This is a genomic window from Rhodovulum sp. BSW8 (genome assembly GCF_003314725.1).
Taxonomy (GTDB): domain Bacteria; phylum Pseudomonadota; class Alphaproteobacteria; order Rhodobacterales; family Rhodobacteraceae; genus Rhodovulum; species Rhodovulum visakhapatnamense.
This window is the reverse complement of sequence record NZ_QNVX01000005.1, coordinates 318015-374554: the sequence shown is the minus strand read 5'-3', so window position 1 is coordinate 374554 and position 56540 is coordinate 318015. Positions and strand designations below refer to the sequence as shown.

At 67.7% G+C, this 56540-nt stretch carries 52 protein-coding genes, 1 pseudogene and 1 riboswitch; of the genes and pseudogenes, 22 read left to right on the top strand and 31 right to left on the bottom strand.

Annotation, left to right across the window (positions count from 1 at the left end):
• Positions 1-18 precede the first annotated feature (18 nt).
• The 6 genes from DSD19_RS04020 to DSD19_RS04000 all read right to left on the bottom strand — a co-directional run bounded on the left by DSD19_RS04020 (position 19) and on the right by DSD19_RS04000 (position 6334).
• Complete coding sequence (locus DSD19_RS04020) at positions 19-627, bottom strand: superoxide dismutase (RefSeq protein WP_113668604.1); 609 nt, start codon at positions 625-627, stop codon at positions 19-21.
• Between the two features lie 69 nt (positions 628-696).
• On the bottom strand, positions 697-1296 hold the full coding sequence (locus DSD19_RS04015; protein WP_075785794.1) for a sarcosine oxidase subunit gamma: 600 nt from the start codon (positions 1294-1296) through the stop codon (positions 697-699).
• Positions 1289-4297, bottom strand: coding sequence for a sarcosine oxidase subunit alpha family protein (locus DSD19_RS04010; protein ID WP_113668603.1), 3009 nt, complete (start codon positions 4295-4297; stop codon positions 1289-1291). The genes DSD19_RS04015 and DSD19_RS04010 overlap by 8 nt, the downstream gene beginning before the upstream one ends.
• Positions 4294-4623 (bottom strand): sarcosine oxidase subunit delta, encoded by a 330-nt coding sequence (locus DSD19_RS04005; protein ID WP_113668602.1) that lies wholly within the window; start codon positions 4621-4623, stop codon positions 4294-4296. Before DSD19_RS04005 ends, DSD19_RS04010 begins: the two co-directional genes overlap by 4 nt.
• A 60-nt stretch (positions 4624-4683) precedes the next feature.
• A complete protein-coding gene (locus DSD19_RS21620) occupies positions 4684-4857 on the bottom strand; it encodes a hypothetical protein (RefSeq protein WP_165828033.1) in 174 nt (57 codons plus the stop codon).
• A 229-nt stretch (positions 4858-5086) separates the two neighbouring features.
• Complete coding sequence (locus DSD19_RS04000) at positions 5087-6334, bottom strand: sarcosine oxidase subunit beta family protein (protein WP_113668601.1); 1248 nt, start codon at positions 6332-6334, stop codon at positions 5087-5089.
• A 205-nt stretch (positions 6335-6539) separates the two neighbouring features.
• On the opposite strand from DSD19_RS04000, the gene ccmI reads away from it, so the two are divergent.
• The 4 genes from ccmI to DSD19_RS22690 all read left to right on the top strand — a co-directional run bounded on the left by ccmI (position 6540) and on the right by DSD19_RS22690 (position 9147).
• On the top strand, positions 6540-7778 hold the full coding sequence (ccmI, locus tag DSD19_RS03995) for a c-type cytochrome biogenesis protein CcmI (protein ID WP_113668600.1): 1239 nt from the start codon (positions 6540-6542) through the stop codon (positions 7776-7778).
• Between the two features lie 2 nt (positions 7779-7780).
• On the top strand, positions 7781-8254 hold the full coding sequence (ruvX, locus tag DSD19_RS03990; protein ID WP_113668599.1) for a Holliday junction resolvase RuvX: 474 nt from the start codon (positions 7781-7783) through the stop codon (positions 8252-8254).
• Entirely contained in the window at positions 8251-8475 is a 225-nt protein-coding gene (locus DSD19_RS03985) for a DUF1289 domain-containing protein (protein WP_113668598.1), read from the top strand. Before ruvX ends, DSD19_RS03985 begins: the two co-directional genes overlap by 4 nt.
• 141 nt (positions 8476-8616) lie before the next feature.
• The gene (locus DSD19_RS22690; RefSeq protein ID WP_113668597.1) at positions 8617-9147 is read left to right on the top strand and encodes a GFA family protein; all 531 of its coding nucleotides are present in this window, start codon (positions 8617-8619) and stop codon (positions 9145-9147) included.
• A 194-nt stretch (positions 9148-9341) separates the two neighbouring features.
• On the opposite strand, the gene prfB is transcribed toward DSD19_RS22690, so the two are convergent.
• From prfB to DSD19_RS03940, 8 genes and pseudogenes are all read right to left on the bottom strand, one after another.
• A complete protein-coding gene (gene prfB, locus DSD19_RS03975) occupies positions 9342-10469 on the bottom strand; it encodes a peptide chain release factor 2 (RefSeq protein ID WP_075785786.1) in 1128 nt (375 codons plus the stop codon).
• A 107-nt stretch (positions 10470-10576) separates the two neighbouring features.
• Positions 10577-13120: a penicillin-binding protein 1A gene (locus tag DSD19_RS03970; RefSeq protein ID WP_113668596.1), complete on the bottom strand. Its 2544-nt coding sequence runs from the start codon at positions 13118-13120 to the stop codon at positions 10577-10579.
• A gap of 138 nt (positions 13121-13258) precedes the next feature.
• Positions 13259-15256 (bottom strand): S8 family serine peptidase, encoded by a 1998-nt coding sequence (locus DSD19_RS03965; RefSeq protein ID WP_113668595.1) that lies wholly within the window; start codon positions 15254-15256, stop codon positions 13259-13261.
• 89 nt (positions 15257-15345) lie between these two features.
• Positions 15346-16560, bottom strand: coding sequence for a lytic murein transglycosylase (locus DSD19_RS03960; protein ID WP_371412528.1), 1215 nt, complete (start codon positions 16558-16560; stop codon positions 15346-15348).
• A 55-nt stretch (positions 16561-16615) separates the two neighbouring features.
• Complete coding sequence (locus DSD19_RS03955; RefSeq protein WP_113668772.1) at positions 16616-17848, bottom strand: N-acetylmuramoyl-L-alanine amidase; 1233 nt, start codon at positions 17846-17848, stop codon at positions 16616-16618.
• Between the two features lie 79 nt (positions 17849-17927).
• A complete protein-coding gene (locus DSD19_RS03950) occupies positions 17928-18752 on the bottom strand; it encodes a sulfite exporter TauE/SafE family protein (protein ID WP_113668593.1) in 825 nt (274 codons plus the stop codon).
• Between the two features lie 456 nt (positions 18753-19208).
• Positions 19209-20486, bottom strand: a pseudogene (locus DSD19_RS03945) (IS481 family transposase).
• A 277-nt stretch (positions 20487-20763) separates the two neighbouring features.
• Positions 20764-22650, bottom strand: a complete 1887-nt coding sequence (locus tag DSD19_RS03940) for a methyl-accepting chemotaxis protein (protein ID WP_113668592.1) — start codon at positions 22648-22650, stop codon at positions 20764-20766.
• Between the two features lie 343 nt (positions 22651-22993).
• On the opposite strand from DSD19_RS03940, the gene DSD19_RS03935 reads away from it, so the two are divergent.
• Complete coding sequence (locus tag DSD19_RS03935) at positions 22994-25045, top strand: ATP-dependent helicase (protein ID WP_243627659.1); 2052 nt, start codon at positions 22994-22996, stop codon at positions 25043-25045.
• Between the two features lie 10 nt (positions 25046-25055).
• On the opposite strand, the gene DSD19_RS03930 is transcribed toward DSD19_RS03935, so the two are convergent.
• Positions 25056-25388 carry a DUF1992 domain-containing protein gene (locus DSD19_RS03930; protein WP_075785760.1) on the bottom strand — a complete coding sequence of 111 codons (333 nt, stop codon included), beginning with the start codon at positions 25386-25388 and terminating at the stop codon, positions 25056-25058.
• A 93-nt stretch (positions 25389-25481) separates the two neighbouring features.
• Here DSD19_RS03930 and DSD19_RS03925 point away from each other — a divergent pair, with 93 nt between their 5' ends.
• From DSD19_RS03925 to tpiA, 3 genes are all read left to right on the top strand, one after another.
• On the top strand, positions 25482-25844 hold the full coding sequence (locus DSD19_RS03925) for an SUF system Fe-S cluster assembly protein (RefSeq protein WP_075785759.1): 363 nt from the start codon (positions 25482-25484) through the stop codon (positions 25842-25844).
• A gap of 95 nt (positions 25845-25939) precedes the next feature.
• A complete protein-coding gene (locus DSD19_RS03920; protein ID WP_113668591.1) occupies positions 25940-26305 on the top strand; it encodes an iron-sulfur cluster assembly accessory protein in 366 nt (121 codons plus the stop codon).
• Positions 26306-26437: 132 nt separating this feature from the next.
• Entirely contained in the window at positions 26438-27196 is a 759-nt protein-coding gene (gene tpiA, locus DSD19_RS03915; RefSeq protein ID WP_075785757.1) for a triose-phosphate isomerase, read from the top strand.
• A 78-nt stretch (positions 27197-27274) separates the two neighbouring features.
• On the opposite strand, the gene DSD19_RS21615 is transcribed toward tpiA, so the two are convergent.
• Positions 27275-28087 (bottom strand): hypothetical protein, encoded by an 813-nt coding sequence (locus tag DSD19_RS21615; protein ID WP_165828032.1) that lies wholly within the window; start codon positions 28085-28087, stop codon positions 27275-27277.
• Positions 28088-28284: 197 nt separating this feature from the next.
• Here DSD19_RS21615 and infC point away from each other — a divergent pair, with 197 nt between their 5' ends.
• Entirely contained in the window at positions 28285-28827 is a 543-nt protein-coding gene (gene infC, locus DSD19_RS03900) for a translation initiation factor IF-3 (RefSeq protein ID WP_075785755.1), read from the top strand.
• A gap of 172 nt (positions 28828-28999) precedes the next feature.
• On the top strand, positions 29000-30343 hold the full coding sequence (locus tag DSD19_RS03895; RefSeq protein ID WP_075785754.1) for a globin-coupled sensor protein: 1344 nt from the start codon (positions 29000-29002) through the stop codon (positions 30341-30343).
• A gap of 609 nt (positions 30344-30952) precedes the next feature.
• Here the strand turns inward: DSD19_RS03895 and DSD19_RS03890 are convergent.
• From DSD19_RS03890 to DSD19_RS03865, 6 genes are all read right to left on the bottom strand, one after another.
• Complete coding sequence (locus tag DSD19_RS03890) at positions 30953-31951, bottom strand: molybdopterin-binding protein (protein WP_113668589.1); 999 nt, start codon at positions 31949-31951, stop codon at positions 30953-30955.
• Entirely contained in the window at positions 31951-32931 is a 981-nt protein-coding gene (locus tag DSD19_RS03885; protein ID WP_113668770.1) for an XdhC family protein, read from the bottom strand. The genes DSD19_RS03890 and DSD19_RS03885 overlap by 1 nt, the downstream gene beginning before the upstream one ends.
• 118 nt (positions 32932-33049) lie before the next feature.
• Complete coding sequence (locus tag DSD19_RS03880) at positions 33050-33664, bottom strand: DUF6691 family protein (protein WP_113668588.1); 615 nt, start codon at positions 33662-33664, stop codon at positions 33050-33052.
• A 3-nt stretch (positions 33665-33667) separates the two neighbouring features.
• A complete protein-coding gene (locus DSD19_RS03875; protein WP_075785751.1) occupies positions 33668-34225 on the bottom strand; it encodes a YeeE/YedE thiosulfate transporter family protein in 558 nt (185 codons plus the stop codon).
• A gap of 320 nt (positions 34226-34545) precedes the next feature.
• On the bottom strand, positions 34546-35814 hold the full coding sequence (locus tag DSD19_RS03870) for a VWA domain-containing protein (protein WP_113668769.1): 1269 nt from the start codon (positions 35812-35814) through the stop codon (positions 34546-34548).
• Positions 35815-35841: 27 nt separating this feature from the next.
• Positions 35842-36714 carry a MoxR family ATPase gene (locus tag DSD19_RS03865; protein ID WP_113668768.1) on the bottom strand — a complete coding sequence of 291 codons (873 nt, stop codon included), beginning with the start codon at positions 36712-36714 and terminating at the stop codon, positions 35842-35844.
• 153 nt (positions 36715-36867) lie between these two features.
• Between DSD19_RS03865 and DSD19_RS03860 the strand changes: the two genes are divergently transcribed.
• Positions 36868-38082, top strand: a complete 1215-nt coding sequence (locus DSD19_RS03860) for an acyl-CoA dehydrogenase (protein ID WP_113668587.1) — start codon at positions 36868-36870, stop codon at positions 38080-38082.
• A gap of 151 nt (positions 38083-38233) precedes the next feature.
• Here DSD19_RS03860 and DSD19_RS03855 read toward each other — a convergent pair whose 3' ends face one another.
• From DSD19_RS03855 to DSD19_RS22680, 6 genes are all read right to left on the bottom strand, one after another.
• Entirely contained in the window at positions 38234-38608 is a 375-nt protein-coding gene (locus tag DSD19_RS03855) for a hypothetical protein (protein ID WP_113668586.1), read from the bottom strand.
• Between the two features lie 4 nt (positions 38609-38612).
• Positions 38613-38921 (bottom strand): phage protease, encoded by a 309-nt coding sequence (locus DSD19_RS22685; protein ID WP_113668585.1) that lies wholly within the window; start codon positions 38919-38921, stop codon positions 38613-38615.
• On the bottom strand, positions 38873-39997 hold the full coding sequence (locus tag DSD19_RS03845; RefSeq protein WP_165828031.1) for a Mu-like prophage major head subunit gpT family protein: 1125 nt from the start codon (positions 39995-39997) through the stop codon (positions 38873-38875). Before DSD19_RS03845 ends, DSD19_RS22685 begins: the two co-directional genes overlap by 49 nt.
• 362 nt (positions 39998-40359) lie before the next feature.
• Entirely contained in the window at positions 40360-40776 is a 417-nt protein-coding gene (locus DSD19_RS03840) for a regulatory protein GemA (protein ID WP_113668583.1), read from the bottom strand.
• Positions 40773-41114 carry a hypothetical protein gene (locus DSD19_RS03835; protein WP_113668582.1) on the bottom strand — a complete coding sequence of 114 codons (342 nt, stop codon included), beginning with the start codon at positions 41112-41114 and terminating at the stop codon, positions 40773-40775. The genes DSD19_RS03840 and DSD19_RS03835 overlap by 4 nt, the downstream gene beginning before the upstream one ends.
• A 30-nt stretch (positions 41115-41144) precedes the next feature.
• Positions 41145-41447 (bottom strand): DNA-binding domain-containing protein, encoded by a 303-nt coding sequence (locus tag DSD19_RS22680; protein WP_113668581.1) that lies wholly within the window; start codon positions 41445-41447, stop codon positions 41145-41147.
• A gap of 562 nt (positions 41448-42009) precedes the next feature.
• On the opposite strand from DSD19_RS22680, the gene DSD19_RS03825 reads away from it, so the two are divergent.
• The 3 genes from DSD19_RS03825 (at position 42010) to DSD19_RS03815 (ending at position 44485) form a co-directional block, all read left to right on the top strand.
• Positions 42010-42459, top strand: a complete 450-nt coding sequence (locus DSD19_RS03825; RefSeq protein ID WP_113668580.1) for a helix-turn-helix domain-containing protein — start codon at positions 42010-42012, stop codon at positions 42457-42459.
• Between the two features lie 350 nt (positions 42460-42809).
• Positions 42810-43439 carry a LysE family translocator gene (locus DSD19_RS03820; protein ID WP_113668579.1) on the top strand — a complete coding sequence of 210 codons (630 nt, stop codon included), beginning with the start codon at positions 42810-42812 and terminating at the stop codon, positions 43437-43439.
• Positions 43440-43555: 116 nt separating this feature from the next.
• A complete protein-coding gene (locus DSD19_RS03815; RefSeq protein ID WP_113668578.1) occupies positions 43556-44485 on the top strand; it encodes a phosphoadenosine phosphosulfate reductase in 930 nt (309 codons plus the stop codon).
• A 19-nt stretch (positions 44486-44504) separates the two neighbouring features.
• Here the strand turns inward: DSD19_RS03815 and DSD19_RS03810 are convergent, their stop codons facing one another.
• Positions 44505-44711 carry a hypothetical protein gene (locus DSD19_RS03810; RefSeq protein WP_075785740.1) on the bottom strand — a complete coding sequence of 69 codons (207 nt, stop codon included), beginning with the start codon at positions 44709-44711 and terminating at the stop codon, positions 44505-44507.
• Positions 44712-44912: 201 nt separating this feature from the next.
• Here DSD19_RS03810 and pyrC point away from each other — a divergent pair, with 201 nt between their 5' ends.
• The 7 genes from pyrC (at position 44913) to DSD19_RS03775 (ending at position 51531) form a co-directional block, all read left to right on the top strand.
• Positions 44913-45956: a dihydroorotase gene (pyrC, locus tag DSD19_RS03805; protein ID WP_113668577.1), complete on the top strand. Its 1044-nt coding sequence runs from the start codon at positions 44913-44915 to the stop codon at positions 45954-45956.
• Positions 45957-46029: 73 nt separating this feature from the next.
• Positions 46030-46710, top strand: coding sequence for an orotate phosphoribosyltransferase (locus DSD19_RS03800; protein ID WP_075785738.1), 681 nt, complete (start codon positions 46030-46032; stop codon positions 46708-46710).
• A 212-nt stretch (positions 46711-46922) separates the two neighbouring features.
• Complete coding sequence (locus DSD19_RS03795) at positions 46923-48419, top strand: replicative DNA helicase (RefSeq protein ID WP_075785737.1); 1497 nt, start codon at positions 46923-46925, stop codon at positions 48417-48419.
• A 77-nt stretch (positions 48420-48496) separates the two neighbouring features.
• Entirely contained in the window at positions 48497-49549 is a 1053-nt protein-coding gene (gene alr, locus DSD19_RS03790) for an alanine racemase (protein ID WP_075785736.1), read from the top strand.
• Positions 49546-50328, top strand: coding sequence for an ABC transporter permease (locus tag DSD19_RS03785; protein ID WP_081382109.1), 783 nt, complete (start codon positions 49546-49548; stop codon positions 50326-50328). The genes alr and DSD19_RS03785 overlap by 4 nt, the downstream gene beginning before the upstream one ends.
• Positions 50325-51071, top strand: a complete 747-nt coding sequence (locus DSD19_RS03780; RefSeq protein ID WP_075785735.1) for an ABC transporter ATP-binding protein — start codon at positions 50325-50327, stop codon at positions 51069-51071. Before DSD19_RS03785 ends, DSD19_RS03780 begins: the two co-directional genes overlap by 4 nt.
• 22 nt (positions 51072-51093) lie before the next feature.
• Positions 51094-51531: a paraquat-inducible protein A gene (locus DSD19_RS03775; protein WP_207802417.1), complete on the top strand. Its 438-nt coding sequence runs from the start codon at positions 51094-51096 to the stop codon at positions 51529-51531.
• A gap of 30 nt (positions 51532-51561) precedes the next feature.
• Here the strand turns inward: DSD19_RS03775 and metH are convergent, their stop codons facing one another.
• Positions 51562-55323 carry a methionine synthase gene (gene metH / locus DSD19_RS03770; protein WP_113668575.1) on the bottom strand — a complete coding sequence of 1254 codons (3762 nt, stop codon included), beginning with the start codon at positions 55321-55323 and terminating at the stop codon, positions 51562-51564.
• 118 nt (positions 55324-55441) lie between these two features.
• Positions 55442-55654: riboswitch (cobalamin riboswitch) on the top strand.
• Between the two features lie 30 nt (positions 55655-55684).
• Here metH and DSD19_RS03765 point away from each other — a divergent pair.
• Positions 55685-56053 (top strand): hypothetical protein, encoded by a 369-nt coding sequence (locus tag DSD19_RS03765; RefSeq protein WP_113668574.1) that lies wholly within the window; start codon positions 55685-55687, stop codon positions 56051-56053.
• A 22-nt stretch (positions 56054-56075) separates the two neighbouring features.
• On the opposite strand, the gene nikR is transcribed toward DSD19_RS03765, so the two are convergent.
• On the bottom strand, positions 56076-56540 hold the full coding sequence (gene nikR, locus DSD19_RS03760) for a nickel-responsive transcriptional regulator NikR (RefSeq protein WP_075787564.1): 465 nt from the start codon (positions 56538-56540) through the stop codon (positions 56076-56078).

Below are 56540 nucleotides of genomic sequence, written 5' to 3'. Positions count from 1 at the left end.
TGCCGGATCGTGGCGGCGTCAGGCCTGCGACAGGCGCTGCGCCACGTTTTCCCAGTTGACCAGCTTGTCGAGGAAGTTGGTCAGATAGGCCGGGCGCTTGTTGCGGAAGTCGATGTAGTAGGAATGCTCCCACACGTCGCAGCCCAGAAGCGCGGTCTGGCCGAAGCACAGCGGGTTCACGCCGTTTTCGGTCTTGGTGACCTTCAGCGTGCCGTCGGTATCGACCACCAGCCAGGCCCAGCCGGACCCGAACTGACCGGCCCCGGCGGCGGCGAAGTCTTCCTTGAATTTCTCGACCGAGCCGAAGGCGTCCTTGACGCGCGATTCAAGCTCGGAGGGCATGGCCACCGGCTTCGGCGACATCATTTCCCAGAACTGGGTGTGGTTCCAGTGCTGCGAGGCGTTGTTGAAGATGCCCGACTGGGCCACCGCACCGTTTTGATAGGTGCCCTTGACGATCTCTTCGACCGATTTCGAGGCCCATTCGGTGCCCTCGATCAGCTTGTTGCCGTTGTCGACATAGGCCTTGTGGTGAATGTCGTGGTGATATTCCAGCGTCTCCTTGGACATGCCGCTATCGGCCAGAGCATCATGGGCATAGGGAAGAGCGGGAAGTTCGAAAGCCATCAAAAGACCTCCTTTTTCGTTAACGAACTGCGTCACTTTGGCCTAGATGGAGAGCGCAAAGCCAGATCGTCAACCCCCTCTGCCGAAATAGTCCGCAGAGGGCGCCGCCGTCGCAGCGGCAAGCAGGTCCCGGACATATACGGCCACCGAGCGGAAACAGATCACTCCGAAACGGTCGTTGCTTTCGCACCAGATGGCAGCGGGCACCTGCGCCAGGCGGGTCCGCCGGAAACTGCCGGGCCGGAACGCCGCTGGCGCCATGTCAGCGGGCGTCAGCCGGGCCAGAACCTCGCGCCCGCCCGTGCCGTAAAGCCGGAAGACCGCGCGCGCGTCCGACATGTCGGCAACCGTGGCATGCCGGGCCCTCAGCGCGCGGCCAAGGGTTCCCATCGTGCGCGACACCTCGGCATAGGGCACGAACAGCAGCAATTCGTCCGGCGCCATCCAGGCCAGCCCCCGGTCGCCCTCGATGGTGCCCTCAAGCGGCCCCGGCAGGTCGATGCCGGTCACCCCGGTCGCGGCATTGCGGATCTTCGCGTCCGCCAGATCGCCCTTGAGCGCGATCATGCCCTGCAGAGGCCCTTCCTCGATCCGGGCCAGCCCGTCGCCGCGGAAGCCGCCCAGGGCCGAAACGGGCGCCGAAACCGATGCGGTCACTGGTTCAGACATTCTGTTTCTCCCCTTCCGGGTCGTAGAAGACCGGGCTGACGATCCGGGCGTCGCGCGTGCTGCCATCGGCGCAGGTGAAGGCGATCACCTCGCCCATCCGGTCGGGTCCGTGCAGGACCAGCCCCATGGCGATGCCCCGCTTCAGCGTCGGCGAGTGGTAGGTCGAGGTCACGCGGCCCTGCGTGTTGCGCTGGCCATTGGCATTGCGCCCCGGCGCCGCGGCATAGACCCCGTCGGGCAGGACCGACCCGTCGAGCGTTTCCAGCCCGACAAGCTTCCAGCGGGTCGGGTCGGTCATGTGGCTGCGCGCTTGCGCACGCTTGCCGATGAAGTCATCCTTCTTCTTCGACACCGCCCAGTCGAGCCCCAGATCCTGCGGGATCACCGTGCCGTCGCTTTCGTCGCCGATCATGATGAAGCCCTTCTCGGCCCGCAGCACATGTAGCGCCTCGGTGCCATAGGGCGCGATGCCCAGATCGGCCCCCGCCTCCAGACAGGCATCCCAGAGGGCCCGCCCCTGCCCGGCCCGCACCGCGATCTCGAAGCTCAGCTCGCCCGAGAAGGAAATCCGGTAGACCCGCACCGGGAAACCGCCAAGCTCGCCCTCGGTCCAGGCCATGAAGGGCAGCGCCTCCTTCGCCAGATCCATCCCGCCGAGACGATCCAGCACCTCGCGCGCCTTCGGACCCGCGACGGCAATCTGGGCGAATTGTTCGGTCTGGTTCACCACATGGACCTTGAGATCCCACCATTCGGTCTGCAGCCATTCCTCCATGTGCTGATGCACATGCTCGGCCCCGCCAGAGGTGGTGTGGCACAGGAAGCTGTCCTCGGACAGCCGCACCACCACGCCGTCATCCATCAGGAAGCCGTTTTCCGAACACATCAGGCCATAGCGGCAGCGGCCGACCTTCAGGGTCGACATCATGTTCGTGTAAACCCTGTCGAGGAAGACGCCCGCATCGGGCCCCTTGACGAGGATCTTGCCCAGCGTCGAGGCATCCAGCAGCCCCACCGCCTCGCGCACCGCCAGAACCTCGCGCCGGATCGCGGCGCCGTGGCTTTCGCCCTTGCGGGGGTAGCAATAGGGGCGGCGCCAGTGGCCGACAGGTTCGAAATGGGCGCCTTTCTCCTCATGCCAGTCCTGCATCGGCGTGCGCCGCAACGGCTGGAACGTCTCGCCGATGCCCGGGCCCGCGATGGCGCCGAAAGTGAGAGGCGTGTAGGGCGGCCGGAAGGTCGTGGTGCCGACCGCCGGGATCTCGGTGCCCAGGGCGTCGGCCAGGATCGCCAGACCGTTGACGTTGGACAGCTTGCCCTGATCCGTCGCCATCCCCAGCGTGGTGTAGCGCTTGGTATGTTCGACGCTTTCATAGCCCTCGCGGGCGGCCAGCTGGACGTCCGAGACCTTCACGTCGTTCTGGTAGTCGAGGAACATCTTCATCCGCAGTTCGGGCCCCGCCCGACGCGGCAGGATCCAGGCGGGCTCGACCGGTTTCTGCTCGGGCGCCGAGGCCACCGCGTCGACCGGTTCGGCGTCAAACCCCGCGGCCAGCGCGGCGGCCGCCCCGGCGCGGCCCGCATCGAGCTGACAGCGCTTGGCCAGCAGCGCGCCGTTGGCGGCACCCGCGGCATGGACGAAGGTTTTCCCGTCATGGGATTTCGGCGCGCGGTCGGCATCGGGGCGGAAGCTGGACTGCTTGGCGTCCCAGAACAGCTTGCCCCCCGCATGGGACCACAGATGGACGGCGGGCGACCAGCCGCCCGACATCGCCACCGCGTCGCAGGCGATGCGGTCGGTCGGATAGCCCTTGCCATCGACCGGGCCGATCCCGACCGAGCGGACGCGCTTGCCGCCCGCGACATCGACCACGGTCATGCCGGTCCGGACCTCGATCCCGGCCTTGCGCGCGATCTTGGGCAGCGGCCCCTCGGCGCTGGCGCGGGTGTCGAGGATCGCAGGCACCCGAAGCCCCGCCTCCAGCAGGCACAGCGCGGTACGATAGGCGTCGTCGTTGTTGGTCAGCACGACCGTGCAGCGGCCGGGCGCGACCGCCCAGTTCTCGACGTAGTCGCGCACCGCCGAGGCCAGCATCACGCCCGGCACGTCATTGCCCGGGAAGGCCAGCGGCCGTTCCAGCGCCCCCGCCGCGACGATCACCTGCCGGGTGCGGATCTTCCACAGCCGGTGGCGCGGGCCGCCCGCGTCCGGCGCGTGGTCGGTCAGCCGCTCATGGGCCAGCGCAAAGCCGTGATCGTAGACACCGACGCCCTGACAGCGCAGCCGGAGCGTCACGTTCTCCATGCCCGACAGCGTCTCGACCGTCCGCGCGACCCAGGCCTCGGCCGGGTGCCCCTCGATCTCGACCCCGTCGACGGGCGCGCGACCGCCCCAATGGGCGGTCTGCTCGACGACCATGACCCGCGCGCCCGCCCGGCCCGCGACCAGCGCCGCCTGCAGACCCGCGACCCCGCCGCCGACGATCAGCACATCGATATGGACATGGAAATGTTCATAGCTGTCGGGATCTTGCTCGGACGGCGCCCGGCCAAGACCGGCCGATTGCCGGATCAGCGGTTCGTAGATGTGTTCCCAGAACGCCGCGGGCTTGAGGAAGGTCTTGTAGTAGAACCCCGCGGGCAGAAAGCGCGCCAGCTTGCTGTTGATCGCGCCGATATCGAAGGCAAGCGAGGGAAAGCGGTTCTGGCTTTCCGCCACCAGCCCGTCGAACAGCTCGGTCGTGGTGGTGCGCTGGTTCGGCTCGAACCGGCCCCGGGAGCCAAGCCCCACAAGGGCATTCGGCTCTTCGGCGCCCGAGGCGACGATGCCGCGCGGGCGGTGATACTTGAAGGACCGGCCGACCAGCATCCGGTCGTTGGCCAGCAGCGCCGAGGCCAGCGTGTCGCCCGCGAACCCGTCGCAGTCGGCCCCGTCGAAGGTAAAGCCCAGACGCGCGCCGCGATCGATCAGGCGGCCGCCCGAAGACAGACGAAAGCTCATGCCCGGCCCTCCCAGGCAAAGCCCGGCACCCGGGCGGCAATCTTGTCGAGAAGCTCGCGCGGCGGCTCGGAGGCCTGGGCGGGATAGGTGCCGTAGACTTCCAGCGTCACCGTGTTGCGCGCGGCATGGAACCACTTGCCGCAGCCATGGGCATGGCGCCAGCGTTCGAAATGCACGCCCTTGGGGTTCTTGCGATGGAAGAGATAGGCTTCGAACGCCTCGGCGTCCGCGCCCGGGCCGACGCGCGCGATATGCGCCTCGCCGCCCGGTGCAAGTTCGGTTTCCTCTGCGGCGGCGCCGCAGCAGGGACAAGTCAGGACAAGCATCGCGCCCCCTCGGTCCGGTTCAGTGACTGGCGGACAGGGGCGCGGTGACGGGCCCCCGGTTTATTCGTCGGGAAGCGGGAAGACCTGGGCCTGTTGCGGGCCGGTTCCGGCATAGTAGACATGGGCACCGACGACGCCGAGGAAGAGCGGGAAAAGCACCCCTCCCACCAGACCGATCCACTTGGCAGCGGATGCGGGCACCAGTTCGTCGTAGCTCGAGTTATTCTCAGACATGCGCGGCTCTCCGAATTGCTTTTGGCGCAACTTATGCAAACCGCGGGATGGGTCAAGACGACCAAAGGACCAGAACGCCCGTCTGCGACACCGCGGCTCAGCTGCGCAGAGCCTAGTGCGCGACCGTTACCGGCCTGTAAAGGCTGACCGGGCCGGGAGACCGGCGCACCTCGGCCTGTCGCGGCCGACGGGGCGTCCGGCTGGCACGCGGCGGGATCTGCGGCAGGCATCAGTGGGCCACCCCGGCGGCAACGCTTTCATCGACGAACCGGCCCGCGCCGAAGCGGTCGAGCCCGAATTCCGCCGCCAGCGGCCCCGGTTCGCCCTTGGCCACCAGCTCGGCCATCGCCCAGCCCGAGCCGGGGATCGCCTTGAACCCGCCAGTGCCCCAGCCGCAATTGATGAAGCAGTTGCCAAGCGGGGTTTTCGACAGGATCGGCGAGCGGTCGCCGGTCATGTCGACGATGCCGCCCCACTGGCGCAGCATCTTCAGCCGCGAGATGATCGGAAAGGTCTCGATCAGGGCGCGGATGGTGTCCTCGACATGCTGGAAACTGCCGCGCTGGGTGTAGTTGTTGAACCCGTCGGCGCCGCCCCCGATCACCAGTTCGCCCTTGTCGGACTGGCTCATGTAGCCATGCACGGTATTGGCCATGACCACGGTGTCGATCACCGGCTTGATCGGTTCCGAGACCAGCGCCTGCAGCGCCACCGACTCGATCGGCAGGCGGAACCCGGCCATCTCGGCCAGAACGCCCGAATGCCCCGCCACCACGATGGCCAGCTTGCCGCAGCCGATCGCACCCTTCGTGGTCTCGATCCCGGTGACCTTGCCCGCCTTCTGCCGGACCGCCGTGACCTCGCATTGCTGGATGATGTCGATCCCCATCGCCGAACAGGCGCGGGCATAGCCCCAGGCGACCGCATCGTGACGCGCGGTCCCGCCGCGCTTTTGCCAGAGCGCGCCCAGAACCGGATAGCGCGGCCCGTCGATATTGATGATCGGCACGATCTCCTTCACGCGCTTCGCATCGACATATTCCGTGTCGATCCCCTGCAGCACGTTGGCCGCCGCCGTCCGTTTCCAGCCGCGCGCCTCGTGTTCGGACTGGGCCAGCATCAGGCAGCCGCGCGGGCTGAACATCACGTTGTAGTTCAGATCCTGGCTGAGCCCGTCATAGAGCGACCGCGCCTTCTCGAAGATCGCGGCCGAGGGATCCTGCAGGTAGTTCGAGCGGATGATCGTCGTGTTGCGACCGGTATTGCCACCGCCCAGCCAGCCCTTCTCGATCACTGCGACATTTCGCACGCCATGGTTCTTGCCCAGATAATAGGCGGTGGCGAGGCCGTGCCCGCCCGCGCCCACCACGATGACGTCGTAGCGGGCCTTGGGTTCGGGCGAGGCCCAGGCCTTTTCCCAGCCCTCATGGTAGCTGGCGGCCTCACGGGCAATGGCGAATGCGGAATAGCGTTTCATGGCCACGGGCGAATCCCCTTGGGTTTGCGGGCTCTTTGGCTCCGTTTAAGCACCCTGCTCCGGCGCCCCCCTGCCCGCCAGCGGCATGCCATCAAAAGAACGCGACACCGGCGCCGACAGCAAGGGGTCGGACCGCTTTGGTCTTTCGAAACCGGGCCAAGCATACTAGATCGGCTGGGGCAGGCAGAGAGGGGGCCCCTATCCCATGACCTTTATCGTCGTCGCCATCGGCATGGCCGCCGTGATCGCCGCGGTTCTGACGCTGACGCTGATCCGGGGCCGCCGCGGCGACGAACCGGCCGCCGCCTACGACCTGCGCGTCTATCGCGAACAGCTCGACGAGGTCGAGCGCGACCTCGCGCGCGGCGTGATCGCCGAGGACGAGGCCGACCGCATCCGGACCGAGGTGTCGCGCCGGGTGCTGGAGGCCGACCGCAAGCTCGCGCGTCAGGTCGCGACCGGCCAGGCCCCGAAGGCGCTGAGCCTCGTGGCAGGCATCGCGGTGCTGGCCTTTCTGCTGGGCGGCGCCTGGATCACCTACAGCTATAATGGCATGCCGGGCTATGCCGACCAGCCGCTCGATCTGCGCAAGGCCGAGGCCGCCGACTACCGCGAAACCCGGATGCGTCAGGCCGAGGCCGAGGCCAAGGCGCCGCCGATGCCCGGCCTGCCCACCCCCGATGCCGAACATCTGAAACTGGTCGAAAAGCTCCGCCAGGTGGTGGCCGAGCGCGGCGACGATCTGCAGGGGCTGGACCTGCTGGCCCATAACGAGGCGGCGCTGGGCAACTTCAAGGCGGCCTACGAGGCCCAGGCGAAGGTGATCGCGCTGAAAGGCGCCCAGGCCACCGCCAACGACTATGCGACCCAGGCCGACATGATGGTGCTGGCCAGTTCGGGCTATGTCTCGCCCGAAGCCGAGGCCGCGCTGGAACAGGCGCTGAACCGCAATCCGCAGAACGGCACGGCGCTGTACTACTGGGGGCTCATGCATATCCAGACCGGGCGGCCCGACATAGCCTTCCGGGTCTGGCGCGAGCTTCTGAACGTGTCCAAGGCCGACGACCCGTGGCTTCCCATCGTGCGCGAGCAGATGCCGAACCTCGCCTGGTATGCGGGCGACGAACGCTATCAGTTGCCGCCCATGCCCGCCGCCGGAGGCGCGCCCGGCCCCAGCGCCGAGGACATGGCCGCGGCCGAAGACATGACCCCAGAGGCCCGGCAGGAGATGATCCGCGGCATGGTCGCCCGACTGTCGGCGCGGCTCGCGGATCAGGGCGGCAGCCCCGAGGAATGGGCGCGTCTGATCGGCGCGCTCGGCGTGCTGGGCGACCGCGAGCAGGCGGGCGCGATCTGGGCCGAGGCACAGCAGACCTTCGCCGCCCAGCCCGACGCGCTGGCCACCATCCGGCAAGCCGCGCAATCGGCGGGGGTGGCCGAGTGAGCGTGCATGACTCCCCCGAGGAGTTCGCGGCGGCGCTGCCCCGGCCCGCCGCGCTGATCGGGCTCGATTTCGGCGAAAAGACCATCGGCGTCGCGGTATCGGACCCGTTCTGGACCGTGGCGAGCCCGCTCGAGACGATCCGGCGCAAGAAGTTCACCCTCGATGCCGGGCGGGTGCTGGACATCGCCCAGGGCCGTAGCGTGGGCGGGATCGTGCTGGGCCTGCCGCGCAACATGGACGGGACCGAGGGCGCGCGCTGCCAGTCGACCCGCGCCTTCGCGCGCAACCTGTCGCGGATTACGGACCTGCCCATCGGCTTCTGGGACGAACGGTTGTCGACCGTCGCGGCCGAACGCGCGCTGCTTGAGGCCGACACCTCGCGCCGGCGCCGGGCCGAGGTCATTGACCATGTGGCCGCGGGATATATCCTTCAGGGACTGCTGGACAGATTACGGAACCTGACTGCCGCGCCATGACCGACGCCGACGCCCCGATCGCGACGCCCTGCATCCGCACCTGCCGCGTCGACCCGGACAGCCGTCTTTGCATCGGCTGCCTGCGCAGCATGGACGAAATCGGCAGGTGGGGCAGCATGAGCCCCGCCGAGCGCCGCCGGATCATGGCCGAGCTGCCCGCGCGCCGCGGCCGGATCAGCCCCGACGCCGAAGCAGGTCTTCCGCGCCGGAAACGCGGCTGAACGCAGAGGGCGCCCCGCCCTCTGTCAGTCTCCGGTCAGTGTAAGCAGCAAAGCAAAACCCACTTTTGTGTCGCTTCTCCGACCCGGTTCACGGCGCTCCGCATGAAGGACAGACATGGGACAAGCTGTCATTCGTGAAAAATGCAGCGAACGCTAGGAACGAGCCCCACGTTGACCCTGGTTCCAGGCGTGGATACTGATTGGGAGGGCCGCAAACTTCACATCCGAAGGCGGCGTCGCGGTTGCGTGTCGAAGGGATTTCGAGTGGACAGTCTGGCGACTGGACAGTGTCTGTGCGGCGCTGTGACATTTCGCATATCGGGAGAGTTCGAGAGCTTCTTCCTCTGCCACTGCACGCGCTGTCGCAAGGATAGCGGCTCGGCCCATTCGGCAAACCTGTTTTCGTCGACGGCGAAGATCACCTGGTTGTCGGGAGAGGCAAATATCAGGACCTTCCGGCTTTCCGGGTCGAGACACGTAAAGTGCTTTTGCACGATCTGTGGCTCCGCGCTGCCGTTTTCTCAACCGGACGACGGTGTGCTGGTCGTGCCAGCAGGGTCGCTTGATGGCGCGCTCGGCAGGCGGCCCGACGCGCATATCTGCTTCTCCGTTCGCGCGGATTGGGACGACGACTTGGCGTCCCTTAGTCGGTTCGACGAGTTTCCGGCTTAACCTGCCAATCTCCCGGCACGTCCGCTTTGTCCCGCATTGCTGACCGCCACGGGGATCGCCGCGACGGTCTGGTCTGGGTCGGAATTGCCTGACACTTACTTGGGTCGCAGTTGCCAGGCACGGCCCAGCGGCAGGATTCAGAAAATTCGCCGGGCGGTGTCGGAAATGCGCGGCATTCGACAGTCAGTCTTCGGTCAGTCCTCGGCCTGGGCCTCGGCCCGGGTCTTGCCCGACACTTTCAACGCCAGCGTGGCGGCCATGAACTGGTCCAGATCGCCGTCCAGCACCCCTTGCGTGTCCGAGGTCTCGACCCCGGTGCGCAGGTCCTTCACCATCTGATAGGGCTGCAGCACGTAAGACCGGATCTGGTTGCCCCAGCCCGCATCGCCCTTGGCCTCGTGCTGGGCGTTGATCTCGGCGTTGCGCTTGTCGAGTTCAAGCTGGTACAGGCGCGATTTCAGGGCCTTCATGGCAATGTCGCGGTTCTGGTGCTGGGATTTTTCCGAACTGGTCACGACGATGCCGGTCGGCATGTGGGTGATCCGCACCGCCGAGTCGGTCGTGTTCACGTGCTGTCCGCCGGCGCCCGAGGACCGGTAGGTGTCGATGCGGATGTCGTTCGGGCTGACCTCGATCTCGATATTGTCATCGACCACCGGATAGACCCAGACCGACGAGAACGAGGTATGCCGCCGCGCCGCCGAATCGTAGGGCGAAATCCGCACCAGGCGGTGCACGCCCGATTCCGATTTCAGCCAGCCATAGGCATTGCGGCCGGTGATCTTGTAGGTGGCGGACTTGATGCCCGCCTCCTCGCCCGCGCTTTCCGACTGCAGTTCGACGTCATAGCCATGCTTCTCGGCCCAGCGGACATACATCCGCGCCAGCATCGAGGCCCAGTCGCAGCTTTCGGTCCCGCCCGCGCCCGAGTTGATCTCGAGGAAGGTGTCGTTGGCATCGGCCTCGCCGTCCAGCAGCGCCTCAAGCTCTTTCGCCTCGGCCTTCTCGCGCAGCGCCTTCAGCGCCGCCTCGGCCTCCTTGACGACCTCCTGGTCGCCCTCGGCCTCGCCCAGCTCGATCAGCTCGACATTGTCCTCAAGCTCCTGGCGGATGCCCTTGTAGGTGTCGATGGCATCGACCAGCGCCTGCCGCTCGCGCATCAGCTTCTGCGCCCGGTCGGGGTCGTTCCACAGCTCGGGGTCCTCGGCCATGGCATTGAATTCTTCCAGCCGGTGCTGGGCGGTCTCCCAGTCCAGACGCTGGGCCAGAAGCCCCAGCGACCTGCGGATGTCCTCGACGGTATTCTGCGCCTCTGCACGCATCGGGCGAAGCCTCGCTGATAATGTGTCAGGTGGGGGTCATATCCCGAGGGGCCGGGACGGGCAAGCGGGCGAGACCGGAAAGCGGCCCCCGACCGCCCGCCGTTTCGTCAGTAAAGCCCGCCCGAGGACAGCGTTCCGAAACTGGCCTTCGGCCCCACCACCGCCTTGCGCCCGGTCGAGGTGGTGACCTCTTCCGAGGGGACGTCTTCGCCGGTGTCCTGCTCGCCCCGGCCGAAAAGCGGCAGGTTCGAGCCCATGGCGAAGCCTCCGTCGATCATGGCCCCGATGCCGAAGATCGGCTCTTCGCCCGCACGGAAGTACTCGGCCACCACATTCTCGCCCGACGCGTCATCTGCCAGGCGCTCGCCGGAATAGCGGTCGATCTTGATGAACTGCCCGCCCGGCGGCACCTTGAACGGCCCGCCGCCATATTTGGCGGTGGCGACCTTCATGAACTCGTTGAAGACCGGCGCGCACATGGATCCGCCAAAGGCGCCGCCCCCCAGACTGCGCGGCCGGTCAAAGCCCATGTAACAGCCCGCCACGATGTTCGAGGTGAAGCCCAGGAACCAGACATCGCGCGCGTCATTGGTGGTGCCGGTCTTGCCGGCCGTCGGCACGCCCAGATTGACGCGCCCCGCCGCCGTGCCCCTCTCGACCACGCCCCGCATCATCGAGGTCAGCTGATAGGCGGTGATCGCGTTCATCACCCGCTCGCGGTCCGAGACCACGGTCGGCCCCTGCCCCTCGGGGATCGACAGGGTGCCGCAATCGGTGCAGACCCGGTCGTCATGGCGGTAGATGGTGCGGCCCTGACGGTCCTGCACCCGGTCGACCAGCGTGGGCTCGACCCGTTCGCCGCCATTGGCGAACATCGCATAGGCCGCCACCATCCGGTACAGCGTGGTCTCCTGGCTGCCCAGCGCATTGGCCAGATAGGGTTCGAGCCGGTCATAGACCCCGAATTTCTCGGCATAGCGGGCGACGGTGTCCATCCCGACCTCGCGTGCCAGCCGCACCGTCATCAGGTTTCGCGACTGCTCGATCCCGGTGCGCAGCGGCGTCGGACCGTAGAACTTGTTCGAAGAGTTCTTGGGCCGCCAGATCGTGCCACCGCCGGTATCGACCTCGATCGGCGCGTCGATGATGATCGTCGCGGGCGTGAACCCGCTGTCGAGCGCGGCGGCATAGACGAAGGGCTTGAAGGAGGAACCAGGCTGGCGCGTCGCCTGGGTCGCGCGGTTGAACACCGAGGCCTGGTACGAGAACCCGCCCTGCATCGCCAGCACCCGGCCGGTATTGACGTCCATCGCGACGAAGCCGCCCTGGATCTCGGGCACCTGGCGCAGCGTCCAGCGGATAAAGCCGCCATTGTCGCCGGTCATGCGCCGCACCAGCACCACATCGCCGACCTTGAAATTGGCGCGGAAATCGCCGCGCAGCCAGCCGATATCCTTGCGCGGCACCACCTGGGGCTCGGCCTCGGTCGCCTCGACGCCCTCGATCCCCAGCCGCATCTGCTGGTCCTCGATCTTCAGCACCACCGCCGGATGCCACGGCCCGTCAAGCCGGATGTCGCGCGGCACAACGGTCGCCGCCAGCGCGGCGCGCCAGTGCTCTTCGGTATCGAGCTCGGCCGGGTCGATGGCCTTGCCGGTGCCGCGCCAGACGCCACGATCGCGGTCGTATTTCTCAAGCCCCCGGCGCAGCGCCTGCGCCGCCTCGTCCTGCAATTCGGGGTCGAGCGTCGCGCGGATCGTAAGACCGCCGCCAAAGAATTCCTCCTGACCGAAATCCTGGCTCAGCTGGCGCCGGATCTCGTCGGTGAAATAGTCGCGCGGCGGCAGGCTGGAACTGAAGGGCGGATAGTCACCGTTCTGCACCGTCATAAGCGGCGCGGCCCGAGCCGCCTCATAGGTGGCGTCGTCGAGATAGCCGTTATCGTGCATCTCGTGCAGCACGTAGTCGCGCCGGGCCACCGCGGCGTCCTGGTTGCGCACCGGATGATAGTTCGAGGGCGCCTTGGGCAGCGCCGCCAGATAGGCGGCCTCTTCGGGTTTCAGCTCGCTCAGCGTCTTGTCGAAATAGGTCTGCGCCGCGGCCGCCACGCCATAGGAGTTCTGTCCGAGAAAAATCTCGTTGAGATACAGCTCGAGGATCTTGTCCTTCGACAGCGTCTCTTCGATGCGGGTGGCAAGGATCAGCTCCTTGATCTTGCGTTCCCCGGTCCGTTCGCCGCCCAGAAGGAAGTTCTTCATCACCTGCTGGGTGATGGTCGAGGCGCCCCGCACGTTCCGGCCCCGGCTTTTCACGGCATCGAACAACGCCGCCGCCATGCCGCGCGCGTCATAGCCGTGATGGGTATAGAAGTTCTTGTCCTCGGCCGAGATGAAGGCCGCCTTGACCAGATCGGGAATTTCCTCGGCGGGCACGAACAGCCGGCGCTCTTCCGCGAATTCGTCGATCAGCCGCCCCTCGCCCGAATAGATCCGGCTGATGGTCTTGGGCTGGTAGCTGGCCAGATCCTCGTGATCGGGCAGATCGCGCGCATACATCCAGAAGACGGCGCCGATCATCAGGACGGCGGCCGCGACGCCCAGCGTCGCGAAAGAAAAGAGCGCCCCGATAAGGGACAGGAAGAACCGGATCACCCGCGCGTGCCTCTGTGCCGTTATCCGCTCTCTATAGGGCTTCGGACCGGGCGGGTCAAAAGCAAGAGCCCCGGATCGGCGCCGCGCGGCCGGTCCCCGAGGTCACATCGGCGGGAGGTCGGGCCCCCGCCCCGCCGCTCAGGGACGGGCGCGCACGGCCATCGTGTCGCTGGCGGTCTGGCCCGCGCCATCGGTGACGGTAACGCCGATTTCGTAGGTGCGGTTTTGCTCCAGCACGATCCCGACCCGGGGGCCGCTCAGGTCGGACCGCGCCAGCCCGTCGACCGTCCAGCGCGGCGCACAGCAGCCGATGCCCTCCTCGACATCGACGGCGCGGGCCTCGACGTCCAGCCTGCTGCCCATCTGCACCGCGGGCATGTCAAGACCCGGGCGCGGGCGCACGATCTCGACCAGCGGCGGGAAATCGGTTCCCGAAAAGCGCGCGGCCAGCGCCTGCCGGACCGGACGCTCGGCGTTCAGGAACCGGCCGAGCCGCGGATCGGGCGCCTGCCCGGGCGGCAGGTCGGTGGCCCCGGACCAGGCGCCCTTCAGCAGAAGGCCGCGCAGCGCATCCGCGCCCAGCCCCGGATCGGCCGCCGCGATCAGCGCGGCCACCCCCGCCACCAGCGGCGCCGCGACGGAACTGCCCGAAACCGCCTGCGTCCAGCCCTGCGCGGGCGGCGACGTGCCCGCGCCCGGATCGGCCCCGGCCAGGATCGCCACCCCGGGCGCGTAGATGTCGATGCTGTCGCCGTCCTGCCCCGGCGTGCCGGGCAAAGCGCCCGCAGCCGAGAACCCGGCGATCCGCACATCGTCCTGGCCCAGCGCGCCGACGCAGACCACACCCGTCAGTTCGCAAGGAACGCGCCGGGCGGTTTCATGGCACGCGCCCGCCCCGCCCTCGACACAGCGCACCGCGTCGATATCGGCCCGGTCGTTCCCGGCGGCGGCGACCACCAGCGTCCCGGCCCGGTCGAGCGCCGCGATCCCCAGATCGAGCGCCACCGTCGACCAGGCCCAGAGATCGGGCACGGTGGCGGCAAAGCTCATGTTCACCACGCGGGGCACGGCCGCAGCACCGGGCGCGGTCCTGTCCGCGATCCAGGCCAGAAGGGACCAGCTTTCGAACCCGTCGAGGGTCTGCAGCTCGACCGGGCCCGCCACCGGCCCTGCCGGACCGGCCACGGCGCGCATGTTGCCGATCGGCGCCGCCATGATCTCGGCCACATGCGAGCCATGCCAGGGACAGGCCGCGCCCCCCGCGCAGGCCCGGCCGCCGGGCCTGCCCGCCGCGGCGCCCCGCGGATCCGGCATCGAAAGATCGAGCGCGTCGTGAAACCCCTGATCGATCACCGCGAGCGGAATCCGGCTGGCGGCCGTCGCACGACCGGTATCGTCCAGAAGACCCGCCGCCTTCAGCAGATGCCAGGCGCCGGTCACCCCGATCCGCGCCGCGCCCTCGCCGTTGAGATAGGGCAGATCGAACGGGTTGACGAAGCCCGCGCCGGCGGGGGTGACGCCCTCCAGCAGGATCTCGTTGTCAAGCGCCACCGGCTCGAAGATCCAGTTCAGCCCGACCGAGACCTCGCCCGCCAGCTGCAGGTCGAGCGCGGCGGTCAGCGTGTCCCGCGCAGCCTCGGAGGACACCTCGTAGACCCGGGTGAACCGGTGCGGGGACGCCGCCTCGACCCGGTCGAAGACCGCATCATCGGGCGGCCGCCGGGGGTCGAGCCGCACCCGCAGGACGCTGAGCGTGCGGCCCTCGGGCGTGCCCGCGGTCAGCCGCAAGGGCGCGCCGATCGGGGTCCCGATCCGCGCCGCCACCGCCTTGGCCTCGGTCGGGCTATCCGCCACGAGGATCAGCTCGCCCGCCACGAAACCCGCCTCGGCCGTGCCGCTGCGGACCACCCCGGCCGCGCGCAGCGGCCCCGGCCGCAGGTCCTCGGCCCGCCGTTCAAGCGCCGGTTCCACCCGAAGCGCGGGCCGCGGGACGGGCCGCGTCCGGTCGTCGGGTTCAGGACGGGCGATGCTGAACTTCTCGATGAGCACGGCGGGATCGAGCCGCCCCGGATCGTCGCCCTGCGCCGCGGCCGACCCGGCCAGACACACGGCAAACGCAGGCAGAAAATGCCTCATGGCCAAACCCTCGTACTATTCGAAACCGTCTAAAATCGGATGCAAGGATCAGCGCGCGAGGCCGCCGCTGTCAAGCGCCAGCCAAGGCGTCAACGCCCCAGCGCAGCCCCCATCCCCGGCTCGGGAAAGCAGGTCGCGGGGCGGCCCGCGCTTTCCTGCCAGCGGCCGATCTCGCGCCGGGTCTTGAACCCCGGCAGCCCGTCGACCCCGCCGACATCGCGCCCGCGCGCCTCAAGCGCGCGCTGGATCGTGGCGATCTCGGCCCGGTCCAGCCGGCCCAGGGCCGCCCAGCGCGCGGAAAAACCGCCCGAGCCAAAGCCGATCCGGTCGCCCAGATGGCCCACGTAAAGCGCGTACAGGTCGCTCTTGTTATAGGCCTTGAGCACGTAGAAATTGGGCGTGACCAGAAAGGCCGGGCCATGCCGCCCGGCGGGCATCATCAGAAAGCCCTCACCCCGGCGCTCGTGCTCGGGGAAGGGGCGGCCCGACACGCGGGTCACGCCCAAAGCCTGCCAGTCGGCGATGCTTTGGCCCCGGTCGGGCCCTTCCAGCGTGCAGGACACCGACGCAGGCACCCGCACCTCGAAGCCCCAGTCGCGCCCGGCCTGCCAGCCATGCCGGGCCAGATACGTCGCGATCGAGGCGACCGTATCGGGGCCCGAGCGCCAGATATCGGCGCGCCCGTCGCCATCGCCATCCGTGGCATGGGCCAGATAGGACGAGGGCATGAATTGCGGCTGACCCATCGCCCCCGCCCAGCTGCTTTTCATCTGTTCAAGCGGCACCGGCCGGGCCTGGGCAATTTTCAGCGCGGCCACGAGTTCGTCCGCGAAATAGTCGGCGCGGGTCGACATGAAGCCCTTGGTGCCGAGGACGCGAAAGAGGTCATGGCGGATCGGCGCGCGTCCATAGGCGCTTTCCCGGCTCCAGATCGCCAGCACGATCCGGCCGGGCACACCGGTCACGCGTTCGGCAGCCGTCAGCGCCCCGGCCTGACGGACCGCCATCTGCCGCCCGGTGGTGGCCGCGCTCCGCAGCCCGCCCTCATCGAAATAGGCCGCGGGCGCGCCGAATTCGGCCTGCCGCTGAGGCCCCGGCGCGGCCGTCCGGCCCGGCGGCACCAGATCGGGCAGATCCCAGTCCAGCCGCACCCCGGAAAACGCGGTCTCGAAGGTCGTGCGCGACACCCCCTCGGCCCGCGCGCGCGGCCAGATCCGGGTGTCGAGCCAGGCGCGGAACTGCCGCTCGACCGCCGCCCGATCGACCGGTTGCGCCGCCGCCGAAACGGGCAGCGCGGCCAGCATCAGCACCAGAAGGACGGATCGGATCACGGCGGGCATCGGGTCTCGCTTTCCCGGCCTAGCGGCGCAACAGCGCGGCCTCGGCGGCATCGGTTTCGGCCCAGGCGCGCAGGGCCTCGACGATCCCGGCCGCCGCCCGCGCGCGCCAGTCGGGCGATGTCAGGTTCTCGCGGTCGTTCCGAGAGGACAGGAACCCCATCTCGATCAGCACCGACGGGATGTCGGGCGCCTTCAGCACCGAAAACGCCGCCGACATGTGCGGCGTCTTGTAAAGCTGGCCGACATGGGCGCCAAGCCCCGCGACGATGGCCTCGGCCAGCCGTTCCGAGCGGTGCTGGGTATCGGTGCGGGCCAGGTCCATCAGAACGCCCGCGATCACGTCATCCTTGTCGCTGAGATCGACCCCGGCCAGCAGCGCGTCGCGGTCGTGGCGTTCGGCCAGCTGCGCAGACGCGGTGTCGGTCGCGGTGTCCGACAGGGTGTAGACCGTCGCGCCCGAGGCATAGCCGTCGGCCAGCGCATCGGCATGAAGCGACAGGAACAGATCGGCGCGGGCGGCGCGGGCGATGTCGATCCGGGTTTCCAGCGGCACGAAGACATCCTCGGCGCGGGTCAGCACCGGGTCGAACCCGGCCCGGGCCAGTGCCTCGGCCAGCTCCTTGCCGAAGCTCAGCATCAGGCTCGCCTCGCTGATCCCGGCGCGCTCGGCCCCCGGATCGATGCCGCCATGGCCGGGGTCGATGACCACCCGCAGCGGGCGGCTGCCATCGTTGCGGCGGGGCGGCGGCGGCAGCGGCTCGGGCGCGGGCAGGCCCCAAAGCGCGGTCTGGGCGGGGGGGCCGGCCGGAGCAGCCGCCCGCGCGCGATCGGCCGGGCCAAGCTGCACCGTCAGGCGGGCCCGGCCGGACACCGGATCGCGCGGCATCTCGGCCGAGCTCAGCGCCATCGGCGCCGCGAGGTCCAGCACCAGCCGCGACCAGCCCGGGCGGATCGTGCCCGCCCGCGCCGCCCTGACCCGGTCGCTGCCGGTCAGCGCGGCGGTGCTGATCCCGCGCCAGTCGACCTCGCGGAAATCGACGACAAGCCGCGGCGGCGCCTCGAGCGTGAAGACCCGGTAGGGCACCGGCTGGCTGAGATCGAGCCGAAGCGCAACGCCCCCGCCCGGCAGATCGTCAAGTGCAGAGGCCGCCAGATCGGGCCGCGCCAGCGCCGACAGCGGCTCGGCCGCCGCGGGACCGGCGACCCCCAGCCAAAGCGCGGCCAGCGCGCGAAAAACCAATGAAATTGCCATCATAGCTGCCCGATCGCCCCGGTCTTTTCGGGCAGCATAGCGCATGCGGGCAGAGTTCGCCACGCTTGCGGCGCGGGGCTCAGAACCCGGCGGCCTTGCGCAGCATATTGCCCGCGACGAGGATCAGGAAGATCGCGAAGACCCGTTTCAGCGGCTTGGGGTCCATCGCATGGGCCATCCTAACGCCCAGCGGCGTCGTGATCAGCGTCATCGCGATGACGACCAGAAAGGCCGGGATGTTGACCGCGCCCAGCGTGAAGGGCGGCCGCGCGCCGTCGGGGATCTGGACGAAGAAGAACCCAAGAACCGAGGGCACCGCGATCAGCACGCCAAAGCCCGAGGCCGTCGCCACCGCGCGATGGATCGGCGCGCCATGAAGCGTCATCAGCGGGACCCCGAAGCTGCCGCCGCCAATTCCCATCAGCACCGACAGGAAGCCCACGACCGGGGACAGAACCGCCCGCTTGAGGCCCTTCGGCATGGTGTCGCCTAGCCGCCAGTCGCTGCGCCCAAGCGCCATGTAAAGCCCGACCGCCATCGCGAGCCCGCCAAAAATCCCTTGCAGCACCACCGACCGCAGCGAAGCCGCGACGAGCACCCCGATCACCGCGCCAACCGCGATGCCGGGCGCCCAGCCCTTCAGCACCTGCCAGTCGACCGCATCCTTCTTGGCATGGGACAGCACAGACCGCGTCGAGGTCACGATGATCGTGGCCAGAGAGGTCGCCAGGCAGATCTGCATCAGATAGGCGCTGTCATAGCCAAGGCTGTGGAAGGCATAGAAGAAGGCGGTCACCAGGACGATGCCGCCGCCGACCCCAAGAAGCCCGGCCAGTACGCCCGCGATCGCGCCGATTGCCAGCAACAGGACCAGCATGGCCAAAAGCGTCAGTGTGTCGGGCATCGCGCGCCTCCTTCGTCTTGAGGCCCGTGCTTATCCGAGCCCGGACGGAAGGGCCAGCCCGCTCCGACCGCATCGCGCCTGGATCGAAACTGGCCGGGCGTTCTGGACGGGCGAAACCGCTTGGGCGCCATCGAGCCCCGGTCGGGCCGTTATCCGAAGGCACTGCGACGGGACGTTCGGACCCGGGCGGCCGGGAGGGGAAACGCGGCGCGCCCGGGCACCCGGGATCGCCTTATGGACCATGCCTGTTTGGCGCGGGATGAAAGCTCCCTGCGACCGCGGCGAGCGTTCATTCTCGGATCGATCCGGGCTTCGGGAGGGATCATTTCCGCCGCTTTGGTGTCCGGGCCGACGGTCGCCCGCGACGGACGCTCTTTTCGGACCGCCGAGGAACGACCCGGGCGGCCGGAGACTCCAGACAGGCGCCATGAACCGGGATGGCCGGAGAGACTCATGTCATCGGCAAAACCGCCATCGGCCGACGGCGAGGCCGATTTCCTGGGTGTTCAGTCCCGGCATCTCGTGGATCGGGTCGAGGCTGAATCTGTCCGGCTCTGATGTCCGGAGCCTGCAGATGTATTCGCAGGGCGTGAGCCCGTCGATGGCCTTGAGGCGGCGCGCGAAGCTGAAAGCTGCCATGCTGCCAAGAAGTCCGCGAGGTGCGTCCGCAGCTGGTCGTGGCTGTCGTAGTGGAAACGTTTGACGTTCAGCGGGAAGACGCGCCACTGGTGCCTCTCCTGATCCGCTTCACCCTCCCTGATCGCGCGGTGCATCCGTTCGACCTGTCCGCCGCCCGGGGAAAACAGTCCCCCCGGACTGTTTTCCGATCCTCCGAACTCCCGGGATGGTTGGGGTTGGTCCGCCGGTGCTCGATCCCGTTTGCCTCGCAGATCATGTCAAAGCGCATCGGCCGTGAAGACGCGGTATTCCGGTTATTCCGGTTCCGGGGCTGCTCGGCGAACTGAATGCCCCTCGCCATTGTCTCTCAAACCAATGGCGCTCCAATGGCTCGATCGGTGAGGACGGTGTGTACCTGATAGGGCACGGCTTCGAGCATGCATTGCAGGACCTCCCGGGCCGTCTTACCGTCCGCTTTCTCGACGAGCTGGGTCACGGCAAACTTGCGCGTGCGGTCGATGCCTGCGAACGGCAAGGGCTTTCCTTCAGCTGTCTGCGCCTCGGCGATGTCGATGGGGATCGAGCCTGCGCGGTCGCCATCGGTTCGAGACCCGCTGGCGAGGGCCGACAGGGCAGCGTTTGAACGCCGACCGCTTCGGCTTGTCGCCCTCGACGTCCGGCAGGCGCGAGATGCATTCGCCATCGGGCTTGAACCAATGGCGCCGCAATGGCTCAGCGCTGCAGGCAGCACTGCAGTGCAGAGCGTGTCAGATGCGGGATGGACGGCTGCAGGGCATGGAGGCCGTCGTCAAGCGGCAGCAGCGTGCTGCGCCGAAACGCGACGATGGCCGCCTCCTCGGCCTCAGTGAGGACCGTCGAACGTGGCTTCTTAGGGCCGGTCTTGCGATCATCGACCGTCTGCTGTTCGCGCCGCTTCGCAACCGTCTCGGGGGTCGTCGGGAAAACGATTCACCGGATCGTTTTCCGATCCTCCCCACTCCGCAGGTCCCGGCTCAGCGTCGCGAGCGACGCTTGCGTTCGCTGTATCCCTGCTCTGGCCGCGTACGTGGTCGCGGCGCTTCCGTGACGAACTTGTCCCACAGGGCATCCCTCCATTCCTTCGAAAGGACCACACCATCAAACCCAGGGATCGAACAGCTAGAGACCCCACAGGTCCTCAGGAATCCGCCCCCCCGATCTCCTCGATCGCGGCGACGCAGTATTGGCAAGTCCGTTCGGTCAGAAACTGGCCAGCGGGCTGGTCTGGCTCTGGCCTGAATTGCAGAACGCGAAGGAACGGTCGGCCGATATGTCGAACGCCGCCCGCTGCGCGAGGCGTTTCAAGACTGTCTTTGGCAAAGCCCTCCAAAGAGGTTTGGACCGGGTGGCGCGCTCAGAAATCCTGCCAGCCACCCTCGTTGACCGCCTGGCGCAAGGGCGCGGTCGTTGGTACCGGTTCGGGGGTGACAGCTGTGGGATGGCCGCGCGCCGGCGCGGGTGCGGTCCCGTGGACGGATGGCCGACGCTTGAGATCGAACCGCGCCACAAGCCGTTCCAGGGTCGCGGCATCGGAGTTCAGCGTGGTCGACGCGGCTGTGGCCTCTTCGACCATGGCCGCGTTTTGCTGCGTGACCTTGTCGAGTTCGGAAACGCCAACGTTGATCTCGCCCAGCCCCACCGACTGTTCCTCGGCGCCTCTTGCAATATCGGCCACAAGGCCCGCGATGTTGCCGACACGCTCGACGATGTCGGTCAGCGCCTCGCCGGTGCGATTGACCAGCGCCACACCCGATTCGACCTCGTCGGAACTGGTCGAGATCAGCGTCTTGATCTCGCGCGCTGCCTCGGACGAGCGCTGTGCCAGCGCCCGCACTTCGGACGCCACGACGGCAAAGCCGCGGCCGGCCTCGCCCGCGCGCGCCGCCTCGACGCCTGCGTTCAGCGCCAGCAGGTTGGTCTGGAAGGCAATGTCGTCGATCACGCCGATGATCTGGCCGATTCCATCCGAAGATCTTTTGATGCGCGACATGGCCCCGACCGCGTCCTTCACCACCACGCCGCTTTCCTCGGCATGGTTGCGCGCCCGCTTGACCACCTCGGCGACCTCCGCCGCGCCTTCGGCTGCGGTCCGCACACTCGAGGTCATCTGGTCCAGCGCCGCGGCGGTCTCTTCGAGGGTCGCTGCCTGATTCTCGGTCCGGTGCGAAAGCTCGTCCGCGGCGGTGCTGATCTCGTCGGTGCGGGTCCGGATCTCGGCCGCGTTTTCGGCAACGATACCGATCAGGTCGTTCAGCGTATCGATGGTGGCGTTGAAATCCGTCCGCAGCCCTTCGTAATTGTGCGGGAACGGCTCTTCCAGCGAGTGGGACAGATCGCCCGAGGCCATCCGCTCCAGCCCGGCGCGCAGGGTCTGGACCACATGCGCCTCTTCCTTCTGGCGCTGGCGCGCTTCCTCGTCGAGCAGGTGCGCCGCCTTCAGCTTGATGCGGAAGGCATCGGCCCGGTCGGCGATCGCGCCGATCTCGTCATGCCGATGCGCATGCGGCACCTCGGTCTCGAGATCGCCGCCCGCCATCCGTTCGAACGCGTCGCCAAGATCGCCGAGCGGCCGCAGCAGCATTCGCAGCATCAGCAGCAGCACCGCCATGGCGACCGTGATCAGCACCGCGGTCACGGCCAGCCCGGTCTGACGCTGCACGGCAATCGCATGGTCGATCCGGCTGCGGTCGATGCCGACATAGAAAATCCCGACCGGCTGGCCGTCGGACCCCATGATCGGCTGATAGACAGTCAGGAACGGCCGACCGAGGATGATCGCCTCTCCGCTGTAGGTCTGGCCCTGCATCACTGCCGCCCTGACCGGATTGTCCTGACCGAGCTGCGTGCCCACAGCGCGCGTTCCGTCGGGCTTCTGGATGTTGGTCGACACCCGCACGAAGTCGTCGCTGGCCGCATCCCAGGCGAAAAGGGTCGCGGTTTCGCCCGACAATCCGCCCACATGGTCGATCAGCGCGTTATCCGTCACTTCGGGCAAGCGGTCCCAGGTCACCCGGCTGACCGTGCCGTCGGGCGCGGTTTCGAACCCGATGCCGCCGAAATTGTCGTCGAACTGGTCGATCAGGATACGCAGCGACGTGGTCTGGCGCTGTTGCGCTGCCTCGCGCATCGCCTCGGCGGTCTGGCGCTGAAGCACCACCCCCTGGACGATGCACAGCACAAGAACGAGCAAGCCCGTACCCAGCGTCAGGACGACTTTCAAGGATAGCTTGCTGAGGCGCATCGTGCCGTCTCCCGAAGGGGCCGGCACCGCGGCCCTGCCCGCACCGGCCCGAATATCTGTCGTGGCGCCCGTCCCGCCCCATGCCGAAACGCAACCACCGCGGCCGCACCGGAACGGCCGCTAATCCGATCGTTCAGCGCGCGTCCCCGGACCGGCCCCAAATCCAGGCACAAGCCGATCCGGTCCTGTTTCGCCGACCAAAATTGACGCTTGGTAAACGAAAAAGCGAATCTTGCCCTCACTTCGGGCGGTTTCAAGAGGCTCCCCGGCCTGGACGGGACTGCGGCGTCTTTCGGTGTTCCATGATTGTTCCAATCGCGCTAGACTCGCCCGGCAAGAGACGATGGGCTGGGGCATGCTGGATCACGGCGGGCATCTCGCCGGTCTGAACGACCGGCAGCGCGCGGCTGCGAGTCACGGGCCCGAGGGCGCGGGACCGCTTCTGGTCATCGCCGGGGCGGGGTCTGGCAAGACGCGCACCCTGGCGCACCGGGTGGCTCATCTGTTGGCCGGGGGCGCAGATCCGGGCCGGATCCTGCTGATGAGCTTTTCGCGCATGGCCGCGCAGGAGCTGACCCGCCGGGTCGAGCGGCTGCTGGCCGGGTCGGACCGCGCCTGGCCTGCGGGGGCGCTATGCTGGTCGGGGACATTCCATGCCATCGGCGCCCGGCTCTTGCGCGAGAATGCGGGCCGACTGGGGCTCGACCCCGATTTCGTGATTCACGACCGCGAGGACAGCGCCGATCTGATGAACCTCGCCCGGCACGGTCTGGGCCTCTCCTCGACCGAAAAACGCTTTCCGGCCAAGGGCACCTGCCTTGCGATCTATTCGCGCTGCGTGAATGCGGGCACCCCGCTGCCCGAGGTGCTGGCCGACCGCTTTGCCTGGTGCCTGCCCTGGGAGGACGAGCTCAAGCGGCTTTTCGGGGCCTATGTCGCGGCCAAGCAGGCGCAGAATGTGCTGGATTACGACGACCTGCTGCTGGCCTGGGCGCAGGCGATGGAAGACGAAAGCTTCGCGCGCTGGGCCGGGGGGCAATGGGACCATGTCCTGATCGACGAATATCAGGACACCAACCGGCTGCAGGCGCGGATCCTGATGGCGCTGAAACCCGACGGGCGCGGGCTGACCGTGGTCGGCGACGACGCCCAGGCGATCTACGGTTTCCGCGCCGCGACGGTGCGCAACATCCTCGACTTTTCCAAGGCCTTCGAACCGCCCGCCACGGTGATCGCGCTCGACCGCAACTACCGCTCGACCGGGCCGATCCTTGCCGCCGCCAATGCGGTGATCGGGCAGGCGCGCGAACGCTTCGCCAAGGATCTCTGGACCGACCGCGCGGGCGGCAGCAAGCCGCAGCTGGTCACCCTTCGCGACGGCCGCGACCAGGCCCGCCATGTCGCCGGGCGCATCCTGGCCGCGCGCGAGGCCGGGCTGAGGCTGAAGGATCAGGCGGTGCTGTTCCGCACCTCGAGCCATTCGGCCGAGCTGGAGATCGAGTTGACCCGCCGCCATCTGCCCTTCGTCAAGTTCGGCGGGCTCAAGTTCCTGTCGGCCGCCCATGTCAAGGACCTGCTCTCGGTGCTGCGGCTTCGGCAGAACCCGCGCGACCGGGTCTCGGGCTTTCGGATGTTGCAGCTTGTGCCCGGGATCGGCCCCGGCACCGCCGCGCGGGTGCTTGACGCGCTGGAGGCGGCGCCTGCCCCGGCCGAGGCGCTGCGCCGTCTGGCCCCTCCGCCCCGGGCCGCCGCCGACTGGCCCGCGCTGGTCGAGCTGATGACCGCGCCCGCCGGATGGCCGGACCTGATCGGCGCCGCCCGCGCCTGGTATGCCCCGCATCTGGACCGGCTTTACGAGGATGCCGACAGCCGCCGCGCCGATCTGGAACAGCTTGAACGGATCGCGGCGGGCTATCCCGACTGCGCCCGGTTCCTGACCGACCTGACCCTCGATCCGCCCGAGGCCACCAGCGCCGAGGCGGGCGTGCCGCTGCGCGACGACGACTATCTGATCCTGTCGACGATCCATTCCGCCAAGGGCCAGGAATGGCGGTCGGTCTTCGTGCTGAATGCGGTCGACGGCTGCATCCCGTCCGATCTGGGCACCGGATCGGAGGCCGAGATCGAGGAGGAACGGCGGCTTCTATACGTGGCGATGACCCGCGCGAAAGACAGCCTCGCCCTGGGAGTGCCGCTGAAATTCCATGTCACCCAGCAGGCCCGGTTCGGCGACCGCCACCTTTATGCCCGGCGGACCCGCTTCATCCCCGACTCGATCCTGAGCCAGTTCGAGCAGGTCTACTGGCAGGACCCGCCCGGCCCCGACGAACCGGCAGACGGGACCGAAGCGCCCCGGCTCGACCTGCGCCGCCGCATGCGCGACATGTGGGCCTGACCCGACCCGCTCAGAAAGACAGAAACCGGCGCCGCGCCTCTTCGGCGATGGCCTGGCGCATCTGCAGATCGGCCAGTTCGGCCATCGCGGCCTTCCGCTCTGCCGGATCGGTCAGCGCCGTCAACCGGGTCCTGCAGGCAAGAACCTGCTTTTTCAGCGAGATTTCTTCCGGCAGAGCGCCCGCCTCGGCCATGATCCGGAAGCCTGCCGCCTCGGCTGCGCCGACGAAGGCATCGCCCGGCCGGTCGGGCAGCGGTGCGCCCTCGCCCGCCAGCCCCTGCAACTGGCCGCGGGCCTGCGCCTGCAGGATCCGCCGCTCGACCAGTCTCGACATCCACGACATCGCATCCCTCCGCCGCAGGCCCCGCCCCCATTCCGCCTCTGGACGGCGGTTTTCCCATTCCTTATATAATTGGTAGGAATTACAGGAGCCGTCATGACCGAGCCGCAGGGAAAGCTTGAAGGCACGCCGCTCATCGAGCCCTCGACCACCGACCATCCGCTGTACGAACAGGTCGTCGAAGCCTGCCGTACCGTCTACGATCCCGAGATCCCGGTCAATATCTACGATCTGGGCCTGATCTACACCATCACCATCGACCCCGAGAACGTGGTGCGCATCACCATGACGCTGACCGCGCCCGGCTGTCCGGTGGCGGGCGACATGCCCGGCTGGCTGCAGGAGGCGGTCGAGCCGCTGCCGGGCGTGAACCGGGTCGAGGTCGACATCACCTGGGACCCGCCCTGGGGCATGGACATGATGTCCGACGAGGCGCGGCTGGAACTGGGCTTCATGTAGCGCGGCCGCGCCGCCTGCCCTTGCCGGTCAGGGTCCGGGCTCTTGCAGGATGCCCGCCCCGCCCTAGCTTGGCACCGAAGGAAACGAGGTATCCAATGTTCGGCATTCCCGGAAAACAGGCTGTCAGCCTTACCCCCGCCGCGGCGGCCGAGGTCGCGCGCCTGATGGACCAGCAGAACGCCCAGGGCCTGCGCATCGGCGTCAAGAAGGGCGGCTGCGCGGGCATGGAATACACCATGGACTATGTCGCCGAGCTCGATCCGATGGACGAGATCGTCGAGCAGGACGGCGCCCGGGTCGCCATCGCGCCGATGGCGCAGATGTTCCTCTTCGGCACCGAAATCGACTACGAGACCTCGCTGCTGGAATCGGGGTTCAAGTTCCGCAACCCCAATGTGGTCGATGCCTGCGGCTGCGGCGAATCGATCAAGTTCCGCGAAACTGACGCCGCCGAGGGCTGATCGCCTCTCCTCCGCATGTTGCGGCCCCGCGCCGTCCGGCGCGCCTCGCTTGCGCGGAAAAGGGCCGTTCCGCCCGGCCGGGAAATCGCCTAGGAAGGCCGGAATCATCATCAGCGACGAGGGAGTGAGCGCATGCGCAGGAAGCTGGCGGCCGGAAACTGGAAGATGAACGGGCTGAGCGGCGCGCTTGGCGAGGCGGTCGCGCTGGCCGCGGCCCATCCCGCTCCCGGAATCGACATCCTGCTGTGCCCCCCTGCCACGCTGCTCGACCGGATGGCGGATTCGGTCCATGGTTCGAAGGTCGCGGTCGGCGGGCAGGATTGCCATCCGCTGGTCTCGGGCGCCCATACCGGCGACATCTCGGCCGAGATGCTGGCCGATGCCGGGGCAAGCTACGTGATCCTCGGCCATTCCGAGCGCCGCGCCGATCATGGCGAAACCGACGCGCTGATCCGCGCCAAGACCGAGGCCGCGCTGGCCGCGGGTCTTGCGGCGGTGGTCTGCGTCGGCGAGACCGAAGCCCAGCGCGACGCGGGCGAGACGCTGGCCGTGGTCGGCGCACAACTGGCCGGGTCGCTGCCCGATGCGGGCGTCTCCGCCGAAACGCTGGTCGTGGCTTACGAGCCGGTCTGGGCCATCGGCACCGGCCGGGTGCCGACGCTCGAACAGATCGCCGAGGTCCATGACAGCCTGCGCGCCGCGCTGAAAGACCGCTTCGGCGCTACGGCCGACGGCATCCGGCTGCTGTATGGCGGGTCGGTCAAGCCCGGCAACGCGGCCGAAATCTTCGCGACCTCGAATGTCGACGGCGCACTGGTCGGCGGCGCCTCGCTGAAGGCTTCGGATTTCTCGGCGATCATCGCGGCACTCGAGGCCGCCCCGGCCGCCTGAGCAGGACAGCCGTCCCGCCAAACAAAGACGCCCGGCCCTGCGGCCGGGCGTTTCGCTTCGGTCGAGTCTCCGGCGGCGTCAGTAGCCCAGAGCCGCGCGGATCTGGGCCACGACCGGCGGCACCAGAACCGGCGCATCTGCCGCGCCCTCGGCCGCGGCGGTCAACAGCGCCTTCTCGTCCTCGGGAAGATCCGAGGCGGCGATCAGTTCGGCTACCGCCGCGGCATCGAACCCGCCCTCGGTCAGCGCAAAGGGCAAGGCCGCCCCTGCCCCGGGCGTCTCCTCGGCTGCGGGCGCTTCCGCTGAAGGGGCTTGCGCTTCGGAGGCCGGGTCGGCCCCCTCGGGGACGGCCGTCTCCGGTGCCTCGGCGCCCGCGTCACCGGCGCCCGGTGCCGCGGCGGCAGGGTCTCTTTCTGCCGCCGGAGCGTCCCCGTCCGACGCCTTTGCGTCCGGGAGGTCTTGCGGCACGGCGGCCTCAGTGCCGGTCCCGTCGTCGGGAGCCGCCGCCTCGACGCTGCCATCGCCCGAGCCGACCGCCTCGGTCTCCTCCGGGGTCCCGGCCGCCTCGGGGGTCTCGGACGTCTCGGGCTGCGTCTCCTCGCCGACGCTCATGTCGTCATCGGCCGAGACCATGCCCGTGCCGGTCTGCGGCCCGGCCGCGGCCTCATCCTGCGGCGCATCGGCCTGCGTCTCTGCGGCCGGGACCTCTGCCGCCCCGGCATCTGCCTCGGCCGCGTCCGGTGCCGCCTCCGGCGGCGCGGGCACAGCCTCTTCGGATGCGGGTGTGGCGGCGGTCTTCGCCCCGGGACCGGCCATGTTGCCCAGATACCAAATGAACCCGCCCAGCCCGAAAGCGGCGAGAATGACGATCGCTGCAAGAGCCTTTTTCATCCTATCCTCCTCTGCCGCCGGAGCGTCCTGCCCCGGCCCTCGCCCCGAAGCTTGTCCCAAGCACCCAGCCTGCGGCAAACCGGCCCGTCGCCGCAGGCCCCAGAGCCTTGCCCGCAGACGGAAAACCGCCTTGAAGCGCGCCCGCCTCGGCGGTAACTTGGACCCTACTCAATTGCAACGATCCAAGGAGCGACACCATAGCCCGCCGACCTCACAACGCGCCGCCAACGCGCGATACCGGCCCTCGCATCAACGGACGCATCCGCTGCCCGGAAATCCGCCTGATCGGCGCCGAGGGCGAAAACCTCGGAGTCGTGGCCCCCGCCCGCGGCATGGAACTGGCCGAACAGGCCGGGCTCGATCTGGTCGAGATTTCTCCCAATGCCACGCCGCCGGTCTGCAAGATCATGGATTTCGGCAAGTTCAAGTACGAACAGCAAAAGCGCGAATCCGAGGCCCGCAAGAAGCAGAAGGTGATCGAGGTCAAGGAAATCAAGTTCCGCCCCAACACCGACAGCCATGACTACGAAGTCAAGATGCGCTCGGTCATCAAGTTCCTCGAGAGCGGCGACAAGGTGAAGGTGACGCTGCGGTTCCGCGGTCGCGAGATGGCGCACCAGAATCTCGGGCGCGAATTGCTGGAGCGGGTGGCCGAGGACGTCAAGGAAATCGGCAAGGTCGAGAACATGCCCAAGCTGGAAGGCCGCCAGATGGTGATGATGATCGGACCGGCCAAGTAACCAACCGGGCAAGTGACCAAATAACAAAGCCCGCCCGTCCAGCGATCGGCCGCCCTTCGGGGCGGCTTTTTCGTTATAATTCTCCTTATCTCGGCGAAGGTAACGTTGGGTCAACTGTCGCGACGGATAGTCTCATCGCATCCGCTTGCGCAACAGGGAGACCGTCAGCGTCATGGCCGAAAAGAAACGTCAGCCGGCACGTCTTTGGGCCTATGGGCTTCAGGGGCAGACACGCGAGCGCGTTGCCGAGGTCGGCAAGATCCTGCTGCCGCATCTCGATGCGGTGCTGGCGAGTTTCTATGAAGACATCGCCAACACCCCCGACTGGGACGCGTATTTCACGACCGAAGCGCTGCGCGCGCATGCCCGCAAGAAGCAGAAAGAGCACTGGATTCTCATGTTCAGCTCGAACTTCTCGCAGACTTATTTCGAAAGTGCGGAAAAGATCGGCCGGGTCCACCACCGGATCGGCCTGCCGATCAGCCATTATACTGCGGCCTATGCCCGGGTCGGTCTGGCGCTTCAGGGTCTGATCATGGCCGAGGTGCGCAGGAAATCCTTCCTGGGCCGCGGCGACCCGACCCCGTACATGGACGCCCTGTCGCGGGTGCTGATGCTGGATACCGAGGTCGCGAACTCCGGCTTTTTCGCCGCGCAGGCCGAGGAATACGAGGCCCGGCTTTCGACGCTGGGCCGCAATTTCGAGGACGACATCGGCCGCATCACGGATGTGCTGTCGACCTCGATGCGCCGCCTCGACGATGCGGCGGGCACCATGAACACAGAGATTTCCCGCGCCCGTCAAGGCGCCGACTCGCTGTCGGACAACGCCTCGCGGATCGCCACCAGCGCGCAATCCGTCGCCTCGGCGATCGATGAGCTGTCCGCCTCGATCACGTCGATCACCCAGGATGTGAACAACGCCGCCTCGGCCTCGGCCAACGCGATGGAAGAGGCCGAGGCCTCATCGGAACAGGTCGAAAGCCTGCAATCCGCGGCCGAGGAAATCGGCGAGGTGGTAAACCTGATCGCCGAGATTGCCAAGCAGACCAATCTTCTGGCGGTGAACGCGACGGTCGAGGCCTCGCGCGCGGGCGACGCGGGCAAGGGCTTTGCCGTCGTCGCCTTCGAGGTCAAGGCCCTGGCCGAACGGATCAGCCAGGCGACCAGTTCGATCAACGACCGGATCAAGCGGATCCAGTCCGAAACCCAGTTGATGGGCACCCGCATGACCGGCATCAGCGACTGCGTCAGCCGGGTCAGGTCGTTCTCGGACAGCATCCGCGTCGCGGTGGCCGAACAGACCCAGGCCGCCCAGCATATCTCCCAGCATGCCGAGTCGACGGCCTCCAGCACCACCGACATGGCCCAGATGATCCACGACGTCTCGCATCGGGTGGAACGGTCTGGCGACACGTCGATGGCGCTCAAGGACGCGGTCGGCACCGTATCGGGCGAGGCGGGCACCTTGTCTGACAAGGTCCGGAGCTTCCTCGTCGCGCTCCGCGCCGCCTGATCGGAGGCCAAGCAGCCGGGCGTATGCGCGACCCAATCGCCGACGCCGTCCGTCCGCCGGGGGCGGCATGGGCCGCGCCCCAACCACGCTTGGCCTCAAAGCCCACGCCGGTGCGCGACCGCAGACAGCCAGCGTCCCGGTTTCAAACTGCTGCGGCCTGCGTCGGTCCCGCAAACGAAGGCGGCCAGGCGACGGAGCGCATCGCGCAAAAGACCGGCGTGATCGACGCATCAGATCCGCAGGAACTCCTGCATGGCGCAGATCCCGGGCGACCTGCAAATCGCGACAGGGAAGGCCTCCGATATCCGCACACTACCCAGGTCTTCCCAATCGAAGCGCCGCCCGGTCCGGCTCTTTCAGCAGCAGCTTCCGAGAACCCGATCCGGGGGGCGTGGCCCGGCTCGCCCGGGACAGCGCGACGCGGCTGTCAGGCCCAGAACGGCGCCCTCGAGGACCGGAAAAGCGAGCCGTGTCAAAGCGGGCCTTTCGCCGTGCTGCGCCGAAGGGCGTTCGGAAACCGAGAGATGGCGCCCTCGCACCTGACGGTTTCGATCGGCAGATGCCGATGACCGGAACAATTCCGGACCCGGGCGCGGCCCGCCCCCGGGCTCAGGCCTCTCGCGGCTGCGGACGCGACGGGATCTCTTTCAGGAGCCCCCCCACCGCCATGTCGGCAATGGCAGCGGCATCGACCTCGATGCCGCAGGCCACCCGCTCCAGCACCCAGTCGGCGCCGTTCAGCGCGGGCGAGCGGGCACAACCCGGCAGGCCGATCACCGGCCGCCCGCCCTGCGCCCCCAGAAACAACAGATTGCCCGGATCGACCGGCATGCCGAACCGTTCGACCGTCCCGCCCGCAAGGCGCACCGCCTCGGGCCCCACGTCGCGCGGGTCCGAAGTGGCCGAGCCCGTCAGGATCAACCCGATTTCGCCTGGCAGATCGGCCAGCACCGCGGCCATCGCCCCGGCCTCGTGCGGCACGACCCGCACCGCGTCGAGAGAAATCCCCAGCGCCGTCAGCCGGGCTTCGACCGCACCCGCGCCCTTGGCGGTCAGGCCCGGCTTCTGCCCCGCCACCTCGGACAGGATCAGCCCCGCCGATCGCCGCTGCACCGGATGCACCCGGACGGCCGACCGCCCGGCCTGGCAGGCCAGCGCAAGCGCCCTCCCCGGCACCGCATAGGGCAGGATCTTCACGGTACCGACCAGCATGCCGGGCGCGACCCGGACCAGCGGCGCGAGGGTTGCCAATGTGATGCCGGGATCGACCCGATTGATCGCCTGGACCGCCGCCGCGTCGAGCCCGACAACCCCGGGGCCGACCGCATGCAGGTTGACCCGCCCCCGCGCCGCCGGTCCGATCCGGAGCGCCGCAGCCAAGGGGTCCGGAACCAGCGCTGCCGCCAGCCGCGCCGCCGCGGCATCCTCGGTCACGTCGTCCGGATCGGGGCGCGCGACCGTGACCGAGGCGATGCCTGCCGCCGCCAGCGCCGCCCCATCCTCGGCCGTCAAAATGCGGCCCTTCTGCAGCCGCCGCCCCGCCAGCGTCAGCGAATGCGCGAGGATCGCGCCCTCGGCCTCGGCGGGCGGCACCGGACCGAAGCGCATCAACCCCGCCTCAGCCGCTGGACGATCTCGGCCAGGATCGCGACCGCGATCTCGGCCGGCGATCGCGCCCCGATATCAAGCCCCACCGGCGCGTGGATCGCCGCGATCCGGTCCGGTGCCACCCCGGCCGCCTGCAGCCGCTCGACCCGCTTGGCATGGGTGCGCGGCGAGCCGAGGCAGCCCAGATAGAACGCCTCGGACTGAAGCGCGGCCAGAATCGCCGGATCGTCGAGCTTGGGATCGTGGGTCAGGGTCACGACCGCGGTGCGGGCATCGAGGCCGAGGCCCGCCAGCGCCTCGTCGGGCCAGGCGTCGATCAGGGTCTCGCCGGGAAAGCGCGCCTCGGACCCGAAGGCCGGGCGCGGGTCGATGACCACCGGGGCAAAGCCCGCCAGCCGCGCCATCTGCACCAGTGGCTGGGCGATATGGACGGCCCCAACCACGGCAAGCCGCAGCGGCGGGTTGTGGATCGCGATGAAGGCCGCCCCCTCGAAGCCCGAGCGGTCGGCGCGCATCCGGTCGGCCAGAACCGGCCCGAGGTCCGGGTCGCCGGGCCCCGCAAGACGCCGGGCCCAGCTGTCGGTTTCGACCACATAGGCCACCGCCCGGCGCGCGGCCCGGGCCGCGACCAGATCGGCCAGAAGCGCCTCGGGCAGCGCCGCGCCCACCGGCTCGACCAGCACACGAATGCGGCCGCCGCAGGCGAGCCCCACGGCAAAGGCGTCCTCGTCGCTGACGCCGAAGTCGAGCAGGCGGGGGCGGCCGTCCCCCAGCGCCTCGAGCGCCTCGGCGATCACCGCGCCCTCGACGCAGCCGCCAGAAACGGAGCCCGCCATGCCGCCCGCGCCCGAGACCGCAAGCTGGCTGCCCACCGGGCGCGGCGCGCTGCCCCAGGTTTCGATCACGGTGGCCAGCACCGCGCCCTGCCCCGTCCTGTGCCATTCGAGCGCGGCTTCGGGGATCGCGTCATGGTCTGCGATCTGCATGGATGGTGTCCTCCCTCGGACCGGATATTGGGGGGCCGCGCCGCCGGGGGAAATAGGCAAAAGGTGGCGCCCCCGCCCGCCGGGGTCCGGCGGGCGGGGAGGCCGGGGCCGGCTATTCGGCGGGCGCGGTCTTCGCGGCGTCGGCAGCGGCGGCGCGGGCGGCCGTCCGTCCGACGATCCGGCGCGGCAGAAGGATCGCGATAAGGATGAAGGCAGCCCCCATCACGATGCCCGCCAGATCGCCCTGCAGCGCCGGGATCGCGGCGGGGTAGTCGGCCCCCGGAATGGCGCCCAGAGTCCATTTCTCGCCGTTCAGAAACCCGATCGACTCCCAGAACGGATAGCTGACCATGAAGCCCGCGGCGCCAACGAGCCCGCCCGCCACGAAGAACAACGCATCGATCCGGCCGACCGCAAGCCCGCACAGCCCGGTGCCCGGGCAATAGCCCGCGATGGCCCAGCCGAAGCCCAGGATCGCCCCGCCCAGCAGCACGCCCACATGGACCGCCTTCACCGACATGTGGCCCACATCGACAAGCCCGTACATCTGCCCCGCGAAGATCAGGATCGAGGCGGTGCCGATGGCCACGAGGATGGTCTTCATCAGGTTGGTATCGGTCAGGGTCAGCATCCTCGCGATCCAGTTCGGGTTCGTGGCCCCGATCCGGTCGAGCATCGCCCCGAAGGCCGCGCCCAGAAGCCCGGCGATGACAAGGGTCATGGTCATGGCTCAGCCCTCCTTCTTCAGAAGCGCCATCGCCGTCGGGAAGGCGGTCAGAAACGCCCCGAAGGCAAAGACATAGCCCGAGATCGAGGTCTGCATCATCCCCGACATCATGTGCCCCGAGGTGCAGCCCCCCGCAAGCCGCGCGCCGTAAAGCACCAGCACGCCGCCCGCGAAGGCCAGGACCCAGCGCAGCGGCCAGAAGCCGCCGGTATTGGCGCGGTACATGGCGGGCACGTTGCGTTCGCCCTTCGGCACGGTCGAGCGGATCAGCGAGGACAGGAACGCCCCCACCATCATCGCCAGAACGAAGACCACGGGATAGGTCAGCGGATTGCCCGCCTCGGCCGCCAGCGCCCCGCCCGATTTCGCCAGATAGGCATTGGTCGAGGTAAAGCCCTCGGCGGTCTGCGTGACGATGCCCGCATCGGGCTGCTGGAGGTTCCACAGGACGGCGTCGAGCACCACGAACTGGGTCGAGACGCCGATCGGCTTGGCCAGAAGCACGGCCAGGAAGAACACGATCCCAAGGAGCGGGCCGCCGATCTTCCAGTTGAGTGGCATGGGTTTCACCGGATTTCACTCCCCTCATTATATTCTCTGTTTGGAATATAATGACAGGGCGCGACGAGTCGGATCAAGACGGATCGCCTGTGACAAAAACGGAAACGGGAAACGCAAAAAACGCCGTGGGAGGGAGGGCCCACGGCGTTTCACTGACCGGCATCCGGGGAGGGAGGACCCCTTTGATGCCGAAATCCTGTGCTGGGAAAGACACAGGGACTCGCTGCGAGCTTGCTGGCGCCGGCTGGGAACGTTCCGACGCCGCCCGCAAACAGTGACTGTCAGATGTATCTTTCGCCGGGCCGTCACTTTGATCTGGATCAAACCGGTCCGGAATGTCGCATGGCGGCCAGCAATCGGTCGCGTTCGCCGGTGTCGCGGGCCTCGGAGACGGCCTCGGCGAGCTCTTCCAGCGAGCGGATCGAATGGCCTGCGCGAAAGCAGTCCACATGGGGCAGCATCGCCTGTATTCCCCGGGCCTTCGGCGCGAATCCGTCCCAGCGCAGAAGCGGGTTGATCCAGATGAGACGGAGCGCCGAGAGATGCAGCCGCTCGATCTCTCGCGACAGGATGTCCGTCTCGTCGCGGTCGAGCCCGTCGGTAATCAGCAGCACGACCGCGCCGGGGCCGAGAACCCGGCGCGACCAGTCGCGGTTGAAGGCATGCAGGGCACTGCCGATTCGGGTGCCGCCCTCCCAGTCGGGGGCCTCGGCCCCAGCCGCGGCAAGCGCCGCGTCGACGTCGCGGGTCGCGAGATGCCGGGTGATGTTGGTCAGGCGGGTACCGAAAGTGAAGGCATGGACCCGCGCCCAGCCCGCACCCCTGGCGTTCAAGACGGCGTGCAGGAAGTGCAGCACCATGCGGGAATATTGCGACATCGACCCCGAGATGTCGCAAAGCACCACCAGATTGGGCCAGCGCGGGCGCCGATTTTTCTGCGAAAAATCGCGGACCTCCCCGCCCGCGCGCAGGGAGGCGCGCATCGTGCCGCGCCAATCGGGCAGCCGCCCGTGCCGCGCGGCCTGGCTGCGGCGCGACACAAGAGGCGCCACCGGCAGGCGCAGCCGGGACAGCATCCGCTTCGCCTCGGCGGTCTCGGCGGTGCTCATCTGCTCGAAGTCGAGGCTCTTGAGACGTTCGCGTGCCGACTGGGTGCCGGTCGCATCGATCTCGATGTCCTCTTCGGGTCCAGGTTCGACGGGATCGGACAAATCGCGCGGCACGCCATCCAGCAGCGCCTCGGCCGCGCGCTTCTCGGCCGGGCGCGCCCGGCGCTCTTCTGCGGCACCGCGCAACGCAGGCAGCATCAGGCTCATCATGTGTTCGAGAAAGCGCGGGTCGCGCCAGTACAGCCGGAACACCTGGTCGAAGACCGCGCGATGCTCGGGGCGCGACACGAAACAGGCGGCGAGGGTATGGTGAAAATCGGCCCGGTCGGTGAAGCCCGCCGCCTCGACCGCGCGAACGGCATCGATGGCCCGGCCGGGACCGACCGGCAGCCCTGCCTTGCGCAGGGCACGCGCGAAATGAAGGATGTTGTGCGAGAGCTTCCCCTCGTCGGGGATGCCGAGGGCGGGATAGTCAGCCATCTTCATCCACTCCGGGGCGCGGCGGGGTCAGGCGGTCGCAAGTTCGGCCCTCACCGCATCCAGAAGGCGCCGCGCCTCGGAGCCTTCGAGCCGCTGGATGTCGTCCTGGTATTTCAGAAGCGCGCCGATGGTGTCGGCGATCACTTCTGGCGAGAGGCCGATCACGTCGAGGGCGAGCAGGCATTTGGCCCAGTCGATGGTCTCGGCGACGCCCGGCTTCTTGAACAGATCCTCGCTGCGAAGCCGCTGCACGAAGGCCACGATCTCGCGGCTGAGGGTTTCGGCCGCCTCGGGCGCGCGGGCCTGCAGGATCTCGAGCTCGCGGGCGAAATCGGGGTAGTCGACCCAGTGATACAGGCAACGCCGCTTCAGCGCGTCATGGACCTCGCGCGTGCGGTTCGAGGTCAGGATGACGATCGGCGGCTCGGCCGCGCGGATCGTGCCAAGTTCGGGGATCGTCACCTGGAAATCGCCCAGCGCCTCCAGCAGGAAAGCTTCGAAAGGTTCGTCGGTTCGGTCGATTTCGTCGATCAGCAGAACGGGCGCGCCGCCCGGCTGGGGCCGCATCGCCTGCAATAGCGGCCGTTCGATCAGGTAGCGTTCGTCGAAGAGCTCGGCTTGCAGCCCGGCGCGGTCGGCACCGCCCGCGGCCTCGGCAGTACGGATCGCGATCATCTGCGCGGCGAAGTTCCATTCGCAGACCGCACTCGCGGCATCGAGCCCTTCGTAGCATTGCAGGCGGATCAGCCGACGGCCCAGCGCTGCGGCAATGGCGCGGGCGATTTCGGTCTTGCCGGTGCCGGGCTCGCCCTCGAGAAAGAGCGGCCGCCCGAGCCTGAGCGCCAGAAAGGCCACCGTCCCGAGCGCGCGGCCGCAGACATAGTTCTGGCCCGCCAGCATCGCCTGCACCGCATCGATGGACCCGATCACTTCTGCCACCCGCCCTGTCCTTCTCCTTAGCGTTCCGCTGGCCCCCGTCCCAGGACCGGCGATTGCCTCACCCTGCCGCGCAGGCTATGCCTCGTCCATAAGCCTAAAGGAGGAGGAACGGCCTTGGAGAGTCCGCTGAAACCGAAGGATGCGCCCGAGCTGGCGCGATTCGACTGGGAGGACCCGCTGCGGCTGGAGGACCGGCTGGACGAGGATGAACGGATGCTGCGGGACGCGGCGCGGGCCTTTGCCCGGGACCGGCTGCAGCCCCGCGTGACCGAGGCCTTCCGCAACGAGACGGTCGAGCCGGAACTCTTCCGCGAGATGGGCGAGGCCGGGCTTCTGGGGGTGACGCTGCCCGAGGCATATGGCGGGCTTGGGGCGTCTTACGTGACCTACGGCCTTGTCGCGCGCGAGATCGAGCGGGTCGATTCGGGCTATCGCTCGATGATGTCGGTGCAGTCCTCGCTGGTGATCTATCCGATCTACGCCTACGGCTCGGAGGCGCAGCGACAGCGTTATCTGCCGGGGCTGGCGCAGGGCACGCTGATCGGCTGTTTCGGGCTGACCGAGCCCGAGGCGGGCAGCGATCCGGGCAGCATGAAGACCCGGGCCGAGAAGACCGCCACCGGCTACAGGCTGACCGGCACCAAGACCTGGATCTCGAACGCGCCAATGGCCGATATCTTCGTGGTCTGGGCGAAATCCGAGGCCCATGGCGGCAAGATCCGCGGATTCGTTCTGGAAAAGGGGATGGCCGGGCTTTCGGCGCCGAAGATCGAGGGCAAGCTGTCGCTTCGGGCCTCGCCCACCGGCGAGATCGCGATGGACGGGGTCGAGGTCGGCGAAGAGGCGCTTTTGCCCGGGGTCGAGGGGCTGAAGGGGCCGTTCGGCTGTCTGAACCGGGCGCGCTACGGCATTGCCTGGGGCGTGATGGGCGCGGCCGAGGCCTGCTGGCATGCGGCGCGGAGCTATGGGCTCGACCGGCGTCAGTTCGGCCGCCCGCTGGCCGCGACGCAGCTGTTCCAGAAGAAGCTTGCCGACATGCAGACCGAGATTGCGCTTGGGCTGTCGGCCTGCCTGCAGGTCGGGCGGCTGATGGACGAGGCCCGTGCCGCGCCCGAGGCGATCAGCCTGATCAAGCGCAACAATTGCGGCAAGGCGCTGGAGATCGCCCGGGCGGCGCGCGACATGCATGGCGGCAACGGGATTTCCGAGAGCTATCCGGTGATCCGCCACATGGTGAACCTCGAGACGGTGAACACCTACGAGGGCACGCATGACGTGCATGCGCTGATCCTCGGCCGCGCACAGACCGGGCTGCAGGCCTTTTTCTGAAGCCACCTGAGACCCCGTCGCGGGGCCGGAATCGCGCGCGCCGGTGTTAGTGTTCAGTTGGTTTGATACCGGTGGTTAACGAGGTTTGATCCCGGAAGAGCCCGGCAGTCCCCCGGTTATCCGGGATGGCCCGGCGGCGTCCGGCACAAGGTCAACGGCGTCTGCGGCGCTGCCACCATGCGTGAATTGCGGACTTCGCGACCCGGCGGCCTTCGGGAAATCTGCGCGATACCTCTGACGCGATACCGTCGAACGTCATGCGGTCGATGCGCGCCTCGATAAAGGCACGCAATTCAGGGTCCGTCTCGATCTTCGAGGGTCTTCCGGGCCGGTGATGGCGGCGATGGTCAGTCGGTTCCGGCAGGTCCTGGAAGCCGATTTGAACGCCCTTGGAATGCGCGCTCAAAGGGTCGACCCGGAGTTCATCCTCTGCCTGATCGAGCGCGTCCGCGAGCCGGTCCAAAAGCAACTTCAACTGCCCGACCACTGCGCAAGCGGTTCTGATCTGGAGCGACACGCCGTCCATCTGATCAATCGCTCAGCGCTTCGGGCCAAAGACCCAATTGACGTGCGACATCGGCTGCTTCCGACGAAACTGAGGCTCCTGCGGAAACTCTTTTGCGCGGTGGCGCGGCCGTCACAGCGTAAGACGTCAAGTGAGCATAGGCAGGAGCCGCCGAGGCAACAAAGCGGTCAAAGGCCGCTTCATCGGCCACGCATAGGTCACGCGCCCAAGCTTTCATCGGAGTTGTCAAAAACCCTTTCTGGAAGGCTTCCTCAACCTTTGCGGTTACGCGCTCCAAACGCCAGGCATTTCGCCCTTCCAAGGCCGCGCGCATGGCCGCGGCCGGAACGAACTCGCGCGGATCCGGTTTGGCCCCTTTGCGAAGTCCTGCCAGAACGCCTCGAAGGCGCCAGACAGGCGGGAAAGATCCGCCGCGGTCTCCTCGATCGAGTGGCGCATTTCGGTGGAAAGCAGACCGAATTCGGCCTGCCGCAGACCATCGATCAGGGCCTGGACGTCCCCGGCCACGTCGTTGAATGTGCCGCGAATATACCGGTCGATGTCTGCAGCCGATGCGCGGGACACGTCCCCCAGCGCGTCGATCACATCGGCCAGGGTTTCGAAGCGCTCCTTCGTCTTCCTGGCTTCGTCCTCGGCCCGGTTGATGCCAAGCGCCCACTGGCCCAGTACCGCCACGCCTCCGGTCAGCGCGATGGTCGCGAGGCTGACAGGGTTGGCCTTGGAACCGAACCCGAGCTGCCAGAGAGCAAACCCGACATTCACCCGTGCGCGCATCCCGTAGAGGAACTCCGCGTTGGTGAAGACATGGGGATTCGTCGGCTCCGTCATCGCTTCGAACACGTAGGGTTCGCGCTCCTGAAAGATGAGCGGACGAACGGCGCGAGACGTGTCCAGAAGGTACCATGCGGGACCAATGCCATCCTGCATGTTGCTGATGAGTTCGGTGGTCCCGTCCGACTTCTTGACCGGGTGTTCCGCGTCGAAGAAAGGCTGGCCGTCGAAACAGCTTGCCGTGAACCCGGAAGACAGAAGCCCGAAGATCAGCTCTTCCGGATGGTGCCTCGCAAGGCGGCCCATCTCGGCAAACGCGGGTTTGAAGACGCCGAGCCGGTCGTCGGTGATGTCGTTGCGGCGCACCGCGATGGTGCTCTCGAAATCGCGATTGCGAATCGTGAACCCGTGGCCCGTCAGGCTGTGCACCTCGCGCGGCCCGATCCACTCCCGCAGCTGGGGAATGGTGCCGAGCCAGCCGTAGTCCTCGCTGGCAGCGCTGCTGGGAACCGTCATCGCGATGTCGCGCCAATGCACCTCCGCAGCGATCTGAGCATCCGTGACGACTGTCTTGAACCCTCGGAACACGAGGTCGAGGTTCTCGCGATTGATGATCATCGGGCAGTGTCTCCTGTCTGTCTGGACCAGCCTTGCGGCCCATTTCAGGAAACAGGAGACCATTGCCGGACGCTGCGGATCACCCGCACCCACGTGTGGGGGGGTGATGTTTCAGCAATTCCGGGATGCCCTGAAACTACGGTTTCGCCATCTTCGGCTCAAGCCAATTCGGCACTTTGGGCCGGGTCTTCCCCATCCGGGCGCGAGACTTCGTCGATTGAACGGTTTTCCGGGCCGATTAAACGGGTCAGGCAATCGCATTGGGGCGACGCGCTCAGCGAGCGTCTGAGGGCCTCGTGGGGGAAAGACTGCGGGCGGCAGTTTGCCCTGCCGCCCGCCTGGGCAAATTCCCTGGAACCACGTCAGGCCGATGCGCGCCTCTTCATCGACTTCAGGGCGGTTATGACCTTTCGCGCATCCGCCATCGTCAGGAACCGCAGGCTGGACACTTTCCAGTAATGTTCCAACCAGGCATTCAACGAGGTTTCACCGGCCCCGTCGCAGCGGGTGAACTCCACCCGGAGTGTGCGGATCAGTTCCAACTGCGAGAAGCTCGCCATGCCCGGTCGCTCTCCGAAGTCCTGTCCCCGTGCCCTCGTGGGCGCGAACCCGAGCCATTCGAAGTATCCCATCACGGCTTGGAAACCGTCACGGTCGAGGTCTTTCGAACTGGTGACGCCAGCAAGTTCGACCAACACCATGCGATAGGCGGCTTCCGGCAACCTCAGTTTGCGCCGGGCGACATGAAGCAACTTGATCTGGTTACCGGAAATGGTCATTCCACCAACTCCGCTTCGGCCCGCCGTGCATCACCGGACGGCGCGGTTGCGACCCCGGCCGAGGTCCGCTCCGGGTTCACCGTCCTTTTCTCGATGGGCCAAAGCCGATCTTCCAGCGCGTTGATCTTGGGACGCAGAGCCTCCACCGCTAGCCGCGCGACGGCCATACCCTTTTCAGGATCATGGAGCGCGCCACCCTGGTCCAGTTCGACCGCGAGGATTTCCAGAACATTCAGGGCAGACCACAACAGAAGCTCGGCATCCGAGTAGGCCGCCACAATCTGCCGAACCTCGTCAGCAGACAAAGTGACGACCATTTCCCCCACATCTTGCGTCATTGTATCCGAGCCCCCTTCTGTCCTTTCGGATCAGCGATCTTTGCGGATTCCATCATTGGGATGCGCCAGCCGCTTGGCCGCTTCGCCCCGGCCGTGCCGCGCCGCGATCCGCTGCGCCTCGGGCAGCGCCTGCCAGCGGCGATAGACGGTTGGCCAGGACGGCCAGGCCCAGCCCTTGCGCCGCGCCACGTCGCGCACGTCGCGCCATGCCTGCCAAAGCGGGAGCTCGGGCGCGGCGTCCCGGATCGTGGTCACAAAGAACTGCCAGGCCTCGTCCGAGACTTCTGCCAAGGCGGTGTTGCCTTTGCAGCCCGGCAGCAGTGGCCGGGGCATAGTTGATCGGGTCCACCCCTTTGACGGCCGCAAGAAGCCGCTTCAAAGAGGGCTTTGAAACCGCTTCGGCGGGGAACCGCGCGCGCACCAGGTGCAGCCGATCCGGCCAGCCGTGGCCCTCGGCCGCGAGCGAGACCAGAAGCCGTGCCATCGCGGCCTTCCGCTCGGCCCGTTCGCGCAGCGAGGGCGACGCCTCCATGAACGCCGCGTGCGCCGCCTCGTCATAGGTGCCCGGCTCAAGGTGCAGCTCGTCGCAAGTCTTGCGTTGCCAGGCCAGCCGCTCGGGCTCGGGCAGGTCGGAGACCGGGAAGAAGAAGACGTTGCCGTTGGGGCGCGGATTAATACCGTTCCGCTTGAGCCAGGCGAGGCAAGCGCGCTTGCTCGTCGGGATCGAACCAACGCCGGTCAGCTCTGAAGCGGTTGCCAGGAGCACCGGGGCACCGGGGCACCGGGGCACCGGGGCACCTCGTATTCTTGCTTTACCCAATGGCGGGCTTTATGCTGTGCACAGTAACGCACTGCAGTGCGTACATCGACACTAATTTGCAAGGTTACGCGCGAAATGACCGCCGAGCAAGAACGCTACGAGACTATCGACATCTCGAAAACGCTCCGTTCGATAATGGCTGTTCGGCGTCTTACAGTGTCGGACATGGCAAGAATGGCGGGCGTCTCGAAGCGTGCCATGGACAACTATCTTGCCGGTCCCAGCAAGCCGCGAGCGACGGCCATCGCGTCCTTGGCCAAAGCGTTGGAACTCAGCGCAGACACGATCTTGTTCGGCGAGTTGGATGTGAACGGAGAGGCGGCCTACCAAGCGGCCTTCAATACCTTCGTTAAGCTGATGCGTGACCTGAAATCGGATCCTGATCTGTCGAAGCGGTTCTTGGACTTCGAACCCGGCTCTGAGGCATTCAACGACTTCGTGATGAGCCTCGCCTTCGAACGCGCGGGCGCTTTCCGCCGCCAGTTCGCCGCCACGCGCCGCGAGGGCAAGATCGTCTTTTTGTGACCTCCAATGGCACCGTGAAGCGTGACGTCTACGCGTAACGATCCCTGCAAGCCCCAATTGAAATCATTGGATTTTTTACTGCACCTTTGGGTGTTTTGCGGCGTTTCCGGCCCAAATCGGCCCCATCGGTATCAAACCTCGTGAACCAGCCCCCCATTGCAAGCACATGAAAAGGCTTGTTATTTTTTCGGCCCGGCATCAAACCATCTGAACCGCGTCAGCCGGGGGCTCTGCCCCCGGACCCCCGGGGTATTTCGGCCAAGAAGAAGAACAGGCCCTTCGCCGCACTGGGTTTCGGGCTGAAACCGGCGTATGTGGAAGCCGTGCCTTTTCGTGCAGGAGTGCCCACAATGCCCTTGGATCTCTGGTTTGCCTTTGCTGCGGCTTCGGCCCTTCTTCTGATGAGCCCCGGCCCGACGGTCCTGCTTGTGCTGAGCTATGCCCTGAGCCAGGGGCGGCGGGTGGCCGTGGCGATGGCCCTGGGCGTGGCCCTGGGAGATCTGATCGCGATGACGGCCTCTCTGGCCGGCCTGGGCGCGCTGGTGCTGGCCTCGGCCACGCTGTTCTCGGTGCTGAAATGGGTGGGGGCGGCCTACCTGGTCTGGCTCGGGATCAAGCTTTTGCGGAGCCGCCCGGCGGCACTGGAAGAGGAGAGCGGCGGCGTGCCAGAGCAGCGCCCGGCCCGGGCGATTTTCGCCCATGCCGCGATGGTCACCGCGTTGAACCCGAAATCGATCGCGTTCTTCATCGCCTTCGTTCCGCAATTCCTGCGGCCCGAGGCGCCGCTGGCGCCGCAATTCGCGACGCTGATCGCCACATTCGTCGGGCTCGCCGCGCTGAACGCGCTGAGCTATGCGCTGCTGGCCGACCGGCTCAGGGCGCAGATCCGGCGGCCTTCGGTGCTGCGCTGGATGACCCGGGCCGGGGGGGGCGCGCTGATCGGCATGGGGGCCCTGACCGCGACGGCGGCGCGCACCTGACCGGCCCCGGGGCGGTTTTCCGCTGACCGGACGCCGTGCCGCGCCGGTCGGTGAAAAACGCGCCTTTCGGACGCCGCAACTTGGATCTAGGCTTCCTCACGGTTGTAGAGGTGGGCATGAAGGACCGGTTCGCGAGCGAAAGCGAGACAGGCCGCTGGCATACACTGCTGGACCGGTCCGGTACGGGGGCGTGGGTCAAGGCGCTTGGCCCCGACCATGCCGCCGTCTGGGCGGCGGGGGGCGGCACGCTTCTGGTCACTTTCGAGCAGGCCCGCGAGATCCTGACCGGGGCGACCGTCGGCCATACCCTGGCCGCCCAGCTTGCCGAGCCCGCGGGCTGGTCGCGGCTGACCTTGGTAGCCCATGGCGCGACCTGGTTCCGCGACCGGGCGGTTTACGACTTCTTCGACGAGCGCGTCGATTCAGAATTCTTCGACGCGTTCGATCGCGTGGTGTTCTACGGGGCGGGCATGTGCGGCTATGCGGCCTGCGCCTATTCCGTCGTGGCACCGGGGGCGGCTGTGGTTGCGCTCGCGCCGCAGGCCACGCTGGACCCCGCGCGGCTGGACTGGGACCGGCGTTTTCTGATGGCAAGGCGGCGCGACTTTACCTCGCGCTATGGCTATGCCCCGGACATGATCGAGGCCGCCTGCTGTGCGGCAATCCTCTACGACCCGGCGCAGACGCTCGACGCGATGCATGCCGCTTTGTTTGACGGGCCCAACGTGATGCGGCTGGCCACGCCCCATTGCGGCGACGCGCTCGAGGCGCATCTGTCGGCCATGGCCGTCCTGCCGGAACTGATCGACGCGGCGGGCGAGGGTCAGTTGACCGCCGAGGTCTTTTTCCGGCTTTTCCGGGCGCGGCGCCAGCATGCACCCTATCTTGCGGCCCTTCTGGACCGGCTTGACAAGTCCGGCCGCACCGATCTGGCGCGGGGCGTTCTGCGTCATGCAAGCCATGTTGCCGAGCACGAGCACCTGACCGGCGCACGCACCGATCTGGACCGGCGGCTGCGACGCCACCGGCCGGACGTGCCGGTCTGAGCGACCGACCGGCCGCAGATCAAAGGTAGAAGCGGTCGCTGAAAATCCGGCGGATCACGTCCTGCCGGGTCAGCCCCCGGGCCGCCAGATCCTCGTCCGAGATGGCGTTCAGCTTTTCCAGCGCACGGGTGCGCGGGTGGTTCTCGACGATGCGGACCATCGCCGCGATGATCGAGGAAACGAGCGAGCCGCGTTGGCCCGCAACATGCGTATTCGCGAGTGCCATATGGAAACTCCTGTTCGCGTACAGTTGTTTCCTCCCATGCCCGCAAGATAGGACAGTATCCGTGACTTTTCCATTGACGGATGGGAAGCCCCGCCTTGCGTCAGGCGCTTGGCTCAGGCGCGGCGCGCGGCGCCCCAAGGCCGCAAGCCGACCGCGATCGGTACTGGAAAGCGCCCGGGCGATTGTGTATCGCCCTGCCCCATGACCCAGAGCCTCACGATCCGCCGCCCCGACGACTGGCACCTGCATCTGCGCGACGGCGCCATGATGGCCGGCGTGCTGCCCGAATCCGCCCGCGACTTCGCCCGCGCCATCGTCATGCCCAATCTGGTGCCGCCGGTGGTGACCGGGACCCAGGCCGCCGCCTATCGCGACCGGATTATCGCCGCGCTGCCCGAGGGGGCGGACTTCACCCCCCTGATGACGCTCTATCTCACCGAAGAAACCGATCCCGAGGATGTGGCCCGCGCCCATGCCGAGGGGCTGGTGACGGCGGTCAAGCTCTACCCCGCCGGGGCCACGACCAATTCGGCCTCGGGCGTGAGCGATTTCGACAAGGTGCGCGGGGTCCTGGACAGGATGGCCGAGATCGGCTGCCCGCTTTGCGTCCATGGCGAGGTGGTCGACCCCGAGATCGACATCTTCGACCGCGAGGCGGTCTTCATCGACCGGGTGCTCGACCCGATCCGCCGCGCGGTGCCGGGCCTGAAGGTGGTGATGGAGCATATCACGACCTCGGACGGCGTCGATTACGTGCGCTCGGCCGAAGCGGGGCTTGGCGCGACGATCACCACCCATCACCTGATCATCACCCGCAACCATATTCTGGTGGGCGGGATCAAGCCGCATTACTATTGCCTGCCGGTGGCCAAGCGCGCGCGCCATCGCGACGCGCTGGTCGCGGCGGCCACCTCGGGCGATGTGCGCTTCTTTCTCGGAACCGACAGCGCGCCCCATGCCGACCCGGCCAAGGAAAGCGCCTGCGGCTGCGCCGGGGTCTTTTCAGCCACGAACACGCTGTCCTGCCTCGCCGAGGTCTTCGAACGCGCGGGCGCGCTTGACCGGCTCGAGGCCTTCGCCTCGCTGAACGGCCCCGCCTTCTACGGCCTGCCGCCCAATGAGGACCGCATCACCCTGACCCGGGATGCCGCGCCCGTCGCCTATCCCGCGCGGATCGAGACCGGGGCCGGGCCGGTGACGCTGTTCGATCCGGGCTTCGATCTGCACTGGCGGGTCGAGCGGTGAGCCGCGGATTTTTCGCAGAAAAATCGCCGGGCCGGGCCGCACCCGTCCGGCAGGATACGGAGACGCTTGCGCCATGATCCCGACCGCCTTCCCCGACAAGTCCGAAATCGCCCGCCTCTCCGCCCGCATGCTGCTGGAAATCGGGGCGGTGCATTTCAATGCCGAAACGCCCTTCACGCTCGCCTCGGGCCTGCCCTCGCCCACCTATATCGACTGCCGCAAGCTGATCTCGTTTCCGCGGATCCGCGCCACGCTGATGGATTTCCTGACCGTCACCGTGCTGCGCGACGCGGGCTTCGAGGCCTTCGACTGCATCGCGGGCGGCGAAACCGCGGGCATCCCCTTCGCAGCCCTCGTGGCCGAGCGGATGGCGCTGCCCATGACATATGTCCGCAAGAAGCCCAAGGGCTACGGCCGCAACGCCCGCATCGAGGGCGTGATGGCCGAAGGCGACCGGGTGCTTCTGATCGAGGACCTGACCACCGATGGCGGCTCGAAGATCAGCTTCGTCGACGCGATCCGCGACACCGGCGCCATTTGCGGTCATACGGCGGTGATTTTCTATTACGGGATCTTCCCCGAAACCGAAAAGACCCTGGGCGATCACGGCATCCGGCTGCATCATCTCTGCACCTGGTGGGACGTCCTGGCCGAGGCCCGCGCCCAGGGCACCTTCGATTCCGCCACGCTTGCCGAAGTCGAGGAATTCCTGAAAGCGCCGCGCGCCTGGCAGGAGGCGCGAGCCAAGGTTTAGGCGCAAACCCGCCTGTCTGACGCCGGAAACCTCTCGACCGTCCGGCCGGGGAGCCCGACAGGAAACCAAATCTTGACGCAAGGCCACCTCGACCCGCAAGACTCGGGGTGGAAACTTATGAACCATTCATCCACAGGCTATCCACAGGTTTACCCAGATTGCCGTGGCCGCAGGCGGGGGGCTAGAACCCCCCTGCAGGGAGTTTAACGAACATGAACAAGGTCAGAACCATCCGGCCCGAGGGCGAGGAGGCGGACGACACGACCGGCCTGCCCCATAACATCGAGGCCGAGCAGCAATTGCTGGGCGCGATCCTGACCAATAACGAGATCTTCGACCGGATCGCGTCCATCGTCCAGCCGCAGCATTTCTACGATCCGGTCCATTCCCGGATCTTCGAGATCGCCGCCAACCGGATCCAGAAGAACCAGCTGGCCTCGCCGGTCACGCTGAAAGCCTTCCTCGAGGATGACGAGGGGCTCGCCGAACTGGGCGGGCCGGCCTATCTGGCGCGGCTCGCAGGGGCCGCGATCTCGTCCTTCGCGGCGCGCGACTATGCCCAGATGATCTACGATTTCTGGCTGCGCCGCGAACTGATGAAGCTCGGCGCCGAAATCTCGGACAAGGCCGCCAAGGTCGACATCGCCTCGGAACCGGCCGCCCAGATCGTCGAGGCCGAACAGGGGCTCTACAAGCTGGCCGAGAAGGGCCAGTCGGAAACCGGATTTCAGTCCTTCCTGCGCGCCGTCACCGATGCGGTGAAGGTCGCCAATGCCGCCTATCAGCGGGACGGCGGGCTGGCGGGCCTCTCGACCGGGCTGACCGATCTCGACAAGAAGCTCGGCGGGCTGCACCGGTCGGACCTTCTGATCCTCGCCGGGCGGCCCTCGATGGGCAAGACCTCGCTGGCGACCAACATCGCCTTCAACATCGCCCGCGCCTACAAGCGCGGCACCCTGCCCGACGGATCGGTCGGCGCGGTCAATGGCGGCGTCGTGGGCTTCTACAGCCTTGAGATGAGCGCCGAACAGCTGGCCGCCCGGGTCCTGTCGGAGGCCGCCGAGGTGCCCTCGGAACAGATCCGCCGCGGCGACATGACCGAGACCGAGTTCCGCCGCTTCGTCAACGCCGCCAAGGACCTCGAGGCCTGTCCGCTCTACATCGACGACACGCCCGCCCTGCCGATCAGCCAGCTTGCGGCCCGCGCCCGGCGGCTGAAACGGACCCACGGGCTCGATGCGCTTTTCGTCGACTACCTGCAGCTCGTCCGCCCCGCCACCGCCAAGGACAGCCGGGTCAACGAGGTGTCCGAGATCACCCAAGGGCTGAAGGCCATCGCCAAGGAGCTGGACATCCCCGTCGTGGCGCTGTCACAGCTGTCGCGCCAGGTCGAAAACCGCGAGGACAAGCGGCCGCAACTGTCGGACCTTCGGGAATCGGGCTCGATCGAGCAGGACGCCGACGTCGTGATGTTCGTGTTCCGCGAGGAATACTACAAGGAACGGGAAAAGCCCGGCGATCACGACCTCGAGGGCATGGCCAAGTGGCAGGAGCAGATGGAATCGGTCCATGGCAAGGCCGAGGTCATCATCGGCAAGCAGCGGCACGGGCCCATCGGCTCGGTCGAGCTGAGCTTCGAGGGCCGCTTCACCCGCTTTGGCAACCTTGTCAAACCCTGGCAGCAGGGACAGGCGGTCGAGGGCTTTTGATCGCCCCGGACGCGGGCGGGCCGAGCCCGGGCCATTCGGCTCTTGACGCGGCCCGCGCGCGTGGCACAACAGCGGCCATGGCTACCGGTACACTCACGATCGATCTCGACGCGCTCGCGCGCAACTGGAAGGCGCTCGACCGCGCAAGCGGAGCGGGCGTGGAAACGGGGGCGGTCGTCAAGGCCGACGGCTACGGGCTGGGCGGCGACCGCGTGGCCCGCGTGCTGGCCCAGGCCGGCGCCCGGCGCTTTTTCGTCGCCGCCGCCGAGGAAGGCGCCCAGATCCGCAACGCGCTGGGACCGGGGCCGCAGATCTGCGTGTTCTCGGGCCATATGGCGGGCGATACCGACATGATCGGCGATCTCGACCTGGTGCCGATGCTGAACTCGGTCGACCAGCTGACCCGCCACATGGAGGGCCTGCCGGGTCGTGCCTTCGGCATCCAGCTCGATACGGGGATGAACCGGCTGGGTCTTGAACCGGCCGAATGGGCGGCGGTGCGCGACATCGTCCTGGCCGCGGGGCCGGTCCTGATCATGAGCCACCTCGCCTGCGCCGACGAGCCCGGCCACCCCGCGAACCTTCAGCAACTGACCGCCTTCCGCGAGATGACCGACGGCTGCGCCGTGCCGCGCTCGCTTTCCGCGACGGGCGGCGTTCTGCTGGGGCCCAACTATCATTTCGACGTCACCCGCCCCGGCATGGGCGTCTATGGCGGGCTGCCCTTCCCCGAGGCCGAGCCGGTCGTGGGCCTGTCCTTCCCGGTGATCCAGACCCGCGAGGTGCAGCCCGGCGAAAGCATCGGCTACGGTTACACCTTTACCGCGCCCGAGCGCCGCGTGGTCGCGACCGTGACCGCGGGCTATGCCGACGGCATGCACCGGGCGCTGTCGAACCGTGGCCAGCTCTGGTTCGAGGGCACGCCCTGCCCCATCCTCGGCCGGGTCTCGATGGACCTCATCACCGCCGACATCACCCATCTGGGCACGGTTCCGCCCGCGCTTGACCTGCTTTGCCCCGAACAGGGGGTGGACGCGGTCGCCGACACCGCCGGGACCATCGGCTACGAGATCATGACCTCGCTCGGCCGCCGCTATGCCCGCCGCTATGTCGGCGGTGCGGGCACATGATCCTGCTGAACCCCGTCGGCGCGCTCGGTCGCGCGGTGCTGGACGGGCTGGCCGCGCTCGGGCGACTCACGCTCTATCTCGGGGCCACGCTTTACGCGATGGTGCGCCCGCCCTTCTATTTTCGAGAATTCGGGCATGCGGTCTGGGTGATCGGCTACAACAGCCTGCCCGTCGTCGGGCTGACCGCCGTCTTCACCGGCGCGGCGCTGGCATTGCAGATCTACGAGGGCGGCTCGCGCTTCAATGCAGGCCAGGTCGTGCCCTCGATCGTCGCCATCGGCATGGCGCGCGAACTGGGTCCGGTGATGGCGGGCCTGATGGTCGCCGCGCGGGTCTCGTCCTCGATCGCGGCCGAGATCGGCACGATGAAGGTGACCGAGCAGATCGACGCGCTGGTCACGCTTTCGACCGACCCGATGCGCTATCTGACGGTGCCCCGGGTGCTGGCGGCGACGGTCACCGTGCCGGTTCTGGTCGCCGTGGGCGATTCCATCGGCATCTTCGGCGGCTATCTGGTGGGCACCCAAAGCCTCGGGCTGAACGCCGCCGCCTATCTGAAGAACACCGCCGATTATCTGGAAATCTGGGACGTGACCTCGGGTCTGGTGAAGGGCGCGGCCTTCGGCTTCCTGATCGCGCTGGTCGGCTGCTATTATGGCATGAATTCGGGCCGCGGCGCCCAGGGCGTGGGGGCCGCCACGAAATCGGCGGTGGTCGCCGCCTCGGTTCTGGTGCTGGCCGCCAACTACATTCTCACAACCCTGTTCTTCGCCGCATGATCGAGCTTCGCGATATCCGCAAGGCCTTCGGCCGGAACCATGTCCTGAGGGGCGTGACGCTGACCGTCCCGAAGGGCGAAAGCATGGTCATCATCGGCGGGTCTGGCACCGGCAAGTCGGTGCTGCTGAAATGCATCCTCGGGCTGGTGCGGCCCGATGCTGGCCAGATCCTGATCGAGGGCGAGGATGCGTCGCGCGCCGAACGCGAGGCGTTTCTGGCGCGCTTCGGGATGCTGTTTCAGGGCGGCGCGCTGTTCGATTCGCTGCCGGTCTGGCAGAACGTGGCCTTCCGGCTGATGCGCGGCGCCACCAAGCGGCCCAAGGCCGAGGCCCGCGAGATCGCCATCGAAAAGCTGCGCCGGGTCGGGCTGAAACCCGAGGTCGCCGATCTGTTCCCGGCCGAGCTGTCGGGCGGCATGCAGAAACGCGTGGGTCTGGCCCGCGCCATCGCCGCCGATCCCGAGATCATCTTCTTCGACGAACCCACCACCGGGCTCGACCCGATCATGGCGGGCGTCATCAACGAGCTGATCCGCGAGATCGTGGTCGAGATGGGCGCGACCGCCATGACCATCACCCATGACATGAGCTCGGTCCGGGCCATCGCCGACGACGTGGCGATGCTGCATGGGGGCGTGATCCAGTGGACCGGGCCGGTCGCCGACATGGACCACTCGGGCGATCCCTATCTCGACCAGTTCATCCATGGCCGCGCCGAAGGCCCCATCGAGGCGGTGCGGTGACGGTCCGGCCGTGACCCTGCGGCTGCTGCGCTTCGCCAATCTGGCGCTGCTGATCCTCTTCCCCATCGCCTGGGCCGCGCCACTGTTGCGCGCGGGGCTCCTGCCGCTGTTCGGGATGTCGGAAATCTCGGTGCTGTCGGGGCTGGCCTCGCTCTGGCAGGCCGATATCTTCCTCGCGCTGCTGGTGACGCTGCTGGCGCTGGTCGCGCCCTATGCCAAGACCGTCGGGCTGGCGCTGGTCCAGTACGATCTGGCCTCGCCCCGGCTGCTGCCCGCGATCCATGTCATGGGCAAGCTCGCCATGGCCGATGTCTTCCTGATCGCCATCTATGTCGTGGTCGCGAAAGGGGTGGGCCTCGGCCGGGTCGAAACCGCCTGGGGGCTTTACCTCTTCACCTTCTGCGTACTGGCCTCTCTGGCATTGTCGAGCCTGACGGCCCGGGTGATGCACCGGACCTGACGCCCGGCATGGTCCGCCGGGCACCTGTCTTCAGGCCGCCGCCGCGTCGCCGGCCTTGCCGGGCGTGTAGTTCAGGACCGGCGCCAGATGGCGTTCGGCCTCGGCGAGCGCAATCCCCTTCCGCGCGGCATAATCGGCGACCTGATCGGCCTCGACCTTGCCGACCCCGAAATAGAAGCTGTCGGGATGGGCGAAATAAAGCCCCGAAACCGACGGCCCAGGCCACATCGCCATGCTTTCCGTCAGGCGGATGCCCACGGCCCGTTCCGCATCGAGCAGCCGGAAGAGCGTCGTCTTCTCGGTATGGTCGGGCTGGGCCGGGTAGCCCGGCGCGGGGCGGATGCCCTTGTAGGGCTCGGCGATCAGCTCTTCGGGGGTGAAGGTCTCATCGGGTGCATAGCCCCAGAGGCTGCGGCGCACTTCCGCATGCATGCGCTCGGCGAAGGCCTCGGCGATGCGGTCGGCCAGCGCCTTGACCATGATCGCGCCATAGTCGTCATGCTCGGCCGCCATGCGCTCGGCAATGGCGATTTCCTCGGAGCCCGCCGTCACCGCAAAGCCGCCCAGATAATCGGGCGCGGTGCCTTCGGGCGCCACGAAATCCGACAGCGCCGCATTGGCCACGCCCGGTCGCTTGACGGTCTGCTGGCGCAGGGTGTGGAAGGTGGCGAGCGTTTCCTTGCGGTCCTCGCCCGTGTAAAGCCGCACATCGTCGCCCACCGCATTGGCGGGCCAGAAGCCCACCACGCCCTTCGGCGCGAACCAGTCGCCCTGCACGATCCGGTCGAGCATCCGCCGCGCATCGTCGTAAAGCGCCCGCGCCGCCTCGCCCTTGGCCTCGTCCTCGAGGATGCGGGGAAAGACGCCCTTCATGTCCCAGGCGTGGAAGAACGGAGTCCAGTCGATATGCGCCGCCAGATCGGCCAGATCCCAGCGGTCATAGACCCTGGTGCCGAGGAAGGAGGGCTTCGCCGGCGTGTAGCCCGTCCAGTCGATGGCGATCCGGTTGGCGCGGGCGGCCACGAGCGGCAGGCGCTTCTTGGCGGCCTCGCCGCGGGCATGCTTTTCGGCGATCTCGCGATACTCCTCGCGGATGCCCTCGACATAGCCCGACCGCTGGTTGTCGCTCAGCAGCGCGGACACGACGCCCACCGCCCGGCTGGCATCGGTCACATAGACCGCCTGCCCCGCCGTGTAGTTCGGCGCGATCTTCACAGCCGTATGCACCTTGCTGGTCGTGGCCCCCCCGATCAGCAGCGGAATGTCGAAGCCCTGCCGCTGCATCTCGGAGGCCATGTGAACCATCTCGTCCAGCGAGGGCGTGATCAGCCCCGACAGGCCGATGATGTCGACTGCGTGCTCCTTCGCGGCGGCGATGATCTTCTCGGGCGGGACCATGACGCCCAGATCGACGATTTCATAATTGTTGCAGGCCAGCACGACGCCGACGATATTCTTGCCGATGTCATGGACGTCGCCCTTGACGGTCGCCATCAGCACCTTGCCCGCAGCCTCGCGGCGGCCGTCCTTTTCGGCCTCCATATGGGGCAGCAGCACGGCCACGGCCTGTTTCATCACGCGGGCCGATTTCACCACCTGCGGCAGGAACATCTTGCCCGCCCCGAAAAGGTCGCCCACCACGTTCATCCCCGCCATCAGCGGGCCCTCGATCACGTGCAGAGGCCGCTCGGCCGCCAGCCGGGCCTCTTCGGTATCGGCCTCGATGAATTCGGTGATGCCGTTGACCAGAGCATGTTCCAGCCGCTTCCCGACCGGCAGCTCGCGCCAGGACATGTCCTTTTCGCGGGCCTGAGACCCGCCCTGCCCGCGGTATTTCTCGGCCAGCTCCAGCATCCGCTCGGTCGCATCGGCGCGGCGGTTCAGCACCACGTCCTCGCAGGCCTCGCGCAGCTCGGGATCGATCTGGTCATAGACCGCCAGCTGACCGGCATTGACGATGCCCATATCCATCCCCGCCTGGATGGCGTGGTACAGGAACACCGCATGCATCGCCTCGCGCACGGGCTCGTTGCCGCGGAAGCTGAAGGACAGGTTCGACACGCCGCCCGAGATATGGACATGCGGGCAATCGGCCGTGATCCGCCGCGTGGCCTCGATGAAATCGACGCCGTAATTGTCATGCTCCTCGATGCCGGTCGCGACGGCGAAGACGTTCGGGTCGAAGATGATGTCCTCGGGCGGAAAACCGACTTCTTCGGTCAACAGCTTGTAGGCGCGGGCGCAGATCTCGACCTTGCGGTCCTCGGTATCGGCCTGGCCCTTCTCGTCGAAGGCCATCACGATCACCGCCGCACCATAGGCCCGGCACAGCCGCGCATGATCGAGGAAAGCCTCTTCGCCCTCCTTCATCGAGATCGAGTTGACGACCGGCTTGCCCTGCACGCATTTCAGGCCCGCCTCGATCACCTCCCATTTCGAGCTGTCGATCATCACCGGCACGCGGGCGATGTCGGGTTCGGCGGCGACGAGGTTCAGGAAGTCGATCATCGCCTGTTTGCTGTCAATCAGCCCCTCGTCCATGTTGACGTCGATGATCTGGGCGCCGTTCTCGACCTGGTCGCGCGCCACATCGAGGGCGGTGGCGTAATCCTGCTCCTTGATCAGCTTGCGGAACCGGGCAGAGCCGGTGACGTTCGTCCGCTCGCCCACGTTCACGAAGGGGATGTCGTCGGTCAGGGTGAAGGGTTCCAGTCCCGAGAGCCGCATCTTCGGCGCGATCTCGGGGATCTTGCGCGGGGCATGCCCCTCGACCGCCTTCGCCACGGCCGCGATATGGTCATAGGTCGAGCCGCAGCAGCCGCCGACGATATTGACCAGCCCGTCTGTCGCGAAGCCCTCGACCAGGGCCGCCATCTCGTCGGGGGTCTGGTCGTACTCGCCCATCTCGTTCGGGAGCCCCGCATTGGGATAGGCGCAGATCAGCGTGTCGGCCACGGCCGAAAGTTCCGCCAGATGCGGGCGCATCGCATCGGCGCCAAGCGCACAGTTCAGCCCGACGGTCAGCGGCCGGGCATGGCGCACTGAATGCCAGAAGGCCGTCGGCGTCTGGCCCGACAGCGTGCGCCCCGACAGGTCGGTGATGGTGCCCGAGATCATAACGGGCAGGCGCAGGCCGGTTTCGGCAAAAACCTCTTCGCAGGCGAAGATCGCGGCCTTGGCGTTCAGCGTGTCGAAGATCGTCTCGATCAGCACCAGGTCGATGCCGCCCGCGATCAGCCCGTGCAGCTGTTCGGCATAGGCGATGCGCAGATCGTCGAAGGTGACGGCGCGGTAGCCGGGATCGTTCACGTCGGGGCTGATCGAGGCGGTCCGGTTGGTCGGCCCCAGCGCGCCCGCGACGAAGCGATGCCGCCCGTCCTCGGCCTCGGCCCGGTCCATCGCCTTGCGCGCCAGCCGCGCGCCCGCCTCGTTCAGCGCGAAGACCTTGTCTTCCAGCCCGTAATCGGCCTGGGCGATGGCGGTCGAGGAAAAGGTGTTGGTCTCGACGATATCGGCACCCACCAACGCATAGCGATAGTGGATCTCTTCGATCACGTCGGGGTTCGTCAGGTTCAGAAGGTCGTTGTTGCCCTTTTGCGGCTTGTCGCCGTGCAGATGACAGGCGCAACCGCCGCCAGGACCGGTGAAATCCTCCTCGGTCAGGCCGAGCTTCTGGATCTGGGTGCCCATCGCCCCGTCCAGCACCAGGATGCGCTCGGCGGCGGCGGTGCGAAGGGTCTCGAAAACGGGCGACAGCGAAAGGCGGGCGGGGCGGGGCGCAGGTTGGGTCATGGACGGCAGATATGGCCTTCGGCCGCTCCTGTCCAATTCATGTTTGTCAGGATCTTTATGAGGCCGCTTCACATTGCCGAACGACCCGCTGCGCCATTGACAGCCGCCCGCCCCGCCGGGTACCGCTTGCGGCGATGGTTCCCGCAGGCCTTGCCGGCTGCGCGGGTGAAAAGGGAACGCGGTCCGCCGGAACCACCGGCAAAGCCGCGGCTGCCCCCGCAACTGTAGGCGGAGAGCCCCCCGAGACGGCCACTGGACCCGCAGGTCCGGGAAGGGTCGGGGCGGCGATGACCCGCAAGCCAGGAGACCTGCCATCCAAGCGTGCGAACCCGGGCGGGGTGCCCCGGCAAGGAGATCCGCGATGGATGACATCGGGGGCCGTCATGGCCCGGTTTTTCGTGACGAGGTTCCGGGCGGGGCCGGTCTGCCGGCGATGCTGGAGATGGTCCTGATGCGGCTTGCCGCCTGCCCCGAAACGGGCGCACGGGCGCGCGAGCTGGGTCAGCTCGGCTTCATGCAGTGGCTGGGCAGCCTGCCCGGCCGGGCCGATCTGCCCGCCGCCGCCCGCGCCGCCGAGGCGCAGGCGGCACCGGGTCCGGCCACGGCCGCGCTGGACGAGTTCCGGCGCCTGCTGGTGCAGATCCGCGCGATGCCGCCCCGGCCGCTGGATCTGGCCCTGCCGCGCCCTTGCCGCCGGGGCGGCGCCCGGGCGCGGCGGCTCAGGCTTTAGGCCGGTCCCGCCGCCGCCGGGGTCAGAAGCGGTCCAGCACCCGCAGGTGATCGTGGGTATGCGCCCGCTCGCCATGCAGGTGAAACTCGACCTCGGTCCGCACCGGGATCAGAACGGTCTGTCCGTGCCGCACGCCGCGTTGCAGGAACAGGCTGTTGGCATAGGCCTGGACCGAGCCCACCGTGCCCCGCATCACCGCCACCTCGACCGCCGCGTGATGGTCAAGCGGCACCGACAGCGCCGCGATGGCCGCGTCGTGGTGCTGCTGGCGGCTTTCGGGCACCAGCCGCCCCAGATCGCGCTGCGCCGGGTCCATGGCATAGGTCACGACGCCCACGCATTCGGCCGCCTCTGGCGCATCCTGATCGAGCCCCCGGCGGATCAGGTCGCGCAAGGCCTCGGACCGGTTCGACGCGCCAGACCGGTCCATGAAGGCGTCAAGCGCCTCAAGCAGGTCGTCCTCGATGGTGATCGTGATGCGCTGCAT

Coding starts and splice junctions, on each gene's coding strand:
- DSD19_RS21615 (WP_165828032.1), bottom strand. CDS start 28,087: ATGAAAAAGGCTCTTGCAGCGATCGTCATTCTCGCCGCTTTCGGGCTG.
- DSD19_RS03795 (WP_075785737.1), top strand. CDS start 46,923: ATGAACAAGGTCAGAACCATCCGGCCCGAGGGCGAGGAGGCGGACGAC.
- DSD19_RS03985 (WP_113668598.1), top strand. CDS start 8,251: ATGACCGACGCCGACGCCCCGATCGCGACGCCCTGCATCCGCACCTGC.
- DSD19_RS03890 (WP_113668589.1), bottom strand. CDS start 31,951: ATGCGCTTCGGTCCGGTGCCGCCCGCCGAGGCCGAGGGCGCGATCCTC.
- DSD19_RS03780 (WP_075785735.1), top strand. CDS start 50,325: ATGATCGAGCTTCGCGATATCCGCAAGGCCTTCGGCCGGAACCATGTC.
- metH (WP_113668575.1), bottom strand. CDS start 55,323: ATGACCCAACCTGCGCCCCGCCCCGCCCGCCTTTCGCTGTCGCCCGTT.
- ccmI (WP_113668600.1), top strand. CDS start 6,540: ATGACCTTTATCGTCGTCGCCATCGGCATGGCCGCCGTGATCGCCGCG.
- DSD19_RS03940 (WP_113668592.1), bottom strand. CDS start 22,650: ATGCGCCTCAGCAAGCTATCCTTGAAAGTCGTCCTGACGCTGGGTACG.
- DSD19_RS03935 (WP_243627659.1), top strand. CDS start 22,994: ATGGGCTGGGGCATGCTGGATCACGGCGGGCATCTCGCCGGTCTGAAC.
- DSD19_RS03765 (WP_113668574.1), top strand. CDS start 55,685: ATGGATGACATCGGGGGCCGTCATGGCCCGGTTTTTCGTGACGAGGTT.
- DSD19_RS22680 (WP_113668581.1), bottom strand. CDS start 41,447: ATGCCCCGGCCACTGCTGCCGGGCTGCAAAGGCAACACCGCCTTGGCA.
- DSD19_RS03825 (WP_113668580.1), top strand. CDS start 42,010: ATGACCGCCGAGCAAGAACGCTACGAGACTATCGACATCTCGAAAACG.
- DSD19_RS03950 (WP_113668593.1), bottom strand. CDS start 18,752: ATGCCCGACACACTGACGCTTTTGGCCATGCTGGTCCTGTTGCTGGCA.
- DSD19_RS03855 (WP_113668586.1), bottom strand. CDS start 38,608: ATGGACGGCGTGTCGCTCCAGATCAGAACCGCTTGCGCAGTGGTCGGG.
- DSD19_RS04000 (WP_113668601.1), bottom strand. CDS start 6,334: ATGAAACGCTATTCCGCATTCGCCATTGCCCGTGAGGCCGCCAGCTAC.
- DSD19_RS03810 (WP_075785740.1), bottom strand. CDS start 44,711: ATGGCACTCGCGAATACGCATGTTGCGGGCCAACGCGGCTCGCTCGTT.
- DSD19_RS03835 (WP_113668582.1), bottom strand. CDS start 41,114: ATGACGCAAGATGTGGGGGAAATGGTCGTCACTTTGTCTGCTGACGAG.
- DSD19_RS04020 (WP_113668604.1), bottom strand. CDS start 627: ATGGCTTTCGAACTTCCCGCTCTTCCCTATGCCCATGATGCTCTGGCC.
- DSD19_RS03865 (WP_113668768.1), bottom strand. CDS start 36,714: ATGCTGGCGGGCCAGAACTATGTCTGCGGCCGCGCGCTCGGGACGGTG.
- DSD19_RS03925 (WP_075785759.1), top strand. CDS start 25,482: ATGACCGAGCCGCAGGGAAAGCTTGAAGGCACGCCGCTCATCGAGCCC.
- DSD19_RS03895 (WP_075785754.1), top strand. CDS start 29,000: ATGGCCGAAAAGAAACGTCAGCCGGCACGTCTTTGGGCCTATGGGCTT.
- DSD19_RS21620 (WP_165828033.1), bottom strand. CDS start 4,857: ATGTCTGAGAATAACTCGAGCTACGACGAACTGGTGCCCGCATCCGCT.
- DSD19_RS03920 (WP_113668591.1), top strand. CDS start 25,940: ATGTTCGGCATTCCCGGAAAACAGGCTGTCAGCCTTACCCCCGCCGCG.
- nikR (WP_075787564.1), bottom strand. CDS start 56,540: ATGCAGCGCATCACGATCACCATCGAGGACGACCTGCTTGAGGCGCTT.
- DSD19_RS03960 (WP_371412528.1), bottom strand. CDS start 16,560: ATGCTGGCCGCGCTGCCCGTTTCGGCGGCGGCGCAACCGGTCGATCGG.
- DSD19_RS03965 (WP_113668595.1), bottom strand. CDS start 15,256: ATGAGGCATTTTCTGCCTGCGTTTGCCGTGTGTCTGGCCGGGTCGGCC.
- DSD19_RS03845 (WP_165828031.1), bottom strand. CDS start 39,997: ATGATCATCAATCGCGAGAACCTCGACCTCGTGTTCCGAGGGTTCAAG.
- DSD19_RS04010 (WP_113668603.1), bottom strand. CDS start 4,297: ATGAGCTTTCGTCTGTCTTCGGGCGGCCGCCTGATCGATCGCGGCGCG.
- pyrC (WP_113668577.1), top strand. CDS start 44,913: ATGACCCAGAGCCTCACGATCCGCCGCCCCGACGACTGGCACCTGCAT.
- DSD19_RS03800 (WP_075785738.1), top strand. CDS start 46,030: ATGATCCCGACCGCCTTCCCCGACAAGTCCGAAATCGCCCGCCTCTCC.
- DSD19_RS03815 (WP_113668578.1), top strand. CDS start 43,556: ATGAAGGACCGGTTCGCGAGCGAAAGCGAGACAGGCCGCTGGCATACA.
- DSD19_RS03930 (WP_075785760.1), bottom strand. CDS start 25,388: ATGTCGTGGATGTCGAGACTGGTCGAGCGGCGGATCCTGCAGGCGCAG.
- DSD19_RS22690 (WP_113668597.1), top strand. CDS start 8,617: ATGCAGCGAACGCTAGGAACGAGCCCCACGTTGACCCTGGTTCCAGGC.
- DSD19_RS03785 (WP_081382109.1), top strand. CDS start 49,546: ATGATCCTGCTGAACCCCGTCGGCGCGCTCGGTCGCGCGGTGCTGGAC.
- DSD19_RS03840 (WP_113668583.1), bottom strand. CDS start 40,776: ATGACCATTTCCGGTAACCAGATCAAGTTGCTTCATGTCGCCCGGCGC.
- tpiA (WP_075785757.1), top strand. CDS start 26,438: ATGCGCAGGAAGCTGGCGGCCGGAAACTGGAAGATGAACGGGCTGAGC.
- DSD19_RS03870 (WP_113668769.1), bottom strand. CDS start 35,814: ATGGCTGACTATCCCGCCCTCGGCATCCCCGACGAGGGGAAGCTCTCG.
- DSD19_RS03955 (WP_113668772.1), bottom strand. CDS start 17,848: ATGGCAATTTCATTGGTTTTTCGCGCGCTGGCCGCGCTTTGGCTGGGG.
- DSD19_RS03875 (WP_075785751.1), bottom strand. CDS start 34,225: ATGCCACTCAACTGGAAGATCGGCGGCCCGCTCCTTGGGATCGTGTTC.
- DSD19_RS22685 (WP_113668585.1), bottom strand. CDS start 38,921: ATGCGCGCGGCCTTGGAAGGGCGAAATGCCTGGCGTTTGGAGCGCGTA.
- alr (WP_075785736.1), top strand. CDS start 48,497: ATGGCTACCGGTACACTCACGATCGATCTCGACGCGCTCGCGCGCAAC.
- DSD19_RS03880 (WP_113668588.1), bottom strand. CDS start 33,664: ATGACCATGACCCTTGTCATCGCCGGGCTTCTGGGCGCGGCCTTCGGG.
- DSD19_RS04005 (WP_113668602.1), bottom strand. CDS start 4,623: ATGCTTGTCCTGACTTGTCCCTGCTGCGGCGCCGCCGCAGAGGAAACC.
- DSD19_RS04015 (WP_075785794.1), bottom strand. CDS start 1,296: ATGTCTGAACCAGTGACCGCATCGGTTTCGGCGCCCGTTTCGGCCCTG.
- DSD19_RS03820 (WP_113668579.1), top strand. CDS start 42,810: ATGCCCTTGGATCTCTGGTTTGCCTTTGCTGCGGCTTCGGCCCTTCTT.
- prfB (WP_075785786.1), bottom strand. CDS start 10,469: ATGCGTGCAGAGGCGCAGAATACCGTCGAGGACATCCGCAGGTCGCTG.